Consider the following 56178-nt stretch of genomic DNA (forward strand, 5'->3'; position numbering starts at 1 on the left):
CGTCGCGCATCAGCTGTGCCGCCCGGTCCAGCGTCTCGTGCGCGGGTAGGCAGTCAGCGCCCGGATGCATCAGGTCACGGGCGGTCTCGGGTGAATGTCCCGTGGTCATGTGGTTTCCCCCTGAAAGTCGGTGATGTCCCCGGGGAAGGTCGTACCCAGATCGGACGGCATGCCACAGACCCGTACGGCATTCCAGGGCCGCCGAGGCTCAGTAGTTGCGCCGCACGTGGATGGCCCAGCCGCCACCAGGCAGCTCGTAGGAGCCCACATGACGGTGGGACTTCAGCCGGCACCAGGCGGGGACGTCGGTGTAGGCCGCCGGGTCGTCGGCCAGCACCGAGACCACGGCGTTGAGCGGCACGTGGTTGATCTGCTCCGCGAGCATGATGATCGGGATCGGGCACTTCTTCCCGAGCGCGTCGATCGTCAACGCCGGCTGAGTAAGCTCTGTCATTCGACTCCTGCGTCCTGGCGGATCCGCCGTACCAGCTCGGGCAGCACGGCGAGAAACCTGTCGACCTCCGCCGCGGACGCGCCCCTGGGCAGCGAGACCCGGACATTACCGTGGGTGAGCACGCCCATCGCTTCCAGAACGTGCGATGGACGAAGCGTACTAGCGGTGCACGAGCTTCCGGACGATACGGCGAACCCTGCCTTGTCCAGCTCGGTCAGCAGCGCCTCGCCGTCGACGTACAGACAGGAGAACGTCACGATGTGCGGCGCCCGGTCCACGGGCTCACCGATCACCTCCACATCGGGGACGATCTTGGGTACGGTCTCCCGGATCCTGTCGACGAGCGCCGACAGGCGCGAGCACTCCTGTGCCGCCTCCGCCGTCATCGCCCGCAGGGCCGCCGCGGCCGCGACGATGCCCGGAACGTTCTCGAACCCGGGCACGCGGCGGCGCTCGCGTTCGTCCTCCGGCAGGAACGAGCGGAACCGGGTGCCCTTGCGCACCGCCAGCACGCCCACGCCGGCGGGACCGCCCCACTTGTGGGCGCTGGCCGTCAGCACCGACCAGCCCGGCGGAATCGGCATCCGGCCCGCCGTCTGCGCCGCGTCCACCAGGAGCGGCACCCCGTGCCGCCGGCAGACCTCGGCCGCCTCGGTGACCGGCTGCAGCGTGCCGACCTCGTGGTTGGCCGTCTGCAGGCACGCCAGCGCGGTGTCGTGCCCGGCCACCGCCGCGGCGAAGGCGTCGAGGTCGACCCGTCCGGTCAGGCTCACTCCCACGGTCTCGGCCGTGCCGCCGTCGCGCTCGTGCACCCCGGCGGCGTGCAGCACGCTGGAGTGCTCGACCGCGCTCGTCACCAGATGGCGTCCGGCCCTCCGCCTGCCGTGTAGGGTGCCGAGGACGCCGAGATGCACGGCCTGGGTGCCCGACGAGGTGAACGAAACCTCGTCGGGGCGCGCGCCGAGCGCCTCGGCGACCTCCGTGCGGGCCTGCTCCAGCAGCAGGTGAGCACGGCGGGCCTGGTTGTACAGTCTCGCGGGGTCGGCCCAGCCGACGTCGATCGCCGCCAGGAGCGCCTCGCGCGCCTGGGGGTGAAGCGGCTCGGTAGAGGCCGCGTCGAAGTACGCCACGAGACCTATGGTCCCACTCGTGGCGCGCCATCGAGGGGGCGCGCGGAGGGGCGGGGCCCTTGCGCGCTAATGTGTCAGCAATCAGCTGTGCATGTGGAAATACGAGCGCCCAAGAGTGACTCTTGGGCTTCATTTGTGGGGTAGGCGATCCGTGAGTCCGACTCGCCGTTCGACACGGCGTTCGTTGGCCCGGCGCGGAGTGCCGCGCGCCGCCGTTTTGGCGTTGCTGCTGGCCTCCGTTACGGCGTGTGCCAATGACATTCCTGAGGCCGACTGGTCTCGTGGCCTCCTTCCGGACCCCATCACCACCCAGGGTGATGTGGTCCAAACTCTGTGGAACGGTGCCTGGATCGCCGCACTCGCCACAGGTGGCGTGGTCACCGCGCTGATCGTGTGGGCGTGCGTCTTCCACACCAAGCGCCGGGCGAAGGCCGAGCTTCCGCCGCAGGTTCGTTACAACCTGCCGATCGAGATGCTCTACACCCTGGTCCCGCTGGTCATGGTGTCGGTGTTCTTCTTCTTCACCGCGCGCGACAGCCGTGACCTGGAGGTGATCTCCGGCAATCCGGACGTCAAGGTCAAGGTCGAGGCGTTCCAGTGGAGCTGGCGCTTCACCACGACGGTCGACGGCAAGACGCTGCAGCCCGTCGTCGGTCAGCCGGTCAGCGACTACACGGCCGGGCCCCAGTTGGTCCTGCCGGTGGGCAAGAAGATCGAGTTCGACCTGGAGTCCCCCGACGTCATCCACTCCTTCTGGGTGCCGGAGTTCCTGTTCAAGCGAGACGTCATCCCCGGCGTCCCCGAGAACAACAAGGGCCGCAAGTTCGAGATCACCACGCTCGACAAGCCCGGCGTCTACGCCGGTCGATGCGCCGAGCTGTGCGGTGTCGACCACAGCCGCATGTTGTTCAACGTGAAGCTCGTCAAGCAGGCTGAGTTCGACCAGTACATCGCGACCCAGGCTGGAAGTGCCCAGTGACCGCCATCCAAGAACCACTCGCGACGACGGCTAGGCCCACTCCCAAGGGCCGGGTGATCGCCAAGTGGCTGTCCTCCACCGATCACAAGATCATCGGACACCTCTACCTGATCACGTCCTTCGCGTTCTTCCTGATCGGCGGCATCATGGCGCTGGTCATGCGTGCCGAGCTGGCCCAGCCGGGGCTGCAGTTCACCAGCAACGAGCAGTTCAACCAGCTGTTCACCATGCACGGCACGATCATGCTGCTGATGTTCGCGACGCCGCTGTTCGCCGGCTTCGCCAACGAGCTGATGCCGCTGCAGATCGGCGCGCCCGACGTGGCGTTCCCCCGGCTCAACATGGTGAGCTACTGGCTCTACCTGTTCGGCAGCCTCATCGCCGTCTCGGGCTTCTTCACCCCCAACGGCGCCGCCTCCTTCGGCTGGTTCGCCTACGCCCCGCTGTCCGACTCGATCTACTCACCGGGCCTGGGCGGTGACCTGTGGATCATGGGTCTGGCGCTGGGCGGTTTGGGCACGATCCTCGGCGCGGTCAACTTCATCACCACGATCATCTGCATGCGGGCGCCCGGCATGACGATGTTCCGGATGCCGATCTTCACCTGGAACATCCTGCTGACCAGCATGCTCGTGCTGATGGCCTTCCCGGTGCTGGCCGCCGCGCTGCTGGCGTTGGAGGCAGACCGTAAGTTCGGCACCCATATCTTCGCCATCGACAACGGCGGGCCGCTGCTCTGGCAGCACTTGTTCTGGTTCTTCGGCCATCCAGAGGTCTACATCATCGCGCTGCCGTTCTTCGGCATCGTCACCGAGATCCTGCCGGTCTTCAGCCGCAAGCCGATCTTCGGTTACATCGGCCTGGTCGCCGCGACCATCGCGATCGCCGGCCTGTCCATCACGGTCTGGGCGCACCACATGTACCCGACCGGGCAGGTGTTGCTGCCGTTCTTCTCGTTCATGACGTTCCTCATCGCGGTGCCGACGGGCGTGAAGTTCTTCAACTGGATCGGCACCATGTGGCGGGGCCATCTGAGCTTCGAGTCACCGATGCTGTTCTCCATCGGCTTCCTGGTGACGTTCCTGCTCGGCGGCCTGACCGGGGTGATCCTGGCCTCGCCGCCGCTCGACTTCCACATCAGCGACACCTATTTCGTCGTCGCCCACTTCCATTACGTGGTCTTCGGCACCGTGGTGTTCGCGATGTTCGCCGGGTTCTTCTTCTGGTGGCCCAAGTTCACCGGCAAGATGCTCGACGACCGGCTGGGCAAGATCCAGTTCTGGCTGCTGTTCGTCGGCTTCCACGCGACGTTCCTCGTCCAGCACTGGCTCGGCGTCCTCGGCTTCCCTCGCCGCTACGCCGACTACAGCGCGATCGACGGATTCGCCGACCTCAACATGATCTCGTCGATCGGCGCGTTCGTGCTGGGAGCCTCGACGCTGCCGTTCTTCTACAACGTCTGGAAGACCTGGCGCACCGCGCCCAAGGTCACCGTCGACGACCCCTGGGGCTTCGGTGGCTCGCTCGAATGGGCGACCTCCTGCCCGCCGCCGCGGCACAACTTCACCTCGCTGCCGCGCATCCGGTCTGAGCGTCCCGCGTTCGACCTGCACCACCCGCACGTATCCGCGAAGTCCGCCCAGGAGGTGGAGGCCTGATGAGGGTTCAGGGTTGGCTGTTCCTGTTGTGCGGTCTGTTCTTCGCCGGAGTGGACATCGCCTACTGGTTCTGGACCAAGGCCGCCACCGGAGTCGGTGAGCCGGTCGGCACCACGGCCATGGCCATCTCGGTCGGCTTCGCGTTCATGATCGGCTACTACCTCATGTTCACGGCCCGGCGCATCGGCAGCCAGCCGGAGGACGACAAGCAGGCCGAGATCAGCGACGGCGCCGGCGAGATCGGCTTCTTCAGCCCCAGCAGCTGGTGGCCGCTGTTCCTCTGCCTGGCGGCGGCCTTCGCTTTCGCCGGGTTCGTGATCGGCTTCTGGATGTTCCTGATCGGGGTGTTCGCGATCATCATGGCCATGATCGGGTTCGTGTTCCAGTACTACCGGGGCAACTTCTCGCACTGAGTCAGACCAACGAAGCGGGTGTCCTCCTTTGCGGAGGTCACCCGCTTTTTGGCGTTCTTTACCAGAATGCGGATGTGGCGAATCGATCACACAGGGTAATAGTGGAGGTAGAACGGATGTAACAGGACGGGGGAGTGACTCGTGGGGCGTCTCGCACATGGATCTGCCGGTCTGCTTGCTCTGTCGCTACTCACGGCGTGCTCGACGAGCACCAGCGCTGCCGACGAGGCCCGGAGAGCCATGGCCCCGGACGCCTCGGCGACGGTCCTCCCCATCGACAGGTCCAAGAACGTGCCCACGGACCAGACGGTGGTCGTGACGGCCCACAGCGGCACGCTCAAGAACGTCCGGGTCACCGGCACCGGCAAGGAGGGCGGCCTGCCGGGCGTCCTGAGCGCCGACGGGACCCGCTGGCGGAGCACCCGGAACGCGAGCCCGGGAGTCACCTACACGGTCACCACCGTCGCGGTCAACGCCGACGGCAAGGAGAAGCAGTCCGCGACCACATTCTCCACCGTCAAGGCGACCAAGCTCTTCGACATCGCCCAGATCACCCCCAACAAGGACGACACCGGTCTGACGGTCGGGGTCGGCATGCCCATCATGATCGCCTTTGACCAGCCCATCGCCGACCGGGTATCGGTCGAGCGCAATCTGGTCGTGCTCAGTTCCAAGCCGGTCGAGGGCGCCTGGCACTGGTTCGACGACAAGCACGTGGACTTCCGGCCCGCCGAATACTGGCCCGCCCACACCAGGGTTCGGGTCGAGGCCGGCCTGGCGGGCGTGCGCGGCGGCACCGGCCTGTACGGCAAGCGCGACGTCAAGCTCGACTTCAAGATCGGCCGCTCACAGATCACCAAGGGCAGCATCAACGACCACGTCCTGGTCGTGAAGCGCGACGGCAGGGTGGTCCGCCGGATGCCGATGAGCGCGGGCCAGGGCGGCGCCTGGAAGTATCACACGACCTCCGGCGTGCACCTGGCCATGTCACGCGAGCCCGTAACCGTCATGACCTCACCGGGCATCGGCCCGGGCTCGGCCGGCTACTACCAGCTGACGGTCTACGACACGGTCCGCATCTCCAACAGCGGCGAGTACGTGCACAGCGCGCCGTGGTCGGTGGGGTCGCAGGGCAACTCGAACGTCAGCCATGGGTGCGTCAACGTCAGCCCGGAGAACGCGGCGTGGTTCATCAAGAACACGCTGATCGGCGACCCGATCATCATCACCGGCTCACCCAGGCCGCTGGAGCCCACCAACGGGTGGGGCCACTGGCAGGAGGACTGGAAGCAGTGGCTGCAGTGGAGCTCCATCAAGGACGGCCCCACCATGACCTTCTGAACCCCCAGACGGCCCGTACGGCGCCTGAGGGGGCCGTGAGCAGGTGCCTGAGGGCCGGCCCGCGTCAGGCGGAGCGCAGGGAGTTGCTGACCGCGATCCAGCGGTCGAGCGTGGCGGCGGCGCGGCCGGAGTCGACCGCCTGGACCGCCCGGGCGTAGCCGTCGATCATGGCCGAGTCGAGGTCGTCGGCCGGCCCGCCGAGGGCCACCAGGGCCGCGGCGGCGTTGAGCAGGACGGCGTCGCGCACCGGGCCCGTCTTGCCGCGCACCAGGTCGTGCACCGCCTGGGCGTTGAACGCCACATCGCCGCCCCGCAGCGCCCCCGCGTCGGCGCGGGGGATGCCCAGCACGGCCGGATCGAACGCGGTCTGCGCGGCCGTGCCGTCCCTGACCGTCCACACCGTGGACGTGGTGGCGATGGTGAGCTCGTCGAGGCCGTCGTCGCCGCGGAACACCAGCGCGGACACCCCGCGCTCGGCGAAGACGCCCGCGAGGACCGGCAGCATGGCCTTGTCGTAGACGCCGATGGCCTGGGCGGCGGGCCGGGCCGGGTTGGTGAGCGGGCCCAGGAAGTTGAAGACCGTCGGCACGCCGATCTCCTTGCGCGGCGGGCCGGCGAAGCGCAGGGCGGGGTGGTAGACCGGGGCGAAGCAGAAGGCGATGCCCGCCTCGCGCGCGACCTCGGCGGTCTGCTCGGGCGTGAGATCGAGGTGGATGCCGAGGTGCTCCAGGACGTCGGCGGCGCCGCACGAGGAGGAGGCCGCCCGGTTGCCGTGCTTGACCACGCGGGCGCCCGCGGCGGCGGCCACGATGGCGGCCATGGTCGAGACGTTGACGGTGTGGGCACGGTCGCCGCCGGTGCCGACGACGTCGACGACCGGGCCCTCGACGCGCAGCGGCGTGGCCAGCTCCAGCATGGTGCGGGCCAGACCCGCGACCTCGGCGACGGTCTCGCCCTTGGCGCGCAGCGCGATCGCGAAGCCGGCGATCTGGGAGGGCGTCGCGGAGCCCGACATGATCTCGCGCATCGCCCAGGCGGTCTCGTCGGCGGTCAGGTGCTCACCGGAGAGGAGAGCCGACAGCAGGGCGGGCCACGTCGTCCGGGCATCCACGGAAGGCACCTACTTAGCGTTGAGTCGGGTCGAGTTGCGGCGGCGCATCAGGTCGGCGACGGCGTCGGCCAGCACCATGGGCTCGAGCGGCTGCGGGACGACGGCGTCGGCCTTGGACCACTCGGCCAGCCAGCGGTCGTCGCGCCGGGCGATGATCAGGCAGATCGGCGGGCAGTCGTAGACCTCGTCCTTGGCCTGGCGCGCGACGCCCATGCCGCCGGCGGGCTGGGTCTCGCCGTCGAGGACGGCCACGTCGATTTCGCCGGAGCTCAGCCACTGGTGCACCTTGGGCTCGGTGGCGCACTCCACGATCTCCACGAAGGGGACGTCGGCGGCGGGACGCCGGCCGAGCGCCAGCCTCACCTCATCGCGGGTGGCGGCGTCGTCGCTGTAGACGAGGACCCTCATCGTGTCGTCGGTGCTCACGGTCGCACTCACTATCGGTCGTAGCTGTATGGTCAACAGGATCGTACCGGTGCTCCGGCGTGCAATCCCAGACCGCTGCCTTCGCGGGGGGTTTTATGCCGATTATCGCAGGTTGATCGCCGGTTTGTTCCCCCTAACGGGGGGTCGTGCGCCGGACCGACCACGGGAGCCGCAATAATGCTGCTCGTGGCGACAGCATCCGCAATTACTTCGACGACGACAGCACACTCGTCTCGCAGACCCAACCTGGTCAGCGTCGGGACGATCGTCTGGCTGTCCTCTGAACTCATGTTCTTCGCGGCGCTGTTCGCGATGTACTTCACCATCCGGTCGGTGAGCGAGGGGCAGGGCCTCGAGTGGGGGCCCGCGCTCCTGCCTCAGGGCGCCTCCGCTGAAGGGGTCGCTCACCTGAACATCCCGTTCGCGACGGCCAACACGATCATCCTGGTTCTGTCGAGTGTGACGTGCCAGCTGGGCGTGTGGGCCGCTGAGAAGGGACAGGTCGGCAAGCTCCGCTTCTGGTACATCGTCAGCTTCCTGATGGGCTCGGTCTTCATCGCGGGTCAGCTGTACGAGTACTACGAGTTGGCGAGCGAGGGTGCGACTCTGTCCGCCAACGCCTACACCTCGGTGTTCTACCTCACGACGGGCTTCCACGGCCTGCACGTGGCGGGTGGCCTGATCGCGTTCCTGTTCATGCTGGGACGCACGTACGCCGCGAAGCGCTTCACGCATGAGCAGGCCACCAGCGCCATCGTCGTGTCCTACTACTGGCACTTCGTAGACGTCGTCTGGATCGGTCTTTTCGCGACCATCTACATTATTCGTTAAGGAACGGGATCTCTGTGACTAGGATCACCGCTTGGCGGCGGCATCCCCTCGCGAGATACGCCGTCCTGATTTTGGCGTTGGCGCTGGTCGGGATGGTATACACCGCCTTTATCCAGGCGAGCAGGCCTGCCGACGCGGCACTCGCGTCCGGCAAGGTCGATGACGTGGCCGAGGGGAGGAGCCTGTTCCAGGCCCACTGTGCCAGCTGCCACGGACTCAACGCCCAGGGCACCTCCACCGGGCCCACGCTCATCGGCGTGGGCGCGGCGGCCGTCGACTTCCAGGTGAGCACCGGTCGCATGCCCGCGGCCAACCCGGGCGCCCAGGCGCCCCGCAAGCCGGTCGCGCCCTGGGTCACCGAGGAGAAGATCCGCCAGCTCAGCGCCTACGTGCAGTCGCTCGGCGGCGGCCCGCAGGTGCCCGGCAAGGAACAGGTCGACCCGGCGAAGGGCGACGCGGGCAAGGGCGGTGAGCTGTTCCGCGCCAACTGCATCCAGTGCCACAACTGGGCGGGCGCGGGCGGTGCGCTGACCCAGGGCAAGTACGCGCCCAACCTCAACGACTCCTCGCCCACGCAGATCTACGAGGCGATGATCACCGGTCCGCAGGCCATGCCGGTCTTCAATGACACGACGATCACGCCCGAAGAGAAGCGCAGCATGATCGCCTACATCACCCAGGTCCGTGAGCAGCGAGACCCCGGAGGCTTCGGCCTGGGGCGGATTGGCCCCGTGACCGAGGGTCTCGTAGGCTGGATCGCAGGCATCAGCGCCATGGTTCTCGCCGCCATCTGGATCACCGCGAAGAAGCGACAGAAGTCATGACTGACAACGAGCACGAGATCGAGCAGCCGGACGAACGCGTTCCCAAGCGCGTGATCGGCACTCCCGCGCCGGGCACTTCGATGCTCGGCGACGAAATCCCCGTGGTGGAAGAGGGCGACGTCCCGGGCGTCACGTTCCAGGACGAGGAGAAGGCGCGCAGGGCCGAGAAGATCGTGGCGCTCTGCTTCACGGTCACGTTCCTCGCCGCGATCGCCTTCATCATCTTCTACGTGGTGATCCAGGTCGGCGGTCCTGAGGCGACCGGCACGTCCAACCTCGCGCTCGGCGGCACGCTGACGATCGCGCTGCTGGGCCTGGCCTTCGGCATCGTGGTCTGGGTGCGCCAGATCATGCCGAAGTACTCCTTGATCCAGGAGCGCCACGCGATGGCCTCCGACGAGGACGCCCGTGAAGTCGTCGCCGACACGTTCGTGCAGGGTGCGAGGGAGAGCGGGTTCGTCAAGCGCCCGCTGCTCCGCCGCACGCTGCTGCTCGCCGCCGCGCCGCTGGGCCTGGTCCCGCTGGTGCTGATGCGTGACCTCGACAACTCCAAGATGCCCGCCTCCAAGTTCAACGAGACGCTGCGCCACACCGTCTGGGGCGAGAAGACCAAGGAGGGCAAGCCGCTCCGGCTCATGGTCGAAGGCACCGGCCAGCCCATCCGGGCGGCCGACTTCAACTCGCCCGGCGGCATCCTGTCGGTCGTGCCCGAGGGCTACGAGCATGATCTCAACGCACTCACCAAAGCCACGCTGATCCTGATCAAGTTCAGGCCTGACGAGATCAAGTCGGGCACCAACCGCAACTGGACGCACGACGGCATCGTGGCCTATTCCAAGATCTGCACGCACGTGGGCTGCCCGGCGGCCCTCTACGAGCAGACCACTCACCACATCCTCTGTCCCTGCCACCAGTCGACCTTCGACGCCGCCGACGGCGCCAAGGTGATCTTCGGCCCGGCCGCCCGGCCGCTGCCGCAGCTGCCGATCGCGGTCGACGAGCAGGGATACCTCATCGCCCAAGGCGACTTCAACGTGCCGGTCGGCCCCAGCTACTGGGAGCGCGGCGACGCCGAGGCGGAGGCCAGGTCCAAGGGAGGCCACGCATGAGTGACCTGACAGCGGTCCCCAAGGCCATCGCGGGCCCGTCGACCTACCTCGACGACCGTCTCGGAGCCGGCAACTTCCTCAAGCGCAACCTGCGGAAGATCTTCCCGGACCACTGGTCCTTCCTGCTCGGTGAGATCGCCCTCTACTCGTTCATCATTCTGTTGCTGACCGGTACGTTCCTGACGTTCTGGTTCCAGCCCAGCATGAGCGAGGTCGTCTACAACGGCTCCTACGCCCCGCTCAAGGGCGTCATGATGTCCCAGGCCTACGCGTCGGCGCTGGAGATCAGCTTCGACGTCCGCGGTGGCCTGCTGATGCGGCAGATGCACCACTGGGCCGCCCTGCTGTTCGTGGCCGGCATGATGGTGCACATGCTCCGGGTGTTCTTCACCGGGGCCTACCGCAAGCCGCGCGAGCTCAACTGGATCATCGGTGTCCTGCTGCTGACGCTGGCGCTGGCCGAGGGCCTGACCGGCTACTCCCTGCCCGACGACCTGCTGTCCGGCGCGGGAGCGCGGATCACCCAGGGAGTGATCATCTCCCTGCCGCTGGTCGGCACCTACCTCTCGTTCTTCCTGTTCGGCGGCGAGTATCCAGGCACCGACATCATCGCCCGGTTCTACTCCCTGCACATCCTGCTCATCCCGGGCATCCTCCTGGCGCTCATCTCCGCCCACATGGTTCTCATGTGGGTGCAGAAGCACACCCAGATGCCCGGCAAGGGCCGCAACAACCGCAACGTGGTCGGCGCGCCGTTCTACCCGGCCTTCATGGCCAAGGCCGGTGCCTACTTCCTGTTCACGTTCGCGGTGGTCGCGGGTCTGGCGACGTTCGCCCAGATCAACCCGATCTGGTTGTTCGGGCCCTACACACCGGCGGACATCTCGGCGGGTTCGCAGCCCGACTTCTACATGGGCTTCCTCGAAGGCTCGCTGAGACTCATGCCGGCCTGGGAGATCAACCTCTTCGGCACCGCCCACGCGGGCACACTGCCACTGAGCGTGATCATCCCGGCGTTGGTGCCGATGGGCATCATCATGACCGGCCTCGCGCTCTATCCGTTCATCGAACAGTGGATCACCGGCGACCGGCGTGAGCACCACGTCGCCGACCGTCCCCGCAACAACCCGCACCGCACCTCGATCGGCATGGCGGCCATCACGTTCTACGGCGTGCTCTGGCTGCTCGGCGCCAACGACGAGATCTCGGCGTTCTTCCACGTCAGCCTCAACTGGACGACCTACGTCGGCCGGGTGCTGGTGTTCGTGGGGCCGGCGGTGGCCTACGCCATCACCTACCGCATCTGCCTGGGCCTGCAGCGTTCCGACGCCGCGGTCGTCTCGCACGGTGTGGAGTCCGGTGTGATCAAGCGCCTGCCACACGGTGAGTTCATCGAGGTCCACACGCCGCCCGCCGAAGACATCGAGGCGCACCTGCGCGGCAAGGAGCCGGTGCTCATGCTGCCGGCCCACGAGGACACCTCGGGCATCCCGCCCAAGGGGATGCGCGGTCCGCTCGGCAAGCTGCGTGCCCGTATGTCCAGGGCGTACGGCGGCGAGAAGATCCCCCTCGACGAGGGTCACCCTCACGAGGAGATCGAGGAGCACGCCGGCGTCAGCTCGGAGGGCGAGGATCGGTCGCTGACGCGTTGACGCGACCTGTCCGGTCGCACACCTGACCGGCTACACCAGCGCGGGCTCGGACATCACGTCCGGGCCCGCGCTGCGTCGTCTCCAGACCGTCGCCCCCCACGCGCCGGGCCTTGAGGCGCCGGCCCGCCTGGACGGCGACCGGAACCCCGTAGCGCCCGCACGCGCGGGGCCGTGCGCTGGCACGGCCAGGGCCCGAGGATCGCCATCCGCCGGGGATGGTCGCGGGGGCGGCGGCGCCGAGATCGGGGGATCGGTGACGGACGCTCACGGACACCGGGTGGGTCGGCGTCGGGCGACCGGACTGTGCCGGTTACCGGGGGGCGACCGGGGACTGTGCGCCGGTTACCGGGCGGTGTGGCCAGGGCAGGGAGGATCGCCACCTGCTGGGATGGTCGCCGGGTGGTGGATGCGGTGTCAGGGTGGCCGGACCGGGTCCCGGTGGTGCAGTGGCGCGGCCGGGTCAGAGGAGGACCGGACCGGGCCCCGGTGGTGCAGTGGCGCGGCCGGGTCAGAGGAGGACCGGACCGGGTCCCGGTGGTGGCGTGGCGCGGCCGGGTCAGTCGGCGTCGGCGAAGCCGATGGAGAAGGCCGCGTCGAGGTCGTGCTTGGAGTAGGTGCGGAAGGCGATGTGGGTCTCGGTGTGCAGGACCCCGGCCACCTTGTTGAGACGGCCGGGGATGACCTCGGCGATCTGCTCGTAGGCGGCGACCCGGACCATGGCCAGCAGGTCGTACTCGCCGGTGATGGAGTAGACCTCGCTGACCCCGTCGATCTCGGCGATCGTCTGCGCGACCTCCGGAATCCGGTCGACTTCGGCATTGATGTGAACGATAGCCGTGACCATGGCCCAACCCTATCGGTTCGCCGAGGCGCCGCCCATCTCGGTGGCTCAGCGAAGGGGACGGTGCTCGCGGGACCGGGGGGTGAGAGGCCGGTAGGCGAGGTCGATGCGGGCCTTGTGACGGGCAGCGCCGCGGGCGGGCAGGCTCCACTCGCCGTCGACCTCGACCAGCCGCACACCCGGTGACTCGAGCCAGCGCAGGATGCACTCGGTCTCTTCGGCGCTGGCCGCGTGGACGGGACCGGGGCCGGGGATGACGGTCTCGGCGGTGGCGACCAGGGACTCGACGTAGGGCGTGGGGTGGGCGCCCCTCGGCATGACGCCGGCCGCGGTGAGCCGGCCGTATCGGACGACGTGGATGTCCCAGCCGCCGTCGAAAGCCGGGCTGGCGGCGATGAGCTGCGGAATCCTGGTGATGGACGTCAGCCGCTGCATACGGGCCGCCGCACGGACGAAGGCCGCCAGCCGGTCGCGGTCGACCGACGCCTCTTCGTAGCGCTGCTCCACCGACAGGCGCTCCATGCGGGCCGACACCGCCGAGAAGACCGGCGTGGCGTCGAGCGTCATGGCGCGGCGGGCGCTCTCGACGTGGAGCGCGTAGTCGGTCTGACTCTCGCGGCCCTCGCACGGGGCCCCGCAGCGGCCCATCTCCAGCAGCACGCAGGCCGAGCGGCGGGTGCGCAGGGTGACGGGCTGGGTGCACTGGCGCAGCGGCACCGCCTCGTGCAGCGCGATGCGGGCCTCGTCGGCGGTGCGGTTGTTGCTGAACGGCCCGAGGTAGGCGGCGCCGTCGTCCTTGACCTCGCGGACGATCGACAGGCGGGGGAACGGCTCCTGGGTGAGCTTGAGCCAGACGACCTTCTCGGGGAAGCGGGACCTGCGGTTGTAGCGCGGCTTGGCACCGCCGATCAGGCGCAGCTCCCTGACCTCGGCCTCCAGCGCGGTGGAGCAGACGATGTGGCGGACGCGCTCGGCGATGCCGACCATCTCGCGGATGCGCGGCCGGGTCTCGCTGGCCGTGAAGTAGGAGCGGACCCGGTTGCGCAGGTTGGTGCTCTTGCCGATGTAGAGGACCTCGCCGCGTTCGTCCTCGAAGAGGTAGACGCCGGGGGAGTGGGGCACCGACTCGGCGAGGTGACGCTTGCGCTGCTGCTCGGGCGTCGGAGCGCGGACGAACGACTTGAGCTCCTCCAGCGTGTGGACCTCGAAGGAGCCAGCTCGCTCGATCAGCCCGTGGAGCACGTCGACGGTCGCCCGGGCGTCCTGCAGGGCGCGGTGGCACGGCTCGGTCGCGCTGCGGAAGAACCTGGCCAGCGTGGCGAGTTTGCTGTTGGGCGTCTCGTCACGGGTGAGCACGCGGCGGGACAGATCGACGGTGTCGACCACCGGGTTGGCCGGCGGCGGATAGCCGTGGGCGGCGCAGGCCGCCTTGACGAAGCGGGTGTCGAAGCCCGCGTTGTGGGCGACCAGCGTGGTGCCGTGGATGAACTCCAGGAAGCTCGGCAGCACCGACTCGATCCGGGGCGCGGCCACGACCATGGCGTCGGTGATGCCGGTGAGCACGGAGATGAACGGCGGGATCGGCCCGCCGGGGTCGACCAGCGTGGAGAACTCGCCCAGCACTTCGCCGCCCCGCACCTTGACCGCGCCGATTTCGGTGATCAGGTGCTCGGCCGGCGATCCACCGGTCGTCTCGAGGTCGAACACCACGAACGTGACGTCACTCAGTGGGGTGCCGAGCTCGTCGAGTGTGCCTTGAACCGCGTCCACGAACCAAGACCCTAGACAGGGGGACCGACAGTTGCGTCTTCCGGACCCACAACGGTTGCCCGCCGGGCTTCGGCGCCGGCTCTCAGGACTGGGCGTCGCGCAGGCGTTCGACCTTGACCCCGCGCAGTAGCGCCTCCGAGACGATGGCCGCGGCGAGCAGGCTGGCCAGCAACGCGGCGCCGATGACGAGCGCGACCGGGCCGGGCGCGATCTCGTGCGGCAGCGGCGGGGTGACCGGCGGTTGCGCGAACTGCGGCACGCGCGACAGCGCGACCCGGGCCGCGAGCAGCCCGGCCGCCAGCCCGGCCAGCGTGCCCGCCGCCATCGTGATGACCTGTTCCAGCATCAGGGACAGGCGCAGCGCCGCCACGCGCGCGCCGGACGCCTCCAGCGCGGCCAGTTCGTATCCGCGCCGCCGGGCCGCCGTGTGCAGCGCGAGGACGGTCCTGCCGAGCGCCAGCGCCGCCGCGGCCAGGGCGGACACCAGCAGCAGCATGAGCGCCAGCCCCGGCCCCTCGCCGGCGTAGCCCGCCACGAGATCGTCCACCGTTCGCGCCGATACGACGGTGACGCCCTGCTCGCGCAGCGCCCGCTCCAGCGCGGTCGTGTCGGCCGCGGTCGTCCAGATCTCGTACGTCGCTCCGGCGTGCACGCCGTAGGCGATCCGGTCGGCCTCCTCCAGGTCGACCAGGACGCCCGGGCCGTCGAGACCGGGGGCCGCGACGGCTGTGGCGACCCGTTCGGCGGGTACGGCGAACAACTGGTCGAGCCCCGGCGGCTGCCGCCCGTCCGTCGTGCCGACCATGATCGCGGGCAGCACGCCGCCGTGCGTGGCCGGGCGCAGGGTCTGGTTGTCGATCGTGGAGGCGGTGAAACCGCCGTCGGTCCGTGCGGGGTCCCCGTCCACGGTCCAGGCCGGTGGGTCCAGGGGGGTCCAGACGCCGGCGTCGCGCACGGCCAGCCCGGTGACCTGGATCCGCAGGAAGGGGCTCACCTCCTGGTCCGGGGGGCCGATCAGCTCCACGTGCACGGCGCGCAGCTCGCACGGGGAGTCGGCGCAGGCGGGAGGCAGATTCCAGGCGTAGTCGCCGCCCTTCGACCCGCGCAGCAGCCCGAGGGGGACCGCCACCGGCTCCGCCCCGCCGGGGACCCGCAGGGTGACACGCAGCCGCGAGGTGTGGCCATCGGGCGGCCGGTCATGGCGCAGGCTCACGCGTAACCGGTCGCCGCGCAGCCACACACGCGGGGACCGGGTGCCGGTCAGCGCGGCGGCGGCCTTGGCCAGCGAGGTGCCGCCGGCCAGCTCGGGGTCCCAGTGGCCGACCATCGCCAGTCGTACGGGGTCGGTGGCGACCAGCTGCGGCAGGCCGGGCAGCTTGATCACGGGGGCGGCCAGCGTGGCGGCCGGGTCGGCCTGGTCGAGGGCGGCGGTCAGCGCGCGCGGCTCCATCGGGCGGATGGTCAGGGCCGTAGGGGCGCCGTTGTGGAAGGCCGCGACCTGGCGGTAGTCGCCCTGCGTGGCCGTCCAGGCCGACACGGCAAAGGTGGCCAGCCCGAACGCGCTGCCGAGCACGATCACACTGCCCGCGGTGACGGGGCCCCGGGCGACCTGCCGCAGCGCGAGGAACGACCCGATCCCGCCGTACCGCCTGGTAAGCCCGAACAGCCGCCGGCTCAGCAACGGCAGCGCCCGCCCGGCGAGCAGTCCCGTCCCGAGCGCGAGCAGGCCGGGCACGGCCAGCGCGCTCGAACTCTGGCCGGACACGTCCGTGATCACCCCGGCTGCCAGCAGCTCGACCAGCCCGACCGCGGCGACCGCCAGCACGACGGCGTCCAGCACCCACCCCCGGGCGCTCCCGCGCGGGGTGCGGCGCCACTCCTCGGTGACCGGGCGCGTGGCCGTGCGGTAGGCCGCGAACGCGGCGGCGAGCACGCCGCCCAGCGTGGCGGCGATGCCGGCCGCGAACGTCTCGGGCGGAAGGTCGACCGGGATGCCCTGGGGGAGCAGGGCGCCGATCATCAGCCCCGCCGCCACCCGTCCGAGCGCGAGGCCCAGCGGAACCGCCGTGGCCAGCAGCAGCAGCGGCTCCGCCAGCGCGAACAGCCAGACCCGCAGCCTGCCGTGACCGCGCAACCGGGCCAGCGCGATCTCCGGGCCCCGCGCTCTCACCAGGTCGCCCACGGTCTGGAACAGCAGCAGCCAGCCCAGGCCCACCAGCTGGGCGACGACCAGAAGCGCCGGTACGTCGAGCGCGTCGGTCTGCGAGGTCATCGCCTTCAGGGTGTCGGCCATGCGCGAGAAGACGATGTCGTCGGTGTCGCGGCCCGCTGCCTCGGCGGCGGCCTGCATGCGCGTCAGCGTGCCGAGGTCGGCGCCGGTGAGCCGGCGCGGGTCGGCGTAGACGATGCCGTAGTCGGTCCAGCTGGAGCCGAGGGCGTGGGTGTCGAAGCGGGTCTGCGGCACGGTGAACAGCGCGTCGGTCCGTCCGGTGCCGAACAGTGTCCGGCCGAACCAGTACGCGTCGTCGGCCGGGCCGGGCCGGTAGAGGCCGACCACGCGCAGGGGGGCGGGCACGAGCTCGTGGGTGTCCGGGTCGCCGGTGACGATCGACGACAGCAGCACCTTGTCGCCCACCTTGAATCCGGACGCCTCGGAGGCCAGCACCTCCCCGCTCGCCGCGGGGCAGCGGCCAGCGACCCTTGGCAGGTGCTCGCACTGGCCCTCCTGCCACATCAGCGGGAGGACGCGCTCGTCGCCGGGACGGCCGCTGGTGGTCTCCATGCCGAACACGGGCGGGGTGGTGAAGCCGGCGCCCGCCACGAACGCGGCCACGCTGCCCTTCACATCGAGGCCGGTGGTGGTGTAGCGCCAGCCGCGTCCCTCGGCGGGCGCGGTATCGATCGCGTTCCGGACGATCGTGGTGCGCGCGGCGGCCGTGTAGACGGGTCCGACGGCGGCCGTCGCGATCGGCACGACGGCGATGAGCAGGACGATCAACGCGAGCGCCCGGCGCTCCCACAGGCCGCGCAGGATCACGTGCCGGCCCTCCGCAGCACGACGCCGTCCTCGATCGGCTCGATTCTGGCCATCGAGCCGGGTGGCAGCAGGTGATGGTACTCGGGCGGCACCTGCACCGCGCCCTCGCGGCCCACGACCACGAAGTCCTCGCCGCGCCTGCCCTCCGCGCCGACCCGGCCGTCCCTGATGGTCACGGTACGGCTGAGCGCCTCGCTGACCGCGACGTCGTGGGTGACCACCACGGCGGTCGTGCCGTCCCGCTCCGCCGCGTCCTTGATCAGGTCGATCACCCGCCCGCCCGAGTCGGCGTCGAGCTGGCTGGTGGGCTCGTCGGCCAGCAGCAGCCGGGGCGCGTTGGCCAGGGCGACGGCCACGGCCAGGCGCTGCTGCTCGCCGCCCGACATGCGCCCGGCCGGCCGGTCGCCCATGTCGCCGAGGCCAACCCTGGTCAGCAGGTCGCGCACCCTGCGCCGGTCGGTCTTGACCGCGCGCTGGGCGAACGCGACGTTCTGGGCGGCCGACAGGTAGCCGATCACGTTGCGGGCGGGGTTCTGCAGGACCATGCCGATGTGCGAGGCGCGCAGCCGGTCGAGCCTGCGCTGGTCGAGGCGGCCCACCTCGACGCCGTCGAGCCAGAGTCGCCCGGCGCTCGGCCGCAGCAGCCCGGCCAGCAGCCACAGCAGGGTCGACTTGCCCGCGCCGGACGGGCCGAGCAGCGCCACCGTCTCGCCCGGATCGATGACCAGGTCCACGTCGCGCAGCGCGACGACCTCGACGTCCTGGGCCGTGTAGATCTGCACGATCCCGTCGCAGCGCACCGCGCTCACCGGCGCGCCACCTCGCGCAGTTCGATCACCCGGTCGCAGTGCTCGGCCACCTCGGGGTCGTGCGTGGCGATCACCAGCGTGGTGCCGTCGCCGGTCACCGCGAGCAACTCGTCGAGCACGACCGCGCGGTGCGTGGGGTCCTGCTCGGCCGTCGGCTCGTCGGCCAGCAGCACCTGGGGGCGCAGCGCCAGCGCCCTGGCCACGGCCACGCGCTGCTGCTGGCCGCCGGACAGCTCCTCGACCAGGTGGCCGGCGAACCGGGCCACCCGCAGCCGTTCCAGCGCACCGGCCGCCGTCCGCACGGCCTCCTTGGGGCGGTGGCCGGCGGCCCGCAGCGTCACCTCGATGTTCTCGGCCGCGGTGAGGAGGCTCAGCAGGCCGTACGACTGGAAGACCAGGGCCAGCCCGGCGCGCAGGCCGGGCTGTTCGTCCAGCGGCACGCCGCGCACCAGGACCCGGCCCGACGCCGGCGGGAGCAGCCCGGCCAGTGTGGTGAGGAGGGTCGTCTTGCCCGAACCCGACGGTCCCATCAGGGCCACGCGCTCACCTTCGGCCAGCTCCAGGGAGAAACCCTCGATGATCGTCCTGCCGCCCGCGCGGCAGCTCAGGGCCTCGCAGGAGAGCGCTGTTCCGAAGATCACGCGCGGATCATCCACCAGCCGCGCTCTTGACGTCAACGGTCAACACGCTTGCAACTGCATTGCAAGTAGGGCGAATAGCCTTAATCAGGCAAGCACTGAGCCGCGTGATTCCGGTCGTCCAGCGCAGGGGCATGGGCAATCGAGAGGGGGAATCCCGCGGCTCTCCACGTTCCCGGGGGACGGGCATCGACTTTGGTCGCTGTCGGCGGCCCGGCGCAGCCCGTAACCTCGGTACCCGTGACCGAGCGGCGCGAGCACGAATACCACTGGGCGCTGCCCTCCGTCCTGCTGGGCGACGACACGGACGGCAGGCCGGCCCGGCGCTCGACCCGCGACTGGATCATCGACATCGGGATGTTCGTCGCCGCCTGCGGCATCACCCTGCTGATCGGGTCCGAGCTGACCGGAGTGCCGCACCCGCTGATGGTCGTCGAGCAGGTCGCCGGCGTGCTGGCGTGCGCGGCGGTGTGGCTGCGGCGCAGGTGGCCACTCGGGTTCGCGCTCGTCGTCACCGCGCTCTCGTCCTTCCTGGCGCTGGTCGGCGGGGCCGCGATCGTCGGCCTGTTCACGGTGGCCGTCCACCGGCCGTTCCGGATCTCGGGACCGTTCACCGTGTTCAACCTGGTCGCGCTGGTGCCGTACGTGCTGCTCAGGCCCGATCCCGAGCTCGGCGCGACCGGGGAGCTGGTCCTCGGGGTGGCCATCGTGCTGACCGTGTTCGCGTGGGGCATCGTGGTGCGGGCCAGGCGGCAGCTGGTGTGGTCGCTCAGGCAGCGCGCCGCCATCGCGGCAGGGGAGGCCAGGCGGCTGGAGCGCGAGCGGATCGCGAGGGAGATGCACGACGTGCTGGCGCACCGCATCTCGATGCTCAGCCTGCACGCGGGCGCCCTGGAGTTCCGGCCCGACGCCCCCGCCGAGGAGATCGCCCGGGCCGCGGGCGCGATCAGGGACAGCGCCCACCTGGCGCTGCAGGACCTGCGCGAGGTGATCGGCGTGCTGCGCCATCCCTCCTCCGCGCCGGACGACCCGGTGCCCGACCGGCCCCAGCCCACGCTCGCCGACCTGCCCGTGCTGGTCGAGGAGTGCCGGCGGGCGGGCATGGAGGTGTCGCTGTCGATGACCGGGGCCGGTCGCCCGGAGGTGCCGCAGGGACTCGGCCGCAACGCCTACCGTGTCGTGCAGGAGGCGCTCACCAACGCGCGCAAGCACGCGGGCGGGGCGCCGGTCACGGTGGCCGTGTCGGGCGCGCCCGGCGAGGGCCTGACGGTCGAGGTGCGCAATCCGCTCCGGGCCCAGCAGAGCTCGCGCATTCCCGGCGCGGGTGCCGGGCTGATCGGGCTGGTCGAGCGGGTCGAGCTCGCGGGCGGCCGGCTGGCGTACGGCGTCGCCCCCGGCGGTGACTTCCGGTTAAGGGCGTGGTTACCGTGGACGCCGTGACGATCAAGGTGCTCATCGTGGACGACGACGCGCTCGTGCGGGCCGGACTGTCGATGATTCTCGGCGGTGCGGACGACATCGCGATCGTCGGCGAGGCGGACGACGGGGCGCGGGTGCCGCCGCTGGTGGCCGAGCACCGTCCCGACGTGGTGCTGATGGACATCCGGATGCCCGGAGTCGACGGCCTCACCGCGACCGAGAGGCTGCGGGCCACCAAGGCGCCGCCCGAGGTGCTGGTGCTCACCACGTTCCACGCCGACGCCCAGGTGCTGCGCGCCCTGCGGGCCGGGGCGGCGGGCTTCCTGCTGAAGGACATCCCGCCGGCCGAGCTGGTCGGGGCGATCAGGAAGGTCGCGGCGGGCGAGCCGATCCTGTCGCCGGTGGTGACGCGGCAGCTGATCGCGCACGTGTCCGAGGGCGGCGCGGGCAGTCGAGCCGACCGCGCCCGCGCCCTGCTCGGCAGGCTCAGCGAGCGGGAGCGGGAGGTGGCGCTGGCCGTCGGCCGGGGCAGGTCCAACGCGGAGATCGCGGGGGAGCTCTTCATGAGCGTGGCGACGGTCAAGGCGCACGTCTCGCGCGTCCTCACCAAGCTGACGCTGAACAACCGGGTGCAGATCGCGCTGCTGGTCTACGACGCTAACCTCTGAGCATCCGCTCCAGGGTGGGCCGGTGCAGCACCAGGTCGTCGGGGTCGTCGGGGCTGGGCTGCTCGCCGAAGTGGATCCTGCGCTGCCAGACGCGGGCCATGATGATGCCGTGCCGGAGGGCGGCGTACAGCTCGTAGAACTCCATGTTTTTAGGGATGTATCCGGTTAGCTCGCGATATTTCTGGCAAACAGCGTCGCGGTCCATGAAATCCGGGATCCCGGGCAGGCCCATCGCCTCGGTGAGGTCCTGGAAGAAGCGGTGCAGGAAGATCATCCACGCCAGGTCCAGCTCGCGCGGGCCGACCGCCGCCATCTCCCAGTCGAGCACCCCCACCGGCGTGAAGTCGTCGTACACCACGTTTCCGATCCGCGCGTCGCCCCAGCTCAGCACGTCCGGCCCCGGATCGTCCGGCCAGTGCGCCTCCAGCCAGTCGAACGCCCGCTCCAGCAGCGGGATGGGCCGCTCGCCGTGCGCCCACGTGTAGTAGGCGCGTTGCGCGTCCATGTGCGCGCGCAGCCCGCCCCGGCCGAGCACGCCCAGGTCGCCGGCGGTGAACGGGGCCTCGTGCAGCGCCGCCACGATCCCGACGGTCGCGTCCTGCAGGGCGCGCCTGCGCCCCGGCGCCGCGTCCAGCAGCCAGCCCTCGAACGTGTACGGCAGGACGTCCGGCGGCACCTGTCCGTCGAGGCGCTCCATGACGAAGAACGGCGTGCCGAGCGGCGCCGGATCCGGCTCGAACCAGAGCGTTCTCGGGGCCGGCACCCCGGCCTTCTCCCTGGCCAGGCGCATGACCTCGAACTGGGCGCGCAGATCGTAGGAGGGGAAGACGGGCACCGCCTCGGCCGCCGGCGCCAGCCTGGCCACGCAGCGGTCGTGCCGCCCCTGAAGGGAGACGGTGAAGAAGAGGGTCTCGCTGGACATGCCGTTGCTCGACGGCCGCGACAGTTCGGAGACGACGACCGGGGTCCCGATCCGGCCGCGGAGCCAGGCGCCCATGCGGTGGCGGAGTTCGTCCAGGTCACGGGTGGACGTGCGCATCTCCTCCGCCACGGCGGACCTCCTTGGTGAGCACCGGGTCAGGTACGAGTCGTATACCTCAACCAAGCGCTTGTCCATACAAGGGTCGCCGTTACGGTCAGGTAGGCGGCAGCCGTACCCTTGTCTGAAAGGGCATGTCACGAAGGGACAGAGGATGAGTTCAGCGGGTGAAGGCCTGTCTCGCCCGCTTCCCGAGCAGGTGCGGCTCAATGTGGTCGACCTGGCGGCCCAGGTTCTCGGTTCGATGCCCCCTGTCTCCGTGCCGCCGCCGTTGCGCGGCATCGCCAAGTTCGACCCGCGTAAGCGCGCCAAGCTGGGCAGCGCTCCCATCGCGGCCCAGCTGGAGAACGACAAGGAGTTCCGCGAGGTGGTCGCCGAGTCGGTGACCGCGGGCTGGCCCGAGCTCGTCGCCTCGCTCGCCGAGGGCAACGTCCCGCCCGCCGCCGACCCCGTGCTGGTCGCCGCCACCGCCTACCTGACGCGCCCGCCCGGCTGGGCCGACATGGTCGAGGCCGCCCGGGCCGACCTGGAGCAGTCCGCCGTCGCGGCCGAGGGTTCCGAGCGTGAGGAGGTCGTCTCCCGGCTGCGCGAGCAGCTGGCCGCCCAGAAGAGCTCGGCCAAGGAGGAGTCCGACCGGCTGCGCGAGCAGATCAAGGCCGCCCGGGTGGAGAATTCCGACCTGCGCCGCAAGCTCCACGAGGCCCGTGAGCGGGCCAAGGCCGCCGTGCGGCGGGCCGAGGAGATGGAGCGGGCGGCCGAGGAGGCCAGAACGGCCGCCTCGGCGGCGGGCAACGCGGGGGAGTCCGAGCTGCGCCGGCTGCGCGAGCGGCTGGCCGACGTGGAGAAACAACTCGAAGCCTCGCGCCGGGCCGCCCGCGAGGGCCGGAGCATCGAGGACGCGCGCGTCAGGGTGCTGCTCGACGCGCTGCAGGACGCCTCGGCCGGGCTGCGGCGGGAGCTGGCCCTGCCGACCACGATCAGCAGGCCCGCCGACTCGGTCGCGGGCGTCGCGGGGGAGCGGCCCGGAGTGCGCGGCGTCCCCGCCCGCGCGTTGTCCGACGACGACCCGCAGCTGCTCGACCAGTTGCTCGGGCTGCCGCAGGTGCACCTGATCATCGACGGCTACAACGTGACCAAGTCCGGCTACGGCACGCTCACGCTCGCCGACCAGCGCAACCGCCTCATGACCGGGCTCGGCGGGCTGGTCGCGCAGACCCGGGTCGAGGTCACCGTGGTCTTCGACGGCGCCGAGCTCAACGCGCCGGTCCAGGTCGTCGCGCCGCGCGGGGTGCGGGTGCTGTTCAGCGCGCCCGGCGAGATCGCCGACGACCTGATCCGCCAGCTCGTCCGCGCCGAGCCGCCCGGACGGGCCATCGCCGTGGTCTCCTCCGACCGTGAGGTGGCCGAGTCCGTGCGCCGGATGGGAGCCAGACCGGTTCCGGCGAATGTGCTGCTGCGCCGCCTCGGCCGCGCGTAGATTACGAATCTGACGTTTAGGCGAGTTCACGCCCACCTCTTCTGTACTATTTCGCCCCAGTGGATTCACTGGGAGGCGACGCTGTGAGGTTAGGCCGGGTGGCGGTGGCCGCGAGTTTCGCGATCGGGCTGCTGTTGACTCCTACAGGTGGAGCGCTCGCCGATCCCCGGCCCACGGCCGCGCAGGCGAAGGCCAAGCTGGAGAAGCTCAACGACAAGGCCGACAAGGTCGTCGACCGCTACAACACGGCGACCGAGAAGCACAAAGAGGCCAAGGCGCGCTACACCCAGCTCAACACCAGTTACAAGCGCAAGCTCGCCACGGTGGCCGAGCTGCGCTCGCAGGTGATCTCGATGGCGGTCGACACCTACAGGCTGGGCAGCGACGTGACCTCCTGGCCCGCCATGGCCGCGACCGACGACCCTACCTTCCTGCTGGGCGGGCTGGCGCTGGCCGGGCAGATCTCGCAGGAACGGGCCCAGAAGCTGACGGCCTTCGACAGGGAGAACCGCGGCCTCAAAACCGAGCGTGACAAGGCCCAGACCGCGCTGGACGCGGCCGACAAAGAGCGCGACGAGGTCCAGAAGGAACGCTCGGAGGTGCTCAAGCTCGTCGCCCAGCAACGCAAGCTGCTGACCAAGCTGAACGCCTACAACGCCGGCAACCCCAACAGCACCGGCATCAAGTACACCGGCCCCGCCTCGGGCAACGCCGCGGCCGTGCTCAGGTACGCCTACGCGCAGGTCGGCAAGCCGTACGTGTTCGGCGGCACCGGCCCGCGCGGCTACGACTGCTCGGGACTGACCCAGGCATCCTGGCGCGCGGGCGGCGTCACGCTGCCGCGCACCACCTGGCAGCAGTGGGCGTGGGGCGCCGGCCGCAAGGTCTCCGTGGACGCCCTGCAGCCCGGTGACCTGATCTTCAGCGAGGGCCTGGGACACGTGAGCATCTACGCGGGCAACGGCCAGATCGTCCACGCCCCGCAGACCGGCGACGTGGTCAAGGTCGTCAGGCTCTCGTCCTACGGTCGCCGCATCGTCGGCGCCGTACGCCCCTGAGAGGCGCTCAGCGGGCCAGCAGGGCGACGAAGGCGGCCACGGCGGGTGAAGGCGTGGCGGACGGCAGCGCGGCCAGCACACGGCGTGAGGGCAGGCGAGGCGAGGGGCGCAGCAGGCGGATGTCCGGCCGGAGCGCCGCCTGTCCCGCGATCGACGGATAGAGCATCACCCCCACGCCGGCCGCGACCAGGCCCTGCCTGCCGTTCCAGTCGTCGCACAGGTGGCTGACGCGCGGCGGGCCGCCCAGGGCGGTGGTGAGCTGCGAGAGGGGCCCCAGGCAGTCGGGGTGGGTGCCGTCGATCCAGGCCTCGCCCGCCAGGTCGCGCAGCCGTACGCGCTCGCCCTCGGCCAGCCGATGGGTGCGGGCGAGCGCGACGTGCAGTTCGTCGTCCATCAGCGGCACCACCTCGACGCCCGGCCCCGGCTCCGGGTCCCAGGACGTCAGCAGCGCCACGTCGGCCTGTCCGGCCAGCAGGGCGGCGTAGGGGTCGTCCGGACCGCCCCGGACCGTCAGGGAGAGCTCGACGCCCGGATGGAGCGCGGCGAAGGCGCGGAAGCGGTCGGGCACGTAGGCGGTGGCCGCGCTGGGGAAGGCCGACACCCGCACCCGCCCCGCGGCCGCCTCGGCGAAGGCGCGCAGCCTGGTCTCGAACAGCGTGACCCCGTCGAGGATCTCCGCCGCCTGGTCGAGCGCCGCCCGCCCGGCGTCGGTGGGCCGCACCCCGCGCGGCAGCCGGTCGAACAGCCGCACGCCCGCCCGCCGCTCCAGGGCGGCGATCTGCCGCGAAACGGCAGGCTGGGTCATCGACAGCTCGCCGGCCGCCGCCGAGAACGAGCCGAGCCGGCCCACCTCGTGCAGCACCCGCAGCGACCAGAGGTCTAGCATGCGCTCAGCTTATGCCTCCCATGCCGAACCCGCAGTAGTGCGCATGCCTCGGCCGGGTCCATGCTCGGCACATGGAGACGATCGACGACCATCAACTGGACTGGCTGGACGAGGTGCTGCCCGGTGGGCCCGTCCGGATCCTCGACGCCGGGTGCGGCGACGGCGGGCTGGCCGCCGCGCTGGCCCGGCACGGGCACGAGGTCACCGCCCTGGACATCTCGGCCGAGGCCGTCGCCGCGGCGCGGTCGGCCGGGGTGCCCGCCGTGCGGGCCGACCTGGCGAGTCATCGGGACGACCCGTTCGACGTGATCATCCTGTCGCTGTCGCTGCACCACATGAGCCCGCTGGAGGCCGTGCTCGACCGGGCGGCCGCGCTGCTGGCCCCCGGCGGGACGCTGGCGGTGGACGAGTTCGCCTGGGACCGGGCCGGCGCGGCGGGTGCCGCCTGGTTCTACGACGCGGGCGCGCTGCTGGCCGCCGCCGGGCTCGCCGACTGCCCGCGCGGGCCCTGCCCGGACCCGGCCGCCCGCTGGCGTGCCGCCCACGCGGGATACGCGCGCGGTGACGCCATGCTCGCCGAGATCGCCGCGCGCTTCCGGATCGACGACGTACGGCGTGAGCCGTACCTGTCCCGGTACCTCGGCGGCAGATTGGCGTCCGGCGCCGGAGAGGTCGCCGGAGAGCTGTGGCGGATCGAGCGTGAGCGGATCGCGGCAGGGACGCTCCCGTGCGTGGGGTTCAGGGTGACAGCGGTACAGAAGTGACATTTGGGACCTGACACACAAAGGTTTCGTCAAGTGTGAGGAGGGTCACATTCTCATAACAGAACCCCCTGATTAACAGGGGTTTGAGACCTTACTGACACCTTTGTCGGATCTTTACAAGTTGACTCCGGCTTTGCCTGTTCGTGACAAACCGGCGTAGGTTCTGGCGTCGCGGCGAACACGCCATGTTCGCCGTCCGCCGACATCGGTCCGCCGATGTGGACGAGACAAAGATCCGCCGGTCACCGTCCGCCTCGAACCCGTGGCCGGTGACCTGCCGAATCCGTGCAGCCAGGAGGCACGGAACCGGGGACCCAGCGATCCTTTCCGTGGATCAGGGGTGAATCGGCGCGCATCGCGCCGTAGGGCGACTTCCAGGCCCGAATCCGTCAGCTAACCCGGTAGGCGTTCGTGGAAGATTCAAGGAGAAATCCTGTCTACCTCGCAAAACCCCCGTCTGTCCCGCCTTGCCCTGAGTGGCGTGGCCCTCACGATGACCGTGACGGCCGGTGGCCTGGTGCACCCCGCTCAGGCCGAGGTGGCGACGGCGAGCGGCTCGGCCCTTTCCCCCGCGACGGTCACGACGGGTACCACGGTGAAGACCGTGGCGCCCGAGCGGCCCAATGCCGGATCGGTGACCGTCACGTCAGGGAAAAGGAAGACCGCGAAGAGCTCGAAGGCCGCACGGCAGCAGGCGAAGGCCCGCACGGCCGTCGCCACGGCCAAGAACCAGCTCGGTGACCCGTACCGGTACGGCGCCACCGGACCCGGTTCGTTCGACTGCTCCGGCCTCGTCCAGTTCGCCTGGAGGAAGGCCGGGGTGACGATCCCGCGCGTGACGAACAGCCAGTACGCACGCGTCAAGAAGAAGGTCTCCTGGAAGAACCTCCAGCCAGGAGACCTGATGTTCTTCCGCGGGCTCGGCCACGTGGGCATGTACGTCGGCAAGGGCAAGATGATCCATTCGCCGAGGACCGGCCTCACGGTACGCATCGAGAAGGTCAGCGGGTGGCGCAAGTCGTCGTTCGTGGGCGCGGTACGTCCCGGGCTTTGACCTGTAGGTCCGAAGTGGATCTGCCGGATTCTTCAGCGGTCTGTCGTCAACTGGTCAGTTGACGACAGACCGCTGCGGTGCGACCGCGAGCCTACGGGGTCACCATCCGGTCACGGTTCGGGCGTCAGACGTGGACGCGGCTTTCCCGGCTTCGGGCTTGGGGCCGTCCGCGAGCTTCAGCCAGACGACCCCCGCGATGATCACTGCCAGCCAGAACGCCCGAGTGAGAGTGAGTGACTCGTCGAAGAACACCGGGCCGAGGACGGCGGCGCCGACGGCGCCGATGCCTGCCCAGACGGCGTAGCCGATCCCGACGTCGATGTTCTTGAGGGCGACGCTGAGGCAGAAGAGCGTCAGAAGGAAGAACACGACGGCGGAGACCGACCAGCTCAAGACGGTGAATCCTTCGCTGCCTCCGACGCTGAGCGCGTAGCCGACTTCGAATGCTCCGGCCAGCAGCAGCACGAGCCACGCACCGGCCTTGGTGTTGTGCTGTGCGCCTGTCGCGGTCATGGGGGTTGGTCCTTTCGTGAATGCGGAAGTGCGGGGAGAGCAGGGGGGGCGCGGTGGGGATGCCGGATGGTTCGTCACGCTGCTCCGCTGAGTTGCAATCCGACGACGCCGGCAATGACGATGAGGATGCCGAGGAGCTTCTTGCCGTTCAGCTGCTCCCCGAGGGACAGTGCGCCGACGATGACGATCCCGACGCCTGCCACCGAGGTCCAGAGCGCATAGCCGACGCCGACGTCGAAGGTGAGAAGTGCCAAGCTGAGGAAGAAGGTCGCGATCGCGCCGCTGACCAGGGTCGCGACGGTCCACCACAGGTGGGTGAAGCCCTTCGCCTTGCTTGCCGAGAGGGCCACCGCGATCTCGAAGATCACGGCGATCGCCAGGTAGAGCCAGCTCATGGTGTTCCTTTCAGGTTCATCGGCGAGGCGGTATTGCTGCATGTACATACATATGAGAACGCGTGATGTGGCCCCGCGGCCGGGCGTGCGGGGATCGTCAGGGGGTGATCAGGTTGCCGAGGTCGCTCAGGGCGCGGCTGAGCCGGCTCGCGTCGAGCTGCGGGTAGTGCGCCGCCAGGTCGCCGAGGAGTTCGCGAACCCGCTCCTCGTAGGGGCCGCGCACCTCCCGGATCAGGTCCTCTCCCTGCTCGGTGATGACCGCGTAGACCCCGCGCCCGTCGTCAGGGCAGATGTCGCGACGCGTCAGGTTCTTCGCCTCCAGGCGACTTACCAGGCGCGTGACGGAGCTCTGGTTCAAGCCGACCCGCTGGGCGAGGTCGTTCACGCGCAGCTCCTTGTCGGGAGCCTGGGCGAGGTGCGTCAGCGCGCGATACTCCGTAAGCCCGACCCTGTAGGCATCCAGGAGCCACTTGCCCAGACTCGCATCCACTGCCGACGCGAACACGGCGACCTGGGACCATGCCGAACTGAAGCTACCCGTGGACGAGGAGCCCGAGGCCGATAGCTGCATGTGCATGCAGCTAAACTAGCATGATTCTCGGCCGAGACAAGCGCCGACCCCACGCCCGCACGGACGCGGTCCTGTGCGCGGACAGGTCGGTGAAGACCCCGCGGCCGCATGGCCACTCCTTCCCGCGGGCGCATCCCGACTACCATCGGTCAACGTGTCCGCGCAGGTGAGCCGTCGAGCCGTGCTGGCGGCCGGGCTGCTCCTCGCGCTGCCGTCCGCGGCCGGGCCGGCCATGTCCCCGTCCGAGGGCCCGCCGCCCGAGGCGCGCGGGATCTGGCCCGGCGCGCGCGTCTCGCGCGGCGTGCGGGCGGTCGTCGCCGGGCATCCCGGCGCCGACCGCGAGCTGCTCGGTGACCTGGCCCGCAGGGCCGACCTGGCCGGCGAACGGGTCGCGGAGGTGCTCGGGCAGCCGGTGCGTCCCGTCGTGCTGGTGCCCGGCTCGGCCGGGGAGGCGGCGCTGCTGGCCGGAGTCGCCGGGGTGGACGGGCTGGCGGCCGTGGCGGACGCGGGCCGGGTGATCGTGGTGCCGGAGAACTTCACGCGGCTCACGCCGACCGGCCGCGACGTCGTCCTGGCGCACGAGCTCACGCACATCGCCGCGGGCACCGAGGGGCTTCCCGCCTGGCTGTACGAGGGGTTCGCCGACTACGTCGGCTACCGCGACGCGGGGCTGGCCGTGCCGGTGGCCGCCGCGGAGCTGGCCGCCGAGGTGCGGGCCGGGCGTCCGCCCCGCGAACTTCCCGGGCCGGCGGCGTTCGCGCCCACGGGCGACACCGAGCGCCTGGCCCGCTCGTACCAGGAGGCGTGGCTGGCGTGCCGCTTCCTGGCCGAGTGGTCCGGCGAAGGGACTCTGGTGAGGCTTTACCGTGATGCGCAGAGGGCAGGAGCCGACCGGGCGCTGGCCGCGGTGGGGCTCTCGGTCGGCACGTTGACGGCACAGTGGCGCGCGTACGTGCGCCGGCAACTGGCGTAAGGGGACGCGCGCATGGACGATCGGCAGGACGCCAAGGACGCACCGGATGCCAAGGACGCACCGGACGGGCCCGCCGGCTCCACCGCCATTCCGGCCGAACCCGACGGCGCGTCACGCGAGAACCCCGGGCCGGCGGGAGCGGACGGTGAGGGAGAGAAGCGGCGGCTGCGCCGGGAGGCGGGCGCGGCGCTGGCGGTGCTGGGCGCCGCCATCGTGGCCGTCGTGGCGTTCACCACTCCGTGGCAGGCTCTGGCGGCCGGGGCCCCGGATGTGGCGCCCGACCCGGCGCGCGACTTCAGCGCCGCCCAGATCGCCCGGGCGGCCGCGTTCGACGCCGCCACCAGCGTCCCGAGCTACCTGTCCTACGGGCTCGGCATCCTGTTCGCCGGAGTGCTGGTGCTCACCCCGTTCGGCGCGCGGCTGCTGGGCCGGCTCAAGGGGCCGTGGTGGCTGCGGGTCATCCTGGGCGTGCTGCTGCTCACCGTGCTCGTGCAGGCCCTGCGGTGGCCGCTCGGGATGTGGTTCGAGGTCCGGCTGCGCGACTACGGCCTGTCCACGCAGGACTGGGCGGCGTGGACCGGCGACCGGCTCAAGAGCATGGGCGTCAACATCGTGCTGCTGTCGATCATGGCGCTGGCCGTGGTGGCGCTGGCGCGCCGGGTGCGGCGGTGGTGGATCCCGGCCGCCGCGGGGGCGTTCGCGCTGACGGTGGCCGCCTCGTTCGTCTACCCGGTGGTGTTCGAGCCGCTCTTCAACGACTTCCACTCCATGCCCGAGGGCTCCCTGCGCACCAACCTGCTGGCCATGGCCGAACGCGACGGCGTGCCGGTCGAGGACGTGCTGGTGGCCGACGCCTCGCGCCGCACGACCGCGCTGAACGCCTACGTCTCCGGGTTCGGCGCGACGCGCCGGATCGTGGTCTACGACACGCTGCTCAAGGCCCCGCAGGCCGAGGTCGAGCTGGTCGCCGCGCACGAGCTGGGACACGCCGCGCGCCACGACGTGCTCAACGGCACCCTCGTCGGCGGGCTGGGCGCCGCCTTCGGCGCCATCCTGCTCTTCCTGGTCTTCGAGCTGGTACGCCGGCGCGCCAAGGTCGGCTCGATGGCCGACCCGAGGGCCGTCGGCGTGCTCCTGGGTCTGATGACCTTGGCCGGCGTGCTGTCCGGCCCCGCCCAGAACGTCATCAGCCGCCACGTCGAGGCCCGGGCCGACGTGCACGCCCTGGACCTGACGAAGGATCCGGCGACGTTCGTCGCGATGCAGAAGCGCCTGGCGGCCACCAACATCTCCGACCTGTCTCCCGACCCCGTGGAGTATCTGCTCTACGCCTCCCACCCCTCCGCCCCCGAGCGCATCGCCCTGGCCCGCGCCTGGGCCGGGCTGAACGGCGTCCCGGCGCCGTGACCGGGGTGGTCATCGTCACGAACGACTTCCCGCCCCGGCCGGGCGGCATCCAGTCGTTCGTGCACGGCCTGGCCCTGCGCACCCCCGGCGTGGTCGTCTACGCGCCCGCCTGGCCGGGGTGCGCCGAGTTCGACCGCCGCCAGCCGTACCATGTCGTCCGTCACAGCGGCTCGCTCATGCTGCCCACGCCCGACGTCGCCCGCCGGGCCGCCAGGCTCGTCGCCGAGCACGACGCGCGGACCGTGGTGTTCGGCGCGGCGGCCCCGCTCGGGCTGCTCGCGCCCCGGCTGCGTGCGGCGGGCGCGCGGCGGGTGGTGATGCTGACCCACGGCCACGAGGCGTCCTGGGCCGCCGCGCCGGGGTTCCGCGCGGCGCTGCGCCGGATCGGCGAGCACGCCGACGTGGTGACCTACCTCGGCGAATACACCCGCAGCCGGCTGGTGGCCGCGATCGCGCCGGACAAGCTGGTGCGCCTGGCGCCCGGCGTGGACACCGGCCAGTTCCGCCCCGACGTGCCCAGGGCCGAGCTGGGTCTCGGCGACCGGCCGGTGGTGGCCTGTGTGTCCAGGCTCGTGGCCCGCAAGGGCCAGGACATCCTGATCAGGGCCTGGCCCCAGGTGCTCAGGGCGGTGCCCGCCGCGGTGCTGCTGCTCGTGGGCGGCGGCCCCTACCTGGGCAGGCTGCGCAGGCTGGCGGGCGGCCAGGAGTCGATCCGCTTCACCGGCACCGTCCCGGCGGCCGGTCTGCCCGGCTACTACGCGGCGGCCGACGTGTTCGCCATGCCGTGCCGCACCAGGATGGGCGGGATCGACGTCGAGGGGCTGGGCATCGTCTTCCTGGAGGCGTCGGCGACCGGCCTGCCGGTCGTCGCGGGCGCCTCGGGCGGCGCCCCCGACGCCGTACGCCACGGCGAGACCGGCCTCGTGGTCGACGGCACCGACGTGGGCGAGGTCGCCGGAGCACTGATCGAGCTGCTCGGCGACCCTGAGCGGGCGCGGAAGATGGGGGCGGTCGGCCGTGACTGGATCGTCCGCGAATGGACCTGGGACCTGGCAGCGGCCCGCTTCCGCGCGCTGCTGTGACACCCCGCGACCTCACCGTGGCCGGTGGTACGGCATCCGGGCGCCCGCAGAGTCGTGAATTGTCACAAATCGCCACGGAACACCACGAATCGTGACATGAACTCCCGGCAATGGCAGCACTCCACAGTTACGGATTGCGCGAATCGTCACTTATGGCACATCTATTTCCCAAATGAGCGGGAAAGAATCTCACCGAGCTGGTGCACTGGCTCGTACCTGCACAACCACGCAATAGGGGAATTGTTGGTGAAGCATCCAAAAGGTAGGAAAGTGAAGACCGGGATCGCGGCCGTGGGGCTGGCCGCGGGCATGCTCCTTACGCCGATGCCGGCATCCGCGACCTCCGGCGACGTCGCGGCCATGGGATGCCAGACGACCTCCGCGGTGCTCACGTACACCAGCGGTGGGACATGGAGCAGGAACTGCAGCGGCACCTACTCGATCGGGAGGAGCGCCACCAGGTTCTCCGCCGGCGGCTGGTCCGGCTACGTCACCTACCCGGCCTGGCCCGACGGCCATCGCGAGTTCTGCGATTTCCAGAGTTTCTCCATAGGATCCACGGTCACCTCGGTCACCCTCTATGCCACGAAGGCCCCGTGGTGCCCCTGACCACGGTCAAGGGGATCAGCTCGGACATCGGCGGGGCCTTGTCCGCGAGCTGAATTCACACAGAAACAGCAGTGCCGTCCCGCATTTCCGCTGAAAGCGTTACAAGAATGGCCGCGAGATCGTCTCGCGGCCATTCCTGTTCGTGGCGGCGGCACGGCCGGCCCGAAGGCTAGCCCTTGGTGGAGCCGAGCGTGAGCCCGGCGACGAACTGCTTGTGCAGGAGCTGGAAGACGATCAGCGTCGGCAGTGCCACCAGCACCGACCCGGCCGCCAGCAGGTTGTAGTCGGTGAAGAACTGGCCGCGCAGGTTGTTCAGCGCCGAGGTGACCGGCAGCTTGTCGCCCGAGGACATGAGCACCAGCGCCCACAGGAAGTCGTTGTACATCCAGGTGAACTGCAGCGTGGACAGCGCGGCCAGCACCGGACGGCACAGCGGCAGCGTCAGCTGCCAGTAGCGCCGCCACACGCTCGCCCCGTCGACCAGCGCCGCCTCGTTGATCTCCTCCGGGATCGTGCGCATGAAGTTCGCGATCACGAACACGCAGAAGCCGAACTGGAACGCCACGTGGATGAGGATCAGCCCGAGGTAGGAGTCGTACAGAGCCTGCGAGTCCGACAGCCACGCGGGCAGCGGGACCATGGTGTAGAGCGTGTAGAGCGGGGTGAGCAGCACCTGCGGCGGCAGCAGGTTGCCCGCGGTGAAGACGATCAGCAGCGTCTTGCGGCCGGGGATGCGCAGCCGGGCGATCGCGAACGCGGTGAACGACGCCAGCATCAGCGTGATCAGCACGCCGGGCACCACGATGACGAGCGTGTTGAGGTAGTAGCGGGGCAGCTCGGCCTGGCTCCACGCCTCCCCGTAGTAGTCGAGGGTCAGGTGCTCGGGCAGCGAGAGGTAACCCAGCCGGGCCGTCTCGTCGTACGGGCGGAGCGAGGCGTAGACCGCCAGCGCGAGCGGCATCAGCCAGCCCAGCGCCACCATGGCGAGGAAGACGTGCAGCAGCACCCGCAGCGGCCGCACCGGGCGGCGCGGCGACGCGGCCGGCTGCTGCGACGTCCTGGCCGGGACGGGTGCGGTGAGCGTCATCGTTCCTCCCTGAACAGCTGCGACAGGTACGTGACGATGAACCCGAGTGAGATGGCGAGCAGGATCACCGCGATGGCCGAGCCGAACCCGATCCGGCTGGCCTCACCCACGATGTTCTCGGTGACCAGCACGGACAGCAGCTCCAGCCCGTTCCTGCCCCGGTTGATGGCGTAGACGATGTCGAACGCGCGCAGCGCCTCGATCACCGTGATGACCAGCACGATCACGTTGATCGGCCGCAGCGTCGGGAACACCACCCGGAAGAACGTCTGCGACTCGCTCGCTCCGTCGATGGCCGCCGCCTCCTTCAGCGCGGGATCGACCGCCTTGAGCCCGGCCAGGTAGATGATCATCACGTAGCCGACGTGCCGCCACCCGGCGGCCACCATGACCACCCAGATGTTGATCGATCGGTCGCCCAGCCAGTCGACGGTCAGCCCGCTCACCGCGTTCAGCACGCCGTAGTCGGAGGAGTAGACGAGCTGCGCGATGAACCCCACCACCGCCAGCGACAGCACGACCGGCATGTACAACGCGCTCTGGTAGACCCGCGACAGCCGCAGCCGCCGGTCCAGCAGCACCGCGCAGAACAGCCCGAACGGCGTCGCGATCAGCCCGAGGAAGCCCAGCCAGAGCAGGTTGTTACGGACGGCCGACCAGAACGGCGGGTACTCATCGGCCAGATCGGCGTAGTTCTGCCCGCCGATCCACTCGATGGGGCCGATGCCGTTCCAGTCGGTGCCGGACAGGCCCACGCTGGCCAGCGTGGGCCCCCAGATGAGGCCCACGTTGACGACGATGGCCACCCCCAGCCCGATGACCAGGATGGTCACGTCGCGGGCGGAGTAGCGACGGGTCTTGACTGCCATCAGCGGAAGATGTTGGCCTTCTGCTTCTCGATGCCGGTGAGCAGCGAGTCGATCTCGTTGGGTTTGCCGACGAACGACTGCAGCGACGGGATCATCACGGTCGAGGCGAAGTCGGGCCGCGTGTCGCGGTCGAGGAACTGCGCGATGTGCGACGCCTTGGACACCAGCTCGGCGCCCCGCTTCTGCAGCGCGCTGTAGCCGGAGGTGTCGGCCTCGGAACTGGCCGCCAGGGTGCCCGGATCCAGCTTGGTGGCGATGTTCTGCGACGAGGCCTGCGCGAGGTGCTTGAGCAGCGCCTTGGCGCCCTCAGCGTTCTTGGCCTTGGCCGAGATCATGTAGCCGTCGATGGGGGCGTCGATCGAGTCGGTGCCGTACGCGGGGTTGATCTCGGGGAAGGTGAAGAAGTCGATGTCGTCGCGCTCGCTCTCCGGGAACTGCTGGGCGACGAACATCCCGAGCAGGTACATCCCGGTCTTCTTCTGCTGCAGCGACTGCGCGGCCTCCTGCCAGGTGCGTCCCAGCGCCGCCGGCTGGTGAAACTCCATCAGCCCGCGCCAGGTGTCGAAGACCTGCCTGACCCGGGGGTCGGTCCACGACTCCTTGCCGGCCATGAGCGAGATGTGGAAGTCGTAGCCGTTGGTCCGCATGTTGATGATGTCGAACGTGCCCATGGCGGGCCAGCCGTCCTTGTCGGCGAACGCGACCGGGATCAGCCCGTCGGCCTTCATCTTCCTGGCCAGCGCGGTGAACTCGTCGAGCGTCGCGGGCGGCTCGTAGCCCTTTTCCGCCCAGAGGCTCTTACGGTAGAAGACCGCCCACGGGTAGTAGGTGAACGGCACGAAGTACTGCTTGCCGTCGCTGCCGGTGGAGGCGGCCTTGAAGGCGGGCGTGTAGCCGCCGCCGATGTCCCGCCACACGTCGGAGATGTCGGTCGCCAGCCCCTGCTCGGCGAAGAACTGCATCCGGTAGCCCGCGAACCAGGTGAACACGTCCTCCGGGGTGCCTCTGAGGTAGCGGTTGATGTTCTCCTGGAACGTGTTGTGGTCCACGGTGTTGATCTTCACCTGGGCGGAGGTGAAGCTCTCCAGCACCGAGGCGAGAGACTTCTTCGGCACCTCGTCGGAGGCGTTGGAGCCGATCGTGACGGTCCCCAGGCTGCTGCCGGAGGCTTTACCCGGTGTGGCGGGCTGGTCGGAGCCGCAGCCGGCCAGTACGGCGGGGACGCCGAACGTGGCGGCCGCGCCGAGTATCAAGTTGCGGCGGGAGATGGGCATGCGTTGGTTCACGGTGGTTCCTCCTTGCCCGGACCCTCAAGTTCCCCCGAGTTCGCTCACCTTCCTTCATCGAAAAGCCAACATTTCGGACTGTCAACGCACGATTTCATGACGAATCGCTGGCAGTCGCCGCCAAGGTCCTGCACAACCCGCCACGACCGTTCAGGATTCACCAGGCTCCGGACACGTTTACCAAGCTCAGGCCTTGCCCCGGAGCAGGGGCGTGTCATGATTCCCCCAACGGCATGTCGGAAAGTGTTGGGATCTGGTGATGCGATGCTCGCCCCACAGCGGCAGCAGGCCATTCTGGAGCTCGTCCGTCTGAACGGCGGTGTCAGGGTCGTCGACCTCGTGCGCGAGTTCGGCGTCTCCGACATCACCATCCGCCGCGACCTCGAGGTGCTCGCCGAGCGGGGGCTGCTGGCCAAGGTGCACGGCGGTGCCACCGTCCTCGGCACCGGATCCACCGACGAGCCCGGCTTCGCCGCCAAGTCGGTGCAGCAGGAGGACGAGAAACAGGCCATCGCGCGCCGCGCGACGAGCATGGTGCGGCCCGGCACCGCGGTGGCGCTGTCGGCCGGCACCACCACCTACACGCTCGCCCACCGGCTGGTGAACACGCCCGGCCTGACCGTGGTGACCAACTCGGTCCGGATCGGCGACGTCTTCCTGCACACCGGCCGGCCGGACCAGACGGTCGTGCTCACCGGCGGCGTGCGCACCCCGTCGGACGCGCTCGTCGGCCCCGTCGCCGTGGCCGCGATCCGCCTGCTCAACGTGGACGTGCTGTTTCTCGGCGTGCACGGGATGACGGTCCGGGCAGGTTTCACCACACCGAACATGATGGAGGCCGAGACCGACCGCGCCCTGGTCGAGGCGGCGAGCAGGCTCGTCGTGCTGGCCGACCACACCAAGTGGGGGACGGTCGGGATCAGCACCATCGCCCGGCTCGGCGAGGCCGACGTGCTCGTCTCCGACGCGGGCCTGCCCGATCCGGCCAGAAGCGTGCTGGCCGAGCACGTGGGCGAGCTGGTCATCGCCTGACCGCTCGGGGCCCGCGTGCGGGCCGATTGAGCTCGATGAGTCGGCGCACCATCCTCGGCCGCCGTTCGCCCGCATGAAGACCGGCGCGTCCCCAAGGGGCGCGCCGGGCTCAGGTGTAGAGGGCGTCGATGTCGGCGGCGAAGTCGCGCAGGACGACGTTGCGCTTGACCTTGAGGGTGGGCGTCAGGTGGCCGCTCTCCTCGGTGATGTCCGTGTCCAGGATCACGAACTTCTTGATCTGCTCCGCCTTGGACACCGAGGCGTTGGCCCGGTCGACCGCGCTCTGCACCTCGGCGATGATGAGCGGGTCGGCGCTCAGGTCGGCGAGGGAGGCGCCGTCCCGGCCGTTGGCCGGCTTCCACTGCTCCAGCGCCTCCGGATCCAGCGTGATCAGGGACGCGACGAACGGCCGGTCGTCGCCGACGACCATGGCCTGGGAGACCAGCGGGTGGGCGCGCAGCGCGTCCTCCAGCGGGCCCGGCGCGACGTTCTTGCCCGCCGCGGTGACCAGGATCTCCTTCTTGCGCCCGGTGATCCGCAGGTAGCCGTCGGAGTCGAGCTCGCCGACGTCGCCCGTGTGGTACCAGCCGGAGGCGTCGGCCGCGGCCTGGTCGTTGTTCCAGTAGCCGTCGAAGACGTGCCGGCCCTTGGCCAGGATCTCGCCGTCGTCGCCGATCCCGATCGTGACGCCGGGCAGCGGCTTGCCCACGGTGCCGATCTTGTTCGCGCCGGGCATGTTGACCGTGCAGGGTGCGGAGGTCTCCGTCAGGCCGTAGCCCTCGAAGATCTCGATGCCGATGCCCCTGAAGAAGTGGCCGAGCCGCTCGCCGAGGGCCGAGCCGCCGCAGACCGCCGCGCTGAGGCGGCCGCCGGTGGCCGCGCGGATCTTGCCGTACACGAGCCTGTCGAACAGCGCGCGGCGCAGCCGCAGCCCAAGGCCCGCGCCGCCGGAGCTCTCGGCCCGGCTGTAGGCGACGGCCACCTCCACGGCCTTGGCGAAGATCTTGCCCTTGCCGCCCGCGACGGCCTTCTGCTCGGCGCCGTTGTAGACCTTCTCGAAGACCCTCGGCACGCCCAGCAGGAACGTCGGCTTGAAGTCGGCCAGGTCGGGGGCCACGTTCTTCATGTTGGGGGTGTGCGCCAGGATCGCGCCCGCCTCGACGATGGCGACCTGGATCATCCGGGCGAAGATGTGCGCCAGGGGCAGGAACAGCAGCGCCGCGGGAGCCTGACCGCCGAACAGCGGCTCCAGCGGCCCCTTCACCACGTTGCGGGCGGTGAACAGCAGATTGTCGTGGGTGATGCGGCACCCCTTGGGCCTGCCGGTGGTGCCCGAGGTGTAGACGATCGTGGCCAGGTCGGCCGCGCCCACCCGCTTCCGGCGCTCGGCCAGGACCTCGTCGCCCACTCCGGAGCCGTCCAGCGAGCCGTCCAGCGCGGCCTCGACCCGCCAGACGTCCTTCAGCTCCGGCGCGGCCTCGCGCACGGTCTCCTCATGCGGGTCGAGCTCGACGAACACCGCCTTGGCGGCGCTGTCGGACAGGATCCAGCCGACCTGGTCGGCGGAGGACGTCTCGTAGATCGGCACGGTGACCGCGCCGATCGACCAGATCGCGTAGTCGATGAGCGTCCACTCATAGCGGGTGCGCGACATCAGCGCGACCCGGTCGCCGTGCTCGACGCCCGCCGCGATGAGCCCCTTGGCCAGCGCGACCACCTGGTCGCGCAGCTCGCCGGCGGTGACGGCCGGCCAGGCGTCGCCGACCTTGCGGCGCATGACCACGGCGCCGGGCTCCCGCTCGCCACGCTCGAAGATCGTGTCAGGCAGGCTCGCGGTGGCAGGCACATCCACCAGGACGGGGACGGTGTACTCGCGCACGGATCAGCTCCTCCGGGTGCACGCATGGGGACGGCCAGCACGTTACCGGGATAAGTTACGCGCTGGTAGCTTCGTCATCCAGGCGTTATCAAGGCTGTTCATCACGCTAGCAGCCGATACTCGTAGGATTCCCCGCATGAGGGTCCATGTCGTCAGTGATGTCCATGGCAGTGCCGAGGCGCTGGCCAAGGCCGGAGACGGCGCCGACGCGCTGGTCTGCCTGGGCGACCTGATCCTCTTCATCGACTACGACGACCACGCGCAGGGCATCTTCGCCGACCTGTTCGGCGCCGAACGGGCCGCCGAGTTCATCGGGCTGCGCACGGCCAAGAGGTTCGACGAGGCCAGGGCCATGTCGGCGCGGCTGTGGGCGAGTCTCGACGGCGATCCACGCGAGCACATCGAACGCAACGTGCGGGCCCAGTACGCCAGGCTGTTCGCCGCCATGCCCGAGCCCGCCTACCTCACCTACGGCAACGTGGACATCCCGCGGCTGTGGGGCGACTACCTCCGCGACGGCCACCAGGTGTTCGACGGCCAGAGCGTGGAGATCGGCGGCCTGCGGTTCGGCTTCGTCGGCGGGGGCCTCAAGACCGAGTACCGCACGCCGTACGAGATCAGCGACGAGGAGTACGCCGCCAAGGTGGAGGCGGTCGGCGAGGTCGACGTGCTGTGCTGCCACATCCCGCCCGCGGTGCCGGAGCTGCTGTACGACGTGGTCGCCCGGCGCCTGGAGCGGGGCAGCGAGGCCACGCTGGAGGCGATCCGCCGCACGCAGCCGCGCTACGCGTTGTTCGGCCACGTGCACCAGCCGCTCGTCCAGCGCACCCGCATCGGCCGCACCGAATGCGTCAACGTCGGCCACTTCCGGGGAAGGGGCGTCCCGTACGTCCTCGAATGGTGATCCGACCTGCGCGAGAGCCGGGGAGGGCAGTCCACCGAGAGGGGCGGATTCTGCACTACGGTGTTCGCATGGCTGATCGCACCACTTCGAGCATCACCGTCGACGCCGATCGCGCGGGCGTGATGGCGGTCATCGCGGATTTCCCGGCCTACCCCGACTGGGCCGGCCAGGTCAAGAACGCCGAGATCCTCACCAGCGGAGCCGACGGCCGCCCCGAGACGGTGCGGTTCGTCCTCGACGCGGGAGTGATCAGCGACACCTACACCCTCGGCTACACCTGGCACGACGACGAGAGCGTGAGCTGGCGGGTGGTCGAGCCGGGCAAGATGATCTCGGAGCTGGCCGGGAGTTACCTGCTGGCGAGCGCGGGCAGTGGGACCGTCGTGACGTACGAGCTCGCGGTCGACCTCACGGTCCCGATGATCGGCCTGATCAAGCGCAAGGCGGAGAAGGTGATCGTGGACACCGCGCTCAAGGGCCTCAAGAAGCGCGTCGAGGGCCGCTGAGGTGAGCCCCCGGGTCCTGCTCTTCACCGGGAAGGGCGGCGTCGGCAAGACCACGGCCGCCGCGGCCACGGCCACGCTCGCGGCCAGGCGCGGCCTCAAGACGCTGATCGTCTCCACCGACACCGCCCACTCGCTGGCCGACGCGCTCGGCGCCGCGCCGGGCGAGATCGCGCCGGGCCTGCACCTGCATCAGGTCGACACGCAGAAGACGATGGAGCGTCACTGGGGCGACCTGCAGGACTACGCCAAAGGGCTGCTGGCCGAGCTGGGCCTCGACGAGATCACCTCCGAGGAGATCACCGTCCTGCCGGGCGCCGAGGAGATCATCGCCCTGCTGGAGCTGCGCGAGCACGCCCGGTCGGGCACCTGGGACGTCATCGTCGTCGACTGCGCCCCCACCGCCGAGACGCTGCGGCTGCTGGCGCTGCCCGAGGCGCTCGACTGGCACATGACCAGGCTGATGCCCATGGGCCGGAAGATCATGAAGTTCGTCTCGCCGCTCGTGCGCGGCGTGGCCCACGTCACCGCGCCCGGCGACGACGTCATGAACGCGGCCGAGCGCTTCCACCGCGGCCTGCTGGAGGTGCGCGAGCTGCTCACCGGCGACCACGCCTCCGTGCGTCTCGTGCTCACGCCCGAGGCCGTGGTGCTCGCCGAGGCCAGGCGCACCCTCACCTCCCTCAACCTGTACGGCTACCGCGTCGACGCGGTGATCGCCAACCGGGTCTTCCCCGCCGAGGGTGCCGACGAGTGGCGCGGCCAGTGGGTGGCGGCCCAGTCCCGGCTGCTCGCCGAGGCCGGCGAGTCGTTCGCGCCGCTGCCGGTCCACGTCGTCCCCTACCTGCCGGCCGAGCCCGTGGGCAAGGACGCGCTGGCCGCCGTCGGTGAGGTGATCTACGGCGACTCCGACCCGTTCGCCGCCCCCGCGGTCGAGCCGCCGCTGCGGTTCTCGGCCGACGAGCTGACCCTGTCCCTGCCCGGCGCCGACCGGGCCGACGTCGACCTGGCGCGCAAGGGTGACGAGCTGATCGTCACCGCGGGCCCCTACCGCCGGATCCTGGCGCTGCCGTCAGCGCTGGCCCGCCGCAGGATCAGCGGCGCGGTGCTCCGTGACGGCGTCCTCCGGGTACGGTTCAGCTCAGGAGCCGAATCCGACATAGCGAGCGGAGCAGACGATCCCGGATCGGACGCGACGTGAGTGAGGAGGGTGAGGGACCCATGGCCAGGGAGGGTCAGATGACCGAGAGCAACGACCGGGACCCGATCGGGTCCGTCGCCGACGAGGCGCGTAAGCTGTTCGACACGATCCAGGGACGTGCCACCCGCCAGGTCGGCAGGACCGTGTTCAAGTCCTTCACCGGCGGTGGCGGGCGCAGGGACACGGACGTGTGGAGCGAGGCGGTGGCCGATCCCCAGGAGGAGTACATCTGCCGTGCCTGCCCGGTCTGCCGGGCGATGGCCGCGCAGCGCGAATCCGGCAGTGACGTGGCCGGGCATCTGGTGGCCGCGGGCGGCGAGCTGTTCGCCGCCTTCCGCCAGACCCTCGACACGTTGAGCAGGCCGGCCCCCCGCAGGCCTCGCGACGACGGCGATCGCCGCGACGACGACCACGGTCGCGACCACGTCGAACACATAGACCTGGGATAGGGGAACATCGGACATGCTCACGATCGGTGTTGACATCGGCGGCACCAAAGTCGGGGCGGGGGTCGTCGACGACGAGGGCCGGATCGTCCATGAGGCGTTGCGGCCGACTCCCGCCGACCGGCCCGACCTGGTGGCCGAGACGGTGGCCGACGTCGTCCGCGAGCTGGCCGAGGGCAGAGAGATCGAGGCCGTCGGTGTCGGCGCCGCCGGTTTCGTCGACGAGACCCGGTCGATGGTGCGCTTCGCGCCCAACCTCGCCTGGCGCGAGGAGCCCCTGCAGAAGAAGATCAGCGGCCTGATCGGCCTGCCCATCGTGGTGGAGAACGACGCCAACGCCATGGCCTGGGGCGAGACCAGGTTCGGCGCCGGCCGGGGCCAGTCCCACGTCGTCTGCGTCACGCTGGGCACCGGCATCGGCGGCGGGCTGGTGTTCGACGGCAGCCTCTACCGGGGCCGCTGGGGGATGGGCGCCGAGCTCGGCCACATGCAGGTGCGGCCCGGCGGCCGACCGTGCGGTTGCGGCCAGACGGGCTGCTGGGAGCAGTACGCCAGCGGCAACGCGCTGGTCATCGAGGCCAGGGAGCTCGCCGCGGAGCGGCCCGAAGACGCCCGGATCCTGCTCGGCCTGGCCGGCGGCAAGATCGAGGGCGAGGAGGTCACCGAGGCCGCGCGGCGCGGCGACGCGGTGGCGCTGGCCGCGTTCGACACCCTCGCCGACTGGCTCGGCCAGGGCATGGCCGACCTGGCCGCGATCCTCGACCCCGGCTGTTTCATCGTGGGCGGTGGCGTCTCCCGGGCGGCCGACCTCTTCCTCGACCGGGCCCGCAAGACGTTCGCCGAGCGGCTGACCGGCAACGGGCACCGGCCGCTCGCCGAGATCCGCCTGGCCGAGCTGGGCGCCTCCGCCGGGGTCGTGGGGGCGGCGGACCTCGCCAGGCTGCGCTGACGGGGCTGGATTCCGTCCGTGACCGTGAGGGTGGGCACCTACAACGTACGAGGGTTGAGAGACAGCGTTCCCGCGCTGCTGCGCGTGATCAACGCGATGCGGTGCGACGTCCTGTGCCTGCAGGAGGCGCCGCGCCTGCTCAACTGGCGGGCCAGGCGGCAGGGACTGGCCGAGGCGGCCGGGCTGCGGGTGGTGGCCGGAGGCAGGCTCGGCGGGGTGGCGGTGCTCGCCGCCCCCCGCGTGAGGGTGCTGCACGCCGAGAGCCACGTGCTCCGGGTCTTCGTGGGCCTGGAGGTCCGCGGCCTGGTGATCGCGGTCGTGGAGGTGGACGGCGCGCGGCTCGCCGTGGGCTCGCTCCATCTCGACCTCAACGGCGCGGCCCGGCTGCACCACGCGACCGAGGCGCTGATGCTGCTGGAGAGAGCGGCCTCCTGGTTCGGCGCGGCGGTCGTGCTGGGCGGCGACTTCAACGAGCGTGATCATGAGCCGACCTGGCGCTATCTGGCGGAACGGCTCGTCGACTGCTACCCGCGGGCGCCCACGGGCGACGGCCTGACGTTCACCGCCAGGCGCCCGCAGGCGCGCATCGACGCGGTGTTCGCGGCCCCGGCGCTGACGGTGGTCTCGTGCGGCGGAGCCGACGCCCCGGCCGCCGATCTGGCCGAGGCCACCGACCATCTGCCGGTGGTCGCCGAGTTGCGAATTGACCCCTAACGGCAGGGCGGTCGGCCGCCAGCCCGTAGCATTTGGTCATGACCCGTCGCTTTCGGCGGCGTGCGCTCACCTTGATCTTGGCGACGTCCGTGGCCTTGTCCCAGGTCACGCTCGCCGCGCATGCCGATCCACGCCCCGCCTCGATGGACTCGATCGAGGCCTGGCAGCAGTCGACGAGCGTGCGCCTGGACGCCGACGGCTCGCTCTCCGACGTGCTCGCGCTCACCTCGGGCGACGTGTGGGCCGTCGGCCAGCAGGAGATCTGGGACGTCTGGAAGAACCGCGGCACCATCCGTCACTGGAACGGCGACAGCTGGTCGGAGGTGCCGGTCCGCGACGCCACCACCGCGGGCAACCTGCGCGGCATCGCCGCCGCCTCCCCGGCCGACGTGTGGGCCGTGGGCGACGGCCGGGACGGCCTGCCCTATCTGGCCCACGGCGGCATCACCGGGTTCGACCGGGTGCGGGCCGACGGGCTGCGGGCGGGAGACTGGCTGGGGGGCATCTCCGCCGAGCCCGGCCGGGTCGTGGCCGTGGGCAGCGGCACCAGCCGCGACCCGGCCAAGGGCAACGCCGTCGCCGGGCTCATCGTGACCGGCCAGAACGGCCGCTGGACCGTCCAGGAGACCGCCGACGAGGGCGCCCTCTACGCGGTGTCCGCCGGGTTCGCGGTGGGCGACACCGGCACCCGGCCGTTGATCGTGCACCGCTCCGGCGACGCGTGGAAGACCATGAAGGTGCCTGACATCCCGGGCGGTTACCTGCGTGACGTACAGGTCGACAGCGCCAAGCGGGCGCTGGCGGTCGGCGGCGTCTACCACGGGCCCGACGACGTCGAGCCGCTCGTGCTGTCGTGGAACGGCAAGCGCTGGAAGCGGATCGAGCTGCCCGGCACCGACTCGCGCCTCTACGGCGTGACCGGCGACGGCAAGGGCCGCTACTGGATCTCCGGCTACGACCCGTCGCACGCGGCGAAGCCGTTCATGCTGCGCTGCGAGAAGGACGGCTGCGAGACCATCCGGGGACGAGCCGCGCGGGGCAGGAACAGCGTGCGACTGCAGGCGGTCACCTACCTCGCGGGCAAGGGCGCGGTGTGGGCCGTCGGGCACGCCGTCGACGACGCCGATCGCTACACCGACGTCGTGGAGTCGTTCGGGCCGCGCGCGCCGCTGCCGGCCGACTCCTAGGCCGCGGCTAGAGCACGGCTCCGTCGTCCCAGCCCGAGTCGTTGGGCGGGCCGCCGCCCATGCGCACCACCAGCGCCACGAAGCCGCCGATGAACGCCGCCACGGCGGTGAACAGCGCCCAGCCCTCCATCCGCCAGTCGGCCATCGCCGCCACCAGCAGGTAGGCGGGGCCGCCGAAGAGCGCCACCCAGGCGAGCTTGGTGGGCAGGTCGAGCTTGGGCAGCGGCGGTGGCGGGGGCGGCTGGAAGTGCCCCTCGTCGTCCTCGTCGTCCTCGCCGGACACCGGGTCCCGGCCCTCGTCGCCGTCGTCCTCGGTGTCGCCCTCGGCGAGCTCCGGGGGCTTCACCACGCGGCGAACCGGCTCGACCGGGAGATTCTCGCTGTCGGGCCATGGCTGATCGGCCGAGTCGCGCTCGGCCGTGTCGTTGAAGGACGCGACGATCTGCCGCCAGACCTCGTCCTCGTCACTCTGGGGCGTCACCTAGATCGGCCTCTCCGCAGCGATCGCGACTTCCCCCTGGGTGCGATCAGTCCCTCCGCAAGGGTACCGAGGCATGTGTCCTGATGAAGTCGAGGCTTCCGGCAAAGATCCTGGAGGCATCGTTGTCCAGAGTCGCAACATGGTAGCTATCGGTCAGCTCCTCGATCGTGGCCTGCGGGATCCTCTGACGAATGATCGCGACGCCGGTCGGTTTCACCACATGGTCCTCGGTGCTGTGGTAGACCAGCACCGGCTGCGTGACCCTGTCCAGGTCCGCCTGCACCAGTGACCACAGCGCCGGCAGCGAGGCGGCGGCCTTGACCGGGGTGCGGTCGTAGCCCACCTCGGTCACGCCGGGTCTCTTGATGTCGTTGGCCACGCCGGGCACCGACGACAGAAACCACTTGAGCACCAGAGCCAGCTTGAGCAGTGGCACGTCGCTGGTGATCGACGGGTTCACCACCACCACGCCCCTGATCGCGTCGCCGTGCACCTCGGCCAGCCGCAGCGCGAGGGCGCCGCCCATCGACAGGCCCGCCACGAACACCTCGGCGCAGCGGCCCTGGAGGTCCTCGAACGCCTTCTCCACCTCGGCGTACCAGTCCTCCCAGCGGGTATGGTTCATCTCCTGCCAAGAGGTGCCGTGGCCGGGCAGGCGTGGCAACGAGACGCTCAAGCCATGTCCGGCCAGGTATTCACCCCACGGCCGCAACGACTGCGGCGAGCCGGTGAAACCGTGGCACAGCAGCACACCGATCTGGCCCGTGTGATGGTGGTAGGGTTCCGCGCCTGGCATGAGCGGCATAACAGCTCCTCTTAGGGATTTCATCCCGGATTGGCCCGATCGTCGCACGATCCTGGGGCTTTGTGCGAGAGGTGGTGTATGAGCATCGGTCGTGAGATGCGAAGATGACTCTGCTCGCCGAGAAAGCCGTGAATGTGAGGTGGCCGGGTGTTCTACTGGGTGGTCAAGGCCATCTTGGGGCCGATCCTCCGCATCGTCTTCCGGCCTTGGGCCGAGGGTGTCGAGAACGTGCCCAGGCAGGGCCCGGCGATCCTGGCCGGCAACCACCTGTCGTTCGCCGACCACTTCTTCGGCCCGCTCCAGCTGCGTCGCAAGGTCATCTCGCTGGGCAAGTCCGACTACTTCACCGGCCGCGGCGTCAAGGGTTTTTTCAGCCGACTGTTCTTCAGCGGGGTCGGCACCGTGCCGATCGACCGCTCAGGCGGCAAGGCCAGCGAGGCCGCCCTGCGCACCGGCCTGCGGGTGCTGGGCGAGGGCAACCTGCTTGGCATCTACCCCGAGGGCACCCGTTCACCCGACGGGCGCCTCTACAAGGGCAAGACCGGCGTCGCCCGGCTGGCGCTGGAGTCACGCGCCCCGGTCATCCCGTGGGCCATGGTCAACACCTTCGAGATGATGCCGCCCGGACGTCCGATGCCCAAGTTCGGCATCCGGCCCGGCGTCCGGTTCGGCAAGCCGCTCGACTTCTCCCGCTACTACGGCATGGAGGACGACCGGCTGGTGCTGCGCGCGGTGACCGACGAGATCATGTACGCGCTCATGGAGCTGTCGGAGCAGGAGTACGTCGACAAGTACGCCGCCAGCGCCAAGGTCGAGATGGAACGGACCGCCCGGGCACGCAAGGGCTGACCCGCTGCGGCCGTTCAGGGCAGATGGGCGCGGATCTGCCGGATGAAACCGGGATCGGTGCGGCAGCAGCCGCCGATCAGCGAGGCGCCGGCCCGCTCCCACTCCGTGGCGGCCTGGCCGTACTCCACGGGGTCGGCCAGGCCCAGCCACCGGCGGCGCCCGGCGTCCCACGTCTCGCCCGAGTTGGGGTAGACGACGATGGGCAGCCCGCCGGTGAGCGAGGCGATGAGGCCGGGGATGTGCCCCGGCGCGGTGCAGTTGGCCCCCACGGCCACCACCTGGGTGCTGCCGGTGAACAGGGCGGCGGCCTCGGTGATCGGCGTGCCGTCGTTGATGTGCTCGCCGTCGCGGCAGGAGAAGCTCACCCACGCCTTGACCGAGGGCGTCTCGCGCAGCAGCCGGGCCAGCGCCCGAGCCTCCGGGTAGGACGGGATGGTCTCGCAGGCCAGCAGGTCGGCCCCGGCCGAGGCGAGGATCTCCCAGCGCGGCCGGTGCCAGGCCAGCAGGCCGTCCTCGTCGAGGTCGTAGTCGCCGGTGTATTCGGAGCCGTTGGCCAGAAAGGCTCCGTAGGGGCCGACCGACGCGGCCACCAGCCCGTCACCGGCCTCGTCGCGGGCCTGAGCGGCCAGCTCCACCGAGAGCCGGATGAGCCGCTCGGCCCGTGCCACGTCCAGCCCCCGGTTCGCGAACCCCTGGAGCGACGCCTGGTAACTCGCGGTCGTGGCCACGTGGGCCCCGGCCGCGAAGTAGTCGGCGTGGACGCGCCGGATCAGGCCGGGATCCTCCAGCAGCAGCCGCGCGGACCAGAGCTCGTCGCTCAGGTCGGCCCCGAGTGCTTCGAGGTGGGTGGCCAGCCCGCCGTCCAGGACAAGTGTGCTCACCTCTTCAGCCTATGGTCCTCACGGGGCCGTTCCCGCTCCGGCTCCGGAGGCCGCCGGTGAGCGGGTGCCGGGCTCCGGCCGACGCCTATTCGTACTTCCGGCCGATCTCCCTGACGAGGTCGACGAAGTTGTCGCCGGCGTCGGGGGCGAAGTCACCCGGGGTGTAGACCACCTCGTCGAGCACCCCGGTGAAGGGGAACGGGCCGTGGCGCTCGTACACGTCCCAGGAGACGGGAGAGCGCCGGTCGATGCCGACGTCGATCCCTTCCATGGGGCAGAACGCCGCGAGCATGGGCAGCCCGGTCAGCGTGCCGCGTGGCTCGCCGTCCACGGTCACGGACACGTCCCACACCCAGCCGCCCGGCGCGGTGACCTCCACCCTGACGTGACCGCCGGGGACGCCCGCGTGAAGCAGGCGCAGCTCGCCGTGGCCGTTGTGGGCGAACACCAGCTCGTCCTCGACGTAGAGCAGGTAGCCGCCGCCCTGCCCGCCGTGCGCCACCAGCACGCCCCTGCCCGGAGCGCCGATGCGGGCCTCGACGGTGAACGAGCGCCACTGGACGAGCTGCAACGCCTGCCACCGCTCCAGGGTGTGCGTGCCCGGCGTCAGCCGTACCGGGAGGGGGGCGCGATGCCACGGCGGCCGCAGCAGGTAGCGCAGGCGCGAGCCCTCGTCGAGCGGATACACCTGCCCGGCACGGGCCGCCTCCTCCCAGGCCGCGGCCAGCTCGCGCACCTTCTCCGGCCGTTCGGCCGCCCTGTCGCGCAACTGGGTGGGGTCGCTCGGCCGGTGGTACAGCTCCCACTCGTGCTCGCCGAAGGGAGTCAGCGGGGCGTGCCGGGTGACGATCTCCCACTCACCGCGCAGGTAGCCGCGGTGTCCCTGCAACTCGGCGAGCTGCTCCTGATGATCGTGTACGGCGTGGGCGTCGTGAAGGGCCTTCACCAGGGAGGCGCCCTTCCTGGGCCGGCCCTCGGGCGCCTCGACGCCGGTCAGCTCGATCAGCGTGGGCAGCACGTCCGTGACGTAGCCCCACTGGTTCCTGTGTTCGCCCCGCTGGGGCAGGCCGGCCGGCCAGGAGATGAGGAACGGCACGGCGTGGCCGCCCGCGTGGGTGTTGCGCTTGTACAGGCGGAAGGGGGTGTTGGAGGCCATCGCCCAGCCGCGCGGGTAGTGCGAGAGCGTGCGCGGCCCGCCGATCAGGTCGAGGCGGGCCAGGTCGGCCGCCGGGTCCTCCCGGTCGTGGCGGCTGTTGGCGGACAGCAGGGTGCGCAGGTACTGGGTGGTGCCGTGCTCCTCGCCCTCCCTCGACGCGCCGTTGTCGGAGGTGAAGATGAAGATCGTGTTGTCCAGCTCGCCGAGCTCGGCCAGGGTCTCGCGCAGGACGCCCACGCTGCGGTCGATCCCGGTGATCATGGCGGCGTAGACCTCCATGTAGCGGGCGAACACCCGTTGCCGGTCCGGGGGAAGGTCGTCCCAGGCGGGCACGTCGTCGCCCGGCTCGGCGTTGCGGGGTGGCAGCTCGGTGCCGGGCGGGAAGAGGCCCAGGTCGAGCTGGCGGGCGAAGCGGCGTTCGCGGATCGCGTCCCAGCCGTGGTCGTACCTGCCCCTGTGTCGCGCGATGTCGTCCGGCGCGGCCTGAAGCGGGGCATGGGCGGCGCCGTGGGCCAGATAGAGCAGGAAGGGCGTCTGAGCCGTGCTCGCCTGCCTGACCATCGCGACGGCCTCGCGCGTGAGGTCGTCGGTCAGGTGGTAGCCGTCGGGGTAGCGGTCCACCTCGACGGCGGAGTTGTCGCGGATGAGCCGGTGCGGGTGGTGGAAGTCGGTGAACGCCTCCAGGAACCCGTAGAACCGGTCGAACCCCCGCTGCACCGGCCAGGCGTGCCGGGGCCCGGCGTCCGACATGTCGGAGTCCTTGGTCAGATGCCACTTGCCCACGGCCATGGTCTGCCATCCGGCCGCCCGGAAGATCTCGGCCATCGTGAAGGCGTCCGGAGCGAGCTCGCCGGCGTAGCCGGGGAACCCAGGGTCGGAGTTGGCGATGTGCCCCACCCCGGCCAGATGCGGGTCGACGCCGGTCAGCAACGCGGCCCGGGTGGGCGAGCACATCGGCGTGACGTGGAAGTCGGTCCACTGGACGCCCTGCCCGGCCAGCTCGTCCAGGTGCGGAGTGGGGATCTCGGAGCCGTAGCAGCCCAGGTCGCCGAAGCCCACGTCGTCGACGAGGACGACCACGATGTTCGGGGCGCCGGGACCGGGCGTCGGCCGCGTCGGCCACCACGACTCCGACCCCGCGAACGTCCTGCCTACCCGCCCGCCGAAACCCTCATACGCGATCATTTCCGGAGTATAGGCATACCAGCGATCCGGGACAGGAGGCCGGCGCCGGGTCACCGGTTCGGGGACGGCCACGGGATCGGCGGAGTGGACACCGCTCCGTTGACAGCGAAACCAACCAAGCGCATGATTGGTCGGCTGGAGTGGATCACGGGCCGGCGGCGGGCACACGAGGCCCCCGCCCGAGGCGAAGGGTCGTCCCATGCCTGCTCACCGCGCACATCCGACCCGCAGGCAACTGCTGCGCGGTGCCGCCGCCGGAGCCGGGGTCGCGTTCGGCTCGACGGTGCTCGGCCGCGTCGCCGCGCACGCGGACGCCTCGGCCGCGCCGGAGTACGACGTCGTGGTCGTCGGAGCCGGAGCCGCCGGGATGACCGCGGCGCTGGCGGCGGCCAAGCGCGGGCTGAACACGCTCGTGATCGAGAAGGCGGCCACGTTCGGCGGCTCGGCGGCCCGCTGGTCAACCCCAGGGGCGCGGCCGTCGTGCTCGCGACCTACGACCGCTGGGTCAGGGCCGTGGCGCAGGGGAAGAAGCCGCTCACCATGGGACAGGCGCTGGCCGGAGCGCTGCGGGCCGGGCTGCTGCAGGCCGGGGTGCCGGTCTGGCTGAACACGCCGCTCATCGACCTGCGCGTCGACTCGGGCCGCGTCACCGGCGTGCTGGTGTCGCGCGGCGGCGTACCGACCCTGCTCAAGGCGAGGTACGGAGTCGTGGTCGCGTCGGGCGGCTTCGAGCACAACGACGGCATGCGCGACCGCTACCAGCGTCAGCCCATCGGCACCGACTGGACCGTCGGCGCCTCGTCCAACACCGGGGACGGCATCACGGCCGGTCTCGCGGCCGGGGCGGAGGTCGCGCTGATGGACGACTCCTGGTGGGGGCCGGTGATCCCGCTGCCCGGCGAGCCGTACTTCTGCCTGGCCGAGCGCACCCTTCCGGGCAGCGTCATCGTCAACCAGCAGGGCGCCCGCTTCGTGAACGAGGCCGCCCCCTACAGCGACGTGGTCCATGTCATGTACGACAGGAACGCCGCGGCGCCGCACATCCCCGCCTGGATGGTGATCGACCAGAACTACCGCAACCGCTACCTCTTCAAGGATCTCGCGCCCACTCTGCCGTTCCCCGACGCGTGGTACGGCAACGGCGCCCTGGTCAAGTCGGGCACGATCGCCGGCCTGGCGGCCAGGATGGGAGTGCCCGCCGGAGCCCTGCAGAGCACGATCAGCCGCTTCAACGGCTTCGCCCTGACCGGCAGGGACCTCGACTTCAGGCGCGGAGACAGCGCCTACGACCACTACTACACCGACCCGGCGGTCCTCCCCAACTCCTGTCTCGCGCCGCTGTGGCTGCCGCCGTTCTACGCCTTCAAGATCGTTCCGGGCGACCTCGGCACGAAGGGCGGCCTGGTCACCGACGCCAGGGCCCGGGTGCTCTCGCCGGCCGGCGCGGTCATCCCCGGCCTCTACGCGGCCGGCAACGCCAGCGCCGCGGTGATGGGCCACAGCTACACCGGCGCGGGCGCCACCATCGGCCCCGCCATGACGTTCGGCTACGTCGCCGCCAACCACATCGCCGACACCCGCTGACCGCCGGCGGACCACGCGCGTCGCGGAGGCGACGCCGGGGCCCTCGTCGAGTGGCACGGCCAGGGCCGCCGGGCCCGATCGCGTGGCGCGACCGTGCGGTCGCGGCAGCCGGGCCCCATCGCGTGGCGCGACCGGGCCCGGCGCCGGATGACGGCCATCCGCTCACCCGGGTGTCCGGTCAGGAGCGCTTCCAGAAGGGGCGCCGCGGCTGCTCCGGGGCCGATCCGCCGTGCGGAGCGCCGCCGGTGAGGGCGGTGAGCACCTCGATGGCGTGCGCGCGCAACGCCTGCGGATCCGCGCCCGGCCGCTCGGCCGCCTCCAGCTCGCGGGCCAGCGCGGAGAGCTCCGCGTGATCGCCCAGGTAGGCGGACAGGGCGGCGAGCCGGGAGCCCAGGTCGGCCAGGTAGAGCACGTCGGCCATGGGCAGTGCCCTGAGCCGGTCGAGCTCGGCCGTCAACTGCCCGCGGACGGCCTCCAGGCCCTGTGGCGCGCGGCGGGCCGGACGAGGTACGGCGGGAGGTGCGAAGACCGGGCCACGAGGCCCCACGGAGCCGCCCGCCGAGCCGCCCGCCGAGCCGCCCGCCGAGCCGCCCATCGGGCCGCCCATCGGGCCACCCGCCGGCGCGCCACGGAAGCCCTCGTCCTCCAGGGCCGCCTCGAAGCTCGCCGACCTCGGCAGGAACCCCGAAGGCGCCGCCATCACCGCGGCCTGGGCCACGAACCCGGACATCGGAGGCGGGGCCGAGGGCATCTCCCAGCCGCTCGGTGGCTCCACCGGCTGGATCACCCGGTGCTCCGGCCCGCCCTCGGCGACCTGCCGCGTGTCCACCGCCACGTAGGCGGTGAAGCGGCACAGCACGCCGTACTCGAGCGAGACCCGCACGATCTCGGACTCCAGCTCGTGCTCGCCCATGGCGTAGCGGTCCTCCAGCTCACGCAGATGGGCGCGGGCCCAGACGGCGCGCAGCGCGGGGTTGTCCACCACCGTGCCCGCGACCTGCCGCTCCCACGGCGCGCCCGCCGCCAGGCCGCGTACGGTCACCGAGTCGCCGGAACGGCGACGGCCGTACACCCGCAGCGGCACCCCCGGGAACATCGACCCCAGGTGGGTCACCGTGCCCGGCTCCACGTCGAGCCCCTTGAGCGACAGGTCCGTCACCACGGGAGCGCCGATCCGGCGGTGGATCTGCTCCATGGCCGCGTCGAGCCGGTCCTCCGACTCGACCAGCTCGCACCGGCCGGCACCCAGCCCGGCCAGCCGGCCCAGGAACCCGGCGTTCACCGCCCGGTCGATGCCGACCACGTGGACGCGCATGGCCGACAGGGCGCCGCCCGCCCGCTCCAGGATCTGGTCCTCGTTGCCCACCTGGCCGTCGGTGACCAGGACCAGCACCCGCTCCCTGCCCTCGGCGGGCTCCAGCAGCGCGACGGCCTCGCGCAGCGGCTCCAGCAGCTCGGTGCCGCCTCGGGCGTCGACGCGGGCCAGATGCTCGACGGCCCGGTAGCGGTTGCGGTCGGAGCCCGCCACCAGCCCATCGAACGCCTGCTCCACCACCGAGTCGAAGGCCAGCACCGCGAAGCGGTCCTCGGCGGCGAGGGTGTCGACGATGCGGGCGGCGGCGCGCCGAGCCGCGACCATCTTCCAGCCGCTCATGCTCCCCGACCGGTCGAGCAGCAGCACGAGGTCACGCGGTGTCCGGGTGGCCTGCACCTCCGGTGGCACCACGGTCAGCGCGAACGTCCCCTCGCCGTCGAGCTGCAACGACGTGGACGTCTCGAACGACAGGCGCAGGATGAAGTCGCGGTCAAGGCGTTCGCCGGGGCGCACTCGTACCGTGTGGCCCTCCTCCTCGACCACGTGCAGGCTGGAGGCCATCTCGCGCAGGTCCAGCCCGGCCGGGTCGACCGTCGCGGCCAGCGACAGGCGCACCGGGTCGGGGAAGCCGGGCAGCAGCACCGGGGGAGTGACGCGCGAGGCGTCGGGCACCGCGTCGGTGTCGGGCACGGTGCCGTCACCCGCCGAAGGGCCGTCGAGCGGCACGCCCGGCACGTAGCGGGGCGCGACGACCAGCGGGAAGCGGAAGGTGGCCGCGCCGTCCTCGTACGGCAGCGGCTGGCTCAGCGACAGCCGGACCGTGACGCGCTCGCCGGGCAGGATGTTGCCCACCCTGATCGTGAACACGTCCGGCCGCTCCTCCTCGGCGATCGCGGCCCTGCGGCCCTCGCGCAACGCCTGGTCGTAGTCGGCTCTGGCCTGGCCGCGCTCCTTCAGCTCGCCCTCGATGACCCGGTCGTCGGCCTCCATCCTGAACGCCGTCACCGCCGCCCTGTCCGGGAGCGGGAAGACGTACGTCGCCTCCAGCGTGACGTCGAACGGGTTGCGGAAGCCCTGCGCCACCTCGACGCCGGCGACGAGACCGGAGATGCCGGCCGTCACGTCGACGCTCTCCAGCGGCAGGTTGCCCCGTTCGGTGCGCAGCGCGCCGAACCCCGCGTCCGGCACCGGCTGGCACCGCTCCGGTGCGAGCGTGGTGATCTTCATAGCAGCTCCCTCTCGTCGAGCGCCGCCAGCAGCGGCCCGGCCGCGGTCAGCACCGCCTGGATGTCGTCTGAAGTCGGGATGCGGCCGGCGCCGTCGAGCACCAGCGTCACCCCCGTCGCGAGCCTGACCCCCCGCACCAGCCCGCCGGCCGCGAGCCGCGCGCCGTCCGGCCCGGGCGGACCGCCCGAGTCAGGTACGTCGTGCCCCGGCGGAGCGCCCGGATCGCGGGCGTCGTACGGCGGGCGGGTCCAGAACCGGGAGCGGGTGGCCGCCGAATCGGCGTCGTGTGACTCGGGCGCCTCCCGAGCGGGTGCCGGCACCGGAGCGCCGGCCGCTGAAGCGCCGGGGGCCAAGGACCCGGCCCCCGGAACGGCGGGCGCCGGGGCGGTGGGAAGCGGCAGGGCCGCCGCTTCGAGCATCGAGTCGGTCGCCCCGGCGAGAGCGGTCTGGATGTCCGCGATCGACCTCCCGGCCGCCTGGAGCCGCTTGACGGCGACCAGTTGCAACAGGTGGCGGCGGCCGTATCGGGCGACGCGGCCGCGCCGGGACAGGGGCGGGTCGACGAGGCCGATGGTCGTATACCACCTGATCAGGCGCTCGCCCGGCACGTCGCGGACCCGGCCGTTGACCGGCTGGGCGTGGCTGCGCAGCAGGTCGGCCGCGCGCTCCGCCAGCTCGCCGATGGTCCAGGTGTCGCTCATACCCTCACAATGACACTGTCACTATTACAGTGTCAACGGGATGATTAAAACGCCCGATTTGGTTCATATAGACATGAGCATGTTGTCGAACCAACGGGGAGGAAACGACATGGCTAAGATCACGGGCCCGCTTACGGGCGACGCGAAGAACATCGTCGCGGAGGCCTTGCAGGGAGCCCTGGTCGATCTCATCGACCTTTCGCTGGTCGCCAAGCAGATGCACTGGAACGTGATCGGCCCGCACTTCCGCCAGGTCCACCTTCAGCTGGACGAGGTGACCTCGCTGGCGCGGGGGCACGCCGACACCATCGCCGAGCGGGCGGCGGCGATCGGCCTGAACCCTGACGGGCGCTCCACGACCCTCGGCAAGTCCACCAAGCTGCCGCAGCCGGAGCGGGGCTGGATCGAGGACGGCAAGGTCGTGGCCAGCATGAGCGACATCCTCGACGGCATCGGCCAGCGGATGCGCGAGCGGGTGGAGGCGACCGAAGAGCCGGATCCGGTGACCCAGGACCTGTTCATCGCCGTTGCCCAGGACATCGACAAGCAGCGCTGGATGTTCCAGGCCCAGCGCTGAGCCCGCCGAAGCCCGGGAGCCCGCGTGCCCCGGGCTTTCGCGTGCCCGGACCCTGGTTCGCCGCCCTCCGGCGAGGAGCGCCGCCGGCCGCCCGGGCCGCAGGCGGGCGCTGTGCGTCCACTTCGTGATCGGATAAGGTCCCTCGTCATGGTGGAACGGGATGGATCAAGCGGCGACCCCGAGCTCGACCGGCTCATGGCCGAGTTCAAGGCCAATTCCAAGGAGCTCTCCGATGTCATGGGCCAGGTCGGCGAGGTGCGCGGGCAGGCGACCGCCGCCGACGACAAGATCAGAGTCCAGGTCTCGTCGTCAGGGGAGCTGACCTCCCTGCGCATCGACCCGAGGGCGATGAAGCTGGGCTCGGAGGAGCTGGCCGAGGCCATCCTCGACGCGGCGCGGCGTGCGACCGAGGACGCGGCGAG

55 protein-coding genes, 2 pseudogenes and 1 riboswitch (2 of these 58 running past the window's edge) are annotated in these 56178 nt (G+C 70.8%); of the genes and pseudogenes, 32 read left to right on the plus strand and 25 right to left on the minus strand.

What is annotated here, in order from left to right; all coding sequences use genetic code 11:
• The 3 genes from AB0I38_RS14420 to AB0I38_RS14430 all read right to left on the minus strand — a co-directional run.
• Positions 1 to 109 carry the start of a CBS domain-containing protein gene (locus AB0I38_RS14420; protein ID WP_358466901.1) on the minus strand. The gene continues 326 nt to the left of window position 1, outside the view, so 109 of the gene's 435 nt are visible here — the first part of the coding sequence; the start codon lies at positions 107 to 109; the stop codon falls past the left edge of the window.
• Between the two features lie 99 nt (positions 110 to 208).
• Positions 209 to 454 carry a sulfurtransferase TusA family protein gene (locus tag AB0I38_RS14425; RefSeq protein WP_358466903.1) on the minus strand — a complete coding sequence of 82 codons (246 nt, stop codon included), beginning with the start codon at positions 452 to 454 and terminating at the stop codon, positions 209 to 211.
• Positions 451 to 1584 (minus strand): cysteine desulfurase family protein, encoded by a 1134-nt coding sequence (locus tag AB0I38_RS14430; protein ID WP_358466905.1) that lies wholly within the window; start codon positions 1582 to 1584, stop codon positions 451 to 453. The genes AB0I38_RS14425 and AB0I38_RS14430 overlap by 4 nt, the downstream gene beginning before the upstream one ends.
• Before the next feature lie 199 nt (positions 1585 to 1783).
• On the opposite strand from AB0I38_RS14430, the gene ctaC reads away from it, so the two are divergent.
• The 4 genes from ctaC to AB0I38_RS14450 all read left to right on the plus strand — a co-directional run bounded on the left by ctaC (position 1784) and on the right by AB0I38_RS14450 (position 5975).
• Positions 1784 to 2563, plus strand: coding sequence for an aa3-type cytochrome oxidase subunit II (gene ctaC / locus AB0I38_RS14435; RefSeq protein ID WP_436838744.1), 780 nt, complete (start codon positions 1784 to 1786; stop codon positions 2561 to 2563).
• Positions 2560 to 4221 (plus strand): aa3-type cytochrome oxidase subunit I, encoded by a 1662-nt coding sequence (gene ctaD, locus AB0I38_RS14440; protein WP_358466909.1) that lies wholly within the window; start codon positions 2560 to 2562, stop codon positions 4219 to 4221. The genes ctaC and ctaD overlap by 4 nt, the downstream gene beginning before the upstream one ends.
• Positions 4221 to 4634 carry a cytochrome c oxidase subunit 4 gene (locus AB0I38_RS14445; protein ID WP_358466911.1) on the plus strand — a complete coding sequence of 138 codons (414 nt, stop codon included), beginning with the start codon at positions 4221 to 4223 and terminating at the stop codon, positions 4632 to 4634. The genes ctaD and AB0I38_RS14445 overlap by 1 nt, the downstream gene beginning before the upstream one ends.
• A 240-nt stretch (positions 4635 to 4874) precedes the next feature.
• Positions 4875 to 5975, plus strand: a complete 1101-nt coding sequence (locus AB0I38_RS14450; RefSeq protein WP_358466913.1) for a L,D-transpeptidase — start codon at positions 4875 to 4877, stop codon at positions 5973 to 5975.
• Between the two features lie 64 nt (positions 5976 to 6039).
• Here the strand turns inward: AB0I38_RS14450 and trpD are convergent, their stop codons facing one another.
• Together trpD and AB0I38_RS14460 are read right to left on the minus strand one after the other, a co-directional pair.
• Positions 6040 to 7086, minus strand: a complete 1047-nt coding sequence (gene trpD / locus AB0I38_RS14455) for an anthranilate phosphoribosyltransferase (RefSeq protein WP_358466915.1) — start codon at positions 7084 to 7086, stop codon at positions 6040 to 6042.
• 9 nt (positions 7087 to 7095) lie between these two features.
• Positions 7096 to 7494, minus strand: coding sequence for a hypothetical protein (locus AB0I38_RS14460; protein ID WP_358467120.1), 399 nt, complete (start codon positions 7492 to 7494; stop codon positions 7096 to 7098).
• 195 nt (positions 7495 to 7689) lie between these two features.
• Here AB0I38_RS14460 and ctaE point away from each other — a divergent pair, with 195 nt between their 5' ends.
• The 4 genes from ctaE to qcrB are packed head-to-tail and all read left to right on the plus strand — an operon-like array spanning position 7690 to position 11928.
• The gene (ctaE, locus tag AB0I38_RS14465; RefSeq protein WP_358466917.1) at positions 7690 to 8343 is read left to right on the plus strand and encodes an aa3-type cytochrome oxidase subunit III; all 654 of its coding nucleotides are present in this window, start codon (positions 7690 to 7692) and stop codon (positions 8341 to 8343) included.
• Positions 8344 to 8357: 14 nt separating this feature from the next.
• Entirely contained in the window at positions 8358 to 9167 is an 810-nt protein-coding gene (qcrC, locus tag AB0I38_RS14470; RefSeq protein WP_358466918.1) for a cytochrome bc1 complex diheme cytochrome c subunit, read from the plus strand.
• Positions 9164 to 10276 carry a cytochrome bc1 complex Rieske iron-sulfur subunit gene (qcrA, locus tag AB0I38_RS14475; protein WP_358466920.1) on the plus strand — a complete coding sequence of 371 codons (1113 nt, stop codon included), beginning with the start codon at positions 9164 to 9166 and terminating at the stop codon, positions 10274 to 10276. Before qcrC ends, qcrA begins: the two co-directional genes overlap by 4 nt.
• Positions 10273 to 11928, plus strand: a complete 1656-nt coding sequence (gene qcrB, locus AB0I38_RS14480) for a cytochrome bc1 complex cytochrome b subunit (protein ID WP_358466922.1) — start codon at positions 10273 to 10275, stop codon at positions 11926 to 11928. The genes qcrA and qcrB overlap by 4 nt, the downstream gene beginning before the upstream one ends.
• A 556-nt stretch (positions 11929 to 12484) precedes the next feature.
• Here the strand turns inward: qcrB and AB0I38_RS14485 are convergent.
• From AB0I38_RS14485 to AB0I38_RS14505, 5 genes are all read right to left on the minus strand, one after another.
• Entirely contained in the window at positions 12485 to 12772 is a 288-nt protein-coding gene (locus AB0I38_RS14485) for an Lrp/AsnC family transcriptional regulator (protein WP_358466924.1), read from the minus strand.
• A 45-nt stretch (positions 12773 to 12817) separates the two neighbouring features.
• Positions 12818 to 14539, minus strand: coding sequence for a DEDD exonuclease domain-containing protein (locus AB0I38_RS14490; protein WP_358466926.1), 1722 nt, complete (start codon positions 14537 to 14539; stop codon positions 12818 to 12820).
• 82 nt (positions 14540 to 14621) lie between these two features.
• On the minus strand, positions 14622 to 17576 hold the full coding sequence (locus AB0I38_RS14495) for an FtsX-like permease family protein (RefSeq protein WP_358466928.1): 2955 nt from the start codon (positions 17574 to 17576) through the stop codon (positions 14622 to 14624).
• Positions 17573 to 18385 (minus strand): ABC transporter ATP-binding protein, encoded by an 813-nt coding sequence (locus AB0I38_RS14500; RefSeq protein ID WP_358466930.1) that lies wholly within the window; start codon positions 18383 to 18385, stop codon positions 17573 to 17575. Before AB0I38_RS14500 ends, AB0I38_RS14495 begins: the two co-directional genes overlap by 4 nt.
• The gene (locus AB0I38_RS14505; protein WP_358466932.1) at positions 18382 to 19026 is read right to left on the minus strand and encodes an ATP-binding cassette domain-containing protein; all 645 of its coding nucleotides are present in this window, start codon (positions 19024 to 19026) and stop codon (positions 18382 to 18384) included. The genes AB0I38_RS14500 and AB0I38_RS14505 overlap by 4 nt, the downstream gene beginning before the upstream one ends.
• A 237-nt stretch (positions 19027 to 19263) precedes the next feature.
• On the opposite strand from AB0I38_RS14505, the gene AB0I38_RS14510 reads away from it, so the two are divergent.
• Entirely contained in the window at positions 19264 to 20463 is a 1200-nt protein-coding gene (locus AB0I38_RS14510) for a sensor histidine kinase (RefSeq protein WP_358466934.1), read from the plus strand.
• Positions 20460 to 21110, plus strand: coding sequence for a response regulator transcription factor (locus tag AB0I38_RS14515; protein WP_358466936.1), 651 nt, complete (start codon positions 20460 to 20462; stop codon positions 21108 to 21110). The genes AB0I38_RS14510 and AB0I38_RS14515 overlap by 4 nt, the downstream gene beginning before the upstream one ends.
• On the opposite strand, the gene AB0I38_RS14520 is transcribed toward AB0I38_RS14515, so the two are convergent.
• Positions 21100 to 22161, minus strand: coding sequence for a phosphotransferase family protein (locus AB0I38_RS14520; RefSeq protein ID WP_358466938.1), 1062 nt, complete (start codon positions 22159 to 22161; stop codon positions 21100 to 21102). The two genes, AB0I38_RS14515 and AB0I38_RS14520, sit on opposite strands and share 11 nt — an antisense overlap.
• 142 nt (positions 22162 to 22303) lie before the next feature.
• Between AB0I38_RS14520 and AB0I38_RS14525 the strand changes: the two genes are divergently transcribed.
• A complete protein-coding gene (locus AB0I38_RS14525) occupies positions 22304 to 23626 on the plus strand; it encodes an NYN domain-containing protein (protein WP_358466940.1) in 1323 nt (440 codons plus the stop codon).
• Positions 23627 to 23709: 83 nt separating this feature from the next.
• The gene (locus tag AB0I38_RS14530) at positions 23710 to 24684 is read left to right on the plus strand and encodes a C40 family peptidase (protein ID WP_358466942.1); all 975 of its coding nucleotides are present in this window, start codon (positions 23710 to 23712) and stop codon (positions 24682 to 24684) included.
• 7 nt (positions 24685 to 24691) lie between these two features.
• Here the strand turns inward: AB0I38_RS14530 and AB0I38_RS14535 are convergent, their stop codons facing one another.
• On the minus strand, positions 24692 to 25570 hold the full coding sequence (locus tag AB0I38_RS14535; RefSeq protein ID WP_358466944.1) for a LysR family transcriptional regulator: 879 nt from the start codon (positions 25568 to 25570) through the stop codon (positions 24692 to 24694).
• Positions 25571 to 25641: 71 nt separating this feature from the next.
• Here AB0I38_RS14535 and AB0I38_RS14540 point away from each other — a divergent pair, with 71 nt between their 5' ends.
• Both AB0I38_RS14540 and AB0I38_RS14545 read left to right on the plus strand, forming a co-directional pair.
• Complete coding sequence (locus AB0I38_RS14540) at positions 25642 to 26334, plus strand: class I SAM-dependent methyltransferase (RefSeq protein WP_358466946.1); 693 nt, start codon at positions 25642 to 25644, stop codon at positions 26332 to 26334.
• A gap of 265 nt (positions 26335 to 26599) precedes the next feature.
• A riboswitch (cyclic di-AMP (ydaO/yuaA leader) is annotated at positions 26600 to 26757 on the plus strand.
• Between the two features lie 58 nt (positions 26758 to 26815).
• Positions 26816 to 27388, plus strand: a complete 573-nt coding sequence (locus tag AB0I38_RS14545; protein WP_358466948.1) for a C40 family peptidase — start codon at positions 26816 to 26818, stop codon at positions 27386 to 27388.
• 99 nt (positions 27389 to 27487) lie between these two features.
• On the opposite strand, the gene AB0I38_RS14550 is transcribed toward AB0I38_RS14545, so the two are convergent.
• The 3 genes from AB0I38_RS14550 to AB0I38_RS14560 all read right to left on the minus strand — a co-directional run bounded on the left by AB0I38_RS14550 (position 27488) and on the right by AB0I38_RS14560 (position 28873).
• On the minus strand, positions 27488 to 27901 hold the full coding sequence (locus AB0I38_RS14550) for a DMT family transporter (RefSeq protein WP_358466950.1): 414 nt from the start codon (positions 27899 to 27901) through the stop codon (positions 27488 to 27490).
• Between the two features lie 74 nt (positions 27902 to 27975).
• Positions 27976 to 28296 (minus strand): DMT family transporter, encoded by a 321-nt coding sequence (locus tag AB0I38_RS14555; RefSeq protein WP_358466952.1) that lies wholly within the window; start codon positions 28294 to 28296, stop codon positions 27976 to 27978.
• A 97-nt stretch (positions 28297 to 28393) separates the two neighbouring features.
• On the minus strand, positions 28394 to 28873 hold the full coding sequence (locus tag AB0I38_RS14560; RefSeq protein WP_358466954.1) for a MarR family winged helix-turn-helix transcriptional regulator: 480 nt from the start codon (positions 28871 to 28873) through the stop codon (positions 28394 to 28396).
• 148 nt (positions 28874 to 29021) lie between these two features.
• Between AB0I38_RS14560 and AB0I38_RS14565 the strand changes: the two genes are divergently transcribed.
• From AB0I38_RS14565 to AB0I38_RS14580, 4 genes are all read left to right on the plus strand, one after another.
• On the plus strand, positions 29022 to 29840 hold the full coding sequence (locus AB0I38_RS14565; RefSeq protein WP_358466956.1) for a hypothetical protein: 819 nt from the start codon (positions 29022 to 29024) through the stop codon (positions 29838 to 29840).
• Between the two features lie 12 nt (positions 29841 to 29852).
• Complete coding sequence (locus AB0I38_RS14570; RefSeq protein ID WP_358466958.1) at positions 29853 to 31247, plus strand: M48 family metallopeptidase; 1395 nt, start codon at positions 29853 to 29855, stop codon at positions 31245 to 31247.
• Entirely contained in the window at positions 31244 to 32329 is a 1086-nt protein-coding gene (locus AB0I38_RS14575; protein ID WP_358466960.1) for a glycosyltransferase family 4 protein, read from the plus strand. The genes AB0I38_RS14570 and AB0I38_RS14575 overlap by 4 nt, the downstream gene beginning before the upstream one ends.
• 270 nt (positions 32330 to 32599) lie before the next feature.
• Entirely contained in the window at positions 32600 to 32938 is a 339-nt protein-coding gene (locus tag AB0I38_RS14580) for a hypothetical protein (RefSeq protein ID WP_358466962.1), read from the plus strand.
• A 169-nt stretch (positions 32939 to 33107) separates the two neighbouring features.
• Here the strand turns inward: AB0I38_RS14580 and AB0I38_RS14585 are convergent, their stop codons facing one another.
• The 3 genes from AB0I38_RS14585 to AB0I38_RS14595 are packed head-to-tail and all read right to left on the minus strand — an operon-like array spanning position 33108 to position 36180.
• A complete protein-coding gene (locus AB0I38_RS14585) occupies positions 33108 to 34025 on the minus strand; it encodes a carbohydrate ABC transporter permease (protein WP_358466964.1) in 918 nt (305 codons plus the stop codon).
• Positions 34022 to 34894 carry a carbohydrate ABC transporter permease gene (locus AB0I38_RS14590; protein WP_358466967.1) on the minus strand — a complete coding sequence of 291 codons (873 nt, stop codon included), beginning with the start codon at positions 34892 to 34894 and terminating at the stop codon, positions 34022 to 34024. The genes AB0I38_RS14585 and AB0I38_RS14590 overlap by 4 nt, the downstream gene beginning before the upstream one ends.
• Complete coding sequence (locus AB0I38_RS14595; RefSeq protein ID WP_358466969.1) at positions 34894 to 36180, minus strand: ABC transporter substrate-binding protein; 1287 nt, start codon at positions 36178 to 36180, stop codon at positions 34894 to 34896. Before AB0I38_RS14595 ends, AB0I38_RS14590 begins: the two co-directional genes overlap by 1 nt.
• A gap of 264 nt (positions 36181 to 36444) precedes the next feature.
• On the opposite strand from AB0I38_RS14595, the gene AB0I38_RS14600 reads away from it, so the two are divergent.
• Complete coding sequence (locus AB0I38_RS14600; RefSeq protein ID WP_358466971.1) at positions 36445 to 37212, plus strand: DeoR/GlpR family DNA-binding transcription regulator; 768 nt, start codon at positions 36445 to 36447, stop codon at positions 37210 to 37212.
• A 109-nt stretch (positions 37213 to 37321) separates the two neighbouring features.
• Here AB0I38_RS14600 and AB0I38_RS14605 read toward each other — a convergent pair whose 3' ends face one another.
• Positions 37322 to 39091 (minus strand): AMP-dependent synthetase/ligase, encoded by a 1770-nt coding sequence (locus tag AB0I38_RS14605; RefSeq protein ID WP_358466973.1) that lies wholly within the window; start codon positions 39089 to 39091, stop codon positions 37322 to 37324.
• A 136-nt stretch (positions 39092 to 39227) separates the two neighbouring features.
• Between AB0I38_RS14605 and AB0I38_RS14610 the strand changes: the two genes are divergently transcribed.
• The 7 genes from AB0I38_RS14610 (at position 39228) to AB0I38_RS14640 (ending at position 44995) form a co-directional block, all read left to right on the plus strand.
• On the plus strand, positions 39228 to 39995 hold the full coding sequence (locus tag AB0I38_RS14610; protein ID WP_358466975.1) for a metallophosphoesterase family protein: 768 nt from the start codon (positions 39228 to 39230) through the stop codon (positions 39993 to 39995).
• 68 nt (positions 39996 to 40063) lie between these two features.
• Positions 40064 to 40501, plus strand: a complete 438-nt coding sequence (locus AB0I38_RS14615) for an SRPBCC family protein (protein WP_358466977.1) — start codon at positions 40064 to 40066, stop codon at positions 40499 to 40501.
• A gap of 1 nt (position 40502) precedes the next feature.
• The gene (locus tag AB0I38_RS14620) at positions 40503 to 41699 is read left to right on the plus strand and encodes an ArsA family ATPase (protein WP_358466979.1); all 1197 of its coding nucleotides are present in this window, start codon (positions 40503 to 40505) and stop codon (positions 41697 to 41699) included.
• Between the two features lie 38 nt (positions 41700 to 41737).
• Positions 41738 to 42148 carry a DUF5304 family protein gene (locus AB0I38_RS14625; protein ID WP_358466981.1) on the plus strand — a complete coding sequence of 137 codons (411 nt, stop codon included), beginning with the start codon at positions 41738 to 41740 and terminating at the stop codon, positions 42146 to 42148.
• Positions 42149 to 42161: 13 nt separating this feature from the next.
• Positions 42162 to 43094, plus strand: coding sequence for an ROK family glucokinase (locus AB0I38_RS14630; protein WP_358466983.1), 933 nt, complete (start codon positions 42162 to 42164; stop codon positions 43092 to 43094).
• Positions 43095 to 43112: 18 nt separating this feature from the next.
• Positions 43113 to 43808, plus strand: a complete 696-nt coding sequence (locus AB0I38_RS14635) for an endonuclease/exonuclease/phosphatase family protein (RefSeq protein ID WP_358466985.1) — start codon at positions 43113 to 43115, stop codon at positions 43806 to 43808.
• 38 nt (positions 43809 to 43846) lie between these two features.
• Complete coding sequence (locus AB0I38_RS14640; RefSeq protein ID WP_358466987.1) at positions 43847 to 44995, plus strand: hypothetical protein; 1149 nt, start codon at positions 43847 to 43849, stop codon at positions 44993 to 44995.
• A gap of 7 nt (positions 44996 to 45002) precedes the next feature.
• On the opposite strand, the gene AB0I38_RS14645 is transcribed toward AB0I38_RS14640, so the two are convergent.
• Together AB0I38_RS14645 and AB0I38_RS14650 are read right to left on the minus strand one after the other, a co-directional pair.
• On the minus strand, positions 45003 to 45476 hold the full coding sequence (locus tag AB0I38_RS14645; protein WP_358466989.1) for a hypothetical protein: 474 nt from the start codon (positions 45474 to 45476) through the stop codon (positions 45003 to 45005).
• A gap of 46 nt (positions 45477 to 45522) precedes the next feature.
• Positions 45523 to 46281, minus strand: a complete 759-nt coding sequence (locus AB0I38_RS14650) for an alpha/beta hydrolase (protein ID WP_358466991.1) — start codon at positions 46279 to 46281, stop codon at positions 45523 to 45525.
• A gap of 147 nt (positions 46282 to 46428) precedes the next feature.
• On the opposite strand from AB0I38_RS14650, the gene AB0I38_RS14655 reads away from it, so the two are divergent.
• Complete coding sequence (locus AB0I38_RS14655) at positions 46429 to 47130, plus strand: lysophospholipid acyltransferase family protein (protein WP_358466993.1); 702 nt, start codon at positions 46429 to 46431, stop codon at positions 47128 to 47130.
• A gap of 14 nt (positions 47131 to 47144) precedes the next feature.
• On the opposite strand, the gene mmuM is transcribed toward AB0I38_RS14655, so the two are convergent.
• Complete coding sequence (gene mmuM / locus AB0I38_RS14660) at positions 47145 to 48011, minus strand: homocysteine S-methyltransferase (protein ID WP_358466995.1); 867 nt, start codon at positions 48009 to 48011, stop codon at positions 47145 to 47147.
• A gap of 85 nt (positions 48012 to 48096) precedes the next feature.
• On the minus strand, positions 48097 to 50352 hold the full coding sequence (locus AB0I38_RS14665; RefSeq protein ID WP_358466997.1) for an arylsulfatase: 2256 nt from the start codon (positions 50350 to 50352) through the stop codon (positions 48097 to 48099).
• Between the two features lie 199 nt (positions 50353 to 50551).
• On the opposite strand from AB0I38_RS14665, the pseudogene AB0I38_RS14670 reads away from it, so the two are divergent.
• From AB0I38_RS14670 to AB0I38_RS14680, 3 genes and pseudogenes are all read left to right on the plus strand, one after another.
• Positions 50552 to 50730: pseudogene (locus AB0I38_RS14670) on the plus strand (hypothetical protein); the annotation flags it as partial.
• Positions 50720 to 50869, plus strand: a pseudogene (locus tag AB0I38_RS14675) (NAD(P)-binding protein); the annotation flags it as partial. The pseudogenes AB0I38_RS14670 and AB0I38_RS14675, both read left to right, overlap by 11 nt.
• Positions 50806 to 51936 (plus strand): FAD-binding protein, encoded by a 1131-nt coding sequence (locus tag AB0I38_RS14680; RefSeq protein WP_358467122.1) that lies wholly within the window; start codon positions 50806 to 50808, stop codon positions 51934 to 51936. The pseudogene AB0I38_RS14675 and the gene AB0I38_RS14680, both read left to right, overlap by 64 nt.
• Positions 51937 to 52114: 178 nt before the next feature.
• On the opposite strand, the gene AB0I38_RS14685 is transcribed toward AB0I38_RS14680, so the two are convergent.
• A complete protein-coding gene (locus AB0I38_RS14685; RefSeq protein WP_358466999.1) occupies positions 52115 to 54478 on the minus strand; it encodes a VIT domain-containing protein in 2364 nt (787 codons plus the stop codon).
• The gene (locus tag AB0I38_RS14690) at positions 54475 to 55179 is read right to left on the minus strand and encodes a helix-turn-helix domain-containing protein (protein WP_358467001.1); all 705 of its coding nucleotides are present in this window, start codon (positions 55177 to 55179) and stop codon (positions 54475 to 54477) included. Before AB0I38_RS14690 ends, AB0I38_RS14685 begins: the two co-directional genes overlap by 4 nt.
• Positions 55180 to 55288: 109 nt before the next feature.
• Here AB0I38_RS14690 and AB0I38_RS14695 point away from each other — a divergent pair, with 109 nt between their 5' ends.
• A complete protein-coding gene (locus tag AB0I38_RS14695) occupies positions 55289 to 55756 on the plus strand; it encodes a Dps family protein (protein ID WP_358467003.1) in 468 nt (155 codons plus the stop codon).
• A gap of 147 nt (positions 55757 to 55903) precedes the next feature.
• On the plus strand, positions 55904 to 56178 hold the 5' portion of the coding sequence (locus tag AB0I38_RS14700; protein WP_358467005.1) for a YbaB/EbfC family nucleoid-associated protein. 70 nt of this gene lie beyond the right edge of the window; only the first 275 of its 345 coding nucleotides appear in the window; its start codon is at positions 55904 to 55906; the stop codon falls past the right edge of the window.

Origin of the sequence: Nonomuraea cavernae (assembly GCF_040655715.1) — a bacterium.
Taxonomy (GTDB): Bacteria; Actinomycetota; Actinomycetes; order Streptosporangiales; family Streptosporangiaceae; genus Nonomuraea; species Nonomuraea cavernae_A.

Coding starts and splice junctions, on each gene's coding strand:
- AB0I38_RS14425 (WP_358466903.1), bottom strand. CDS start 454: ATGACAGAGCTTACTCAGCCGGCGTTGACGATCGACGCGCTCGGGAAG.
- AB0I38_RS14445 (WP_358466911.1), top strand. CDS start 4,221: ATGAGGGTTCAGGGTTGGCTGTTCCTGTTGTGCGGTCTGTTCTTCGCC.
- AB0I38_RS14450 (WP_358466913.1), top strand. CDS start 4,875: ATGGCCCCGGACGCCTCGGCGACGGTCCTCCCCATCGACAGGTCCAAG.
- AB0I38_RS14460 (WP_358467120.1), bottom strand. CDS start 7,494: ATGAGGGTCCTCGTCTACAGCGACGACGCCGCCACCCGCGATGAGGTG.
- ctaE (WP_358466917.1), top strand. CDS start 7,690: ATGCTGCTCGTGGCGACAGCATCCGCAATTACTTCGACGACGACAGCA.
- qcrA (WP_358466920.1), top strand. CDS start 9,164: ATGACTGACAACGAGCACGAGATCGAGCAGCCGGACGAACGCGTTCCC.
- qcrB (WP_358466922.1), top strand. CDS start 10,273: ATGAGTGACCTGACAGCGGTCCCCAAGGCCATCGCGGGCCCGTCGACC.
- AB0I38_RS14485 (WP_358466924.1), bottom strand. CDS start 12,772: ATGGTCACGGCTATCGTTCACATCAATGCCGAAGTCGACCGGATTCCG.
- AB0I38_RS14525 (WP_358466940.1), top strand. CDS start 22,304: ATGAGTTCAGCGGGTGAAGGCCTGTCTCGCCCGCTTCCCGAGCAGGTG.
- AB0I38_RS14535 (WP_358466944.1), bottom strand. CDS start 25,570: ATGCTAGACCTCTGGTCGCTGCGGGTGCTGCACGAGGTGGGCCGGCTC.
- AB0I38_RS14540 (WP_358466946.1), top strand. CDS start 25,642: ATGGAGACGATCGACGACCATCAACTGGACTGGCTGGACGAGGTGCTG.
- AB0I38_RS14550 (WP_358466950.1), bottom strand. CDS start 27,901: ATGACCGCGACAGGCGCACAGCACAACACCAAGGCCGGTGCGTGGCTC.
- AB0I38_RS14555 (WP_358466952.1), bottom strand. CDS start 28,296: ATGAGCTGGCTCTACCTGGCGATCGCCGTGATCTTCGAGATCGCGGTG.
- AB0I38_RS14560 (WP_358466954.1), bottom strand. CDS start 28,873: ATGCACATGCAGCTATCGGCCTCGGGCTCCTCGTCCACGGGTAGCTTC.
- AB0I38_RS14570 (WP_358466958.1), top strand. CDS start 29,853: ATGGACGATCGGCAGGACGCCAAGGACGCACCGGATGCCAAGGACGCA.
- AB0I38_RS14585 (WP_358466964.1), bottom strand. CDS start 34,025: ATGACGCTCACCGCACCCGTCCCGGCCAGGACGTCGCAGCAGCCGGCC.
- AB0I38_RS14590 (WP_358466967.1), bottom strand. CDS start 34,894: ATGGCAGTCAAGACCCGTCGCTACTCCGCCCGCGACGTGACCATCCTG.
- AB0I38_RS14600 (WP_358466971.1), top strand. CDS start 36,445: ATGCTCGCCCCACAGCGGCAGCAGGCCATTCTGGAGCTCGTCCGTCTG.
- AB0I38_RS14610 (WP_358466975.1), top strand. CDS start 39,228: ATGAGGGTCCATGTCGTCAGTGATGTCCATGGCAGTGCCGAGGCGCTG.
- AB0I38_RS14615 (WP_358466977.1), top strand. CDS start 40,064: ATGGCTGATCGCACCACTTCGAGCATCACCGTCGACGCCGATCGCGCG.
- AB0I38_RS14625 (WP_358466981.1), top strand. CDS start 41,738: ATGACCGAGAGCAACGACCGGGACCCGATCGGGTCCGTCGCCGACGAG.
- AB0I38_RS14630 (WP_358466983.1), top strand. CDS start 42,162: ATGCTCACGATCGGTGTTGACATCGGCGGCACCAAAGTCGGGGCGGGG.
- AB0I38_RS14640 (WP_358466987.1), top strand. CDS start 43,847: ATGACCCGTCGCTTTCGGCGGCGTGCGCTCACCTTGATCTTGGCGACG.
- AB0I38_RS14650 (WP_358466991.1), bottom strand. CDS start 46,281: ATGCCGCTCATGCCAGGCGCGGAACCCTACCACCATCACACGGGCCAG.
- AB0I38_RS14665 (WP_358466997.1), bottom strand. CDS start 50,352: ATGATCGCGTATGAGGGTTTCGGCGGGCGGGTAGGCAGGACGTTCGCG.
- AB0I38_RS14685 (WP_358466999.1), bottom strand. CDS start 54,478: ATGAAGATCACCACGCTCGCACCGGAGCGGTGCCAGCCGGTGCCGGAC.
- AB0I38_RS14690 (WP_358467001.1), bottom strand. CDS start 55,179: ATGAGCGACACCTGGACCATCGGCGAGCTGGCGGAGCGCGCGGCCGAC.
- AB0I38_RS14695 (WP_358467003.1), top strand. CDS start 55,289: ATGGCTAAGATCACGGGCCCGCTTACGGGCGACGCGAAGAACATCGTC.